Source organism: Pseudomonas sp. R32, assembly GCF_009866705.1.
GTDB classification, from domain to species: Bacteria; Pseudomonadota; Gammaproteobacteria; order Pseudomonadales; family Pseudomonadaceae; genus Aquipseudomonas; species Aquipseudomonas donghuensis.
Genome location: NZ_CP019396.1, coordinates 4,792,501 through 4,850,171, shown reverse-complemented (window position 1 = coordinate 4,850,171; position 57,671 = coordinate 4,792,501). Strand labels below are relative to the sequence as shown.

Here is a 57,671-nt window from a genome sequence, read left to right as displayed (position 1 = left end):
GAGTTCGCCACCGATACCGCCTACCTGTACTCGACCTATGAGGAAGAGTGCGAGGCCAATCCGTCGACCCGCGACAAGATCATGATCCTGGGTGGCGGCCCTAACCGTATCGGCCAGGGCATCGAGTTCGACTACTGCTGCGTACACGCGGCACTGGCCCTGCGTGAAGACGGTTACGAGACCATCATGGTCAACTGCAACCCGGAAACCGTCTCCACCGACTACGACACCTCCGACCGCCTGTACTTCGAGCCGCTGACCCTGGAAGACGTGCTGGAAGTGGTTCGTGTCGAGAAGCCGAAAGGCGTGATCGTCCACTACGGCGGCCAGACCCCGTTGAAACTGGCTCGTGCCCTGGAAGAAGCCGGCGTGCCGATCATCGGTACCAGCCCGGACGCCATCGACCGCGCCGAAGACCGCGAGCGTTTCCAGCAGATGGTTCAGCGCCTGAATCTGCTGCAGCCACCAAACGCCACCGTGCGCAGCGAAGACGAAGCCATCCGCGCCGCCGGCATCATCGGCTACCCGCTGGTTGTGCGCCCGTCCTACGTGCTGGGCGGCCGCGCCATGGAGATCGTCTACGAGCTGGACGAGCTCAAGCGTTACCTGCGTGAAGCGGTGCAAGTGTCCAACGACAGCCCGGTGCTGCTCGACCACTTCCTCAACTGCGCCATCGAGATGGACGTGGATGCGGTCTGCGACGGCACCGACGTGGTGATCGGCGCAATCATGCAGCACATCGAGCAGGCCGGTGTTCACTCCGGTGACTCGGCGTGCTCGCTGCCACCGTACTCGCTGCCGGCCCATGTTCAGGACGAAGTCCGCGAACAGGTCAAGAAAATGGCCCTGGAACTGGGCGTTGTCGGCCTGATGAACGTGCAGCTGGCCCTGCAGGGCGACAAGATCTACGTGATCGAAGTCAACCCGCGCGCCTCGCGCACCGTGCCGTTCGTCTCCAAGTGCATCGGCACTTCGCTGGCGATGATTGCCGCGCGGGTCATGGCCGGCAAGAGCCTCAAGGAAATCGGCTTCACCAAGGAAATCATTCCTAACTTCTACAGCGTCAAGGAAGCGGTGTTCCCGTTCGCCAAGTTCCCGGGTGTTGACCCGATCCTCGGCCCTGAGATGAAATCCACCGGTGAGGTCATGGGTGTCGGCGACAGCTTCGGTGAAGCGTTTGCCAAGGCCCAGATGGGCGCCAGCGAAGTGCTGCCGACTGGCGGTACCGCATTCATCAGCGTGCGTGACGACGACAAGCCACAAGTGGCTGGCGTTGCCCGCGACCTGATCGCCCTGGGCTTCGAAGTGGTCGCCACCGTCGGTACCGCCAAGGTCATTGAAGCGGCTGGCTTGAAAGTGCGTCGCGTGAACAAGGTGACCGAAGGTCGTCCGCACGTGGTCGACATGATCAAGAACGACGAAGTGTCGTTGATCATCAACACCACCGAAGGTCGCCAGTCGATTGCCGACTCCTACTCGATTCGTCGCAATGCGTTGCAGCACAAGATTTACTGCACCACCACCATTGCGGCCGGTGAAGCCATCTGCGAAGCGCTGAAGTTTGGTCCTGAAAAGACCGTTCGCCGCTTGCAGGATCTGCATGCAGGACTCAAAGCATGAGCATTACCAAATACCCGATGACCGTCCAGGGCGCTCGCGCCCTGGAGGAAGAGCACCTGTTCCTGAGCAAGACCGAGCGTCCGCGCCTGAGCCAGGCCATTGGTGAGGCTCGCGAGCTGGGCGATCTCAAGGAAAACGCCGAGTACCACGCTGCCCGCGAAGAGCAGGGGATGGTCGAGGCGCGTATTCGCGATATCGAAGGCCGTCTGCAGAACTCGGTCGTGATCGACGTCACCACCATTGCCCACACCGGCAAGGTGATCTTCGGCACCACCGTGGACCTGGAAAACACCGAGACCGGCGAACAGGTGACTTACCAGATCGTTGGTGAGGACGAAGCCGACGTCAAGCAGGGCAAGCTCTCGGTCGGTGCTCCGATCGCCCGCGCCATCATTGGCAAGGAAGAGGGTGATGCCGTGGTGATCAAGACGCCAAGCGGTACGGTCGAGTACGAGATTGTCGAAGTCAAACACATCTGACCGTCGCCGGGGCTTTGCTGCCGCCCCGGCAATCTGGCAGCTGACCCAGGTACTCTGGGTTGGCGGCCTGTGGATGCTGCATTTCGGTCTGCTGCCGGCGTTGGGCCAGATTGGCCTGGCGCCGCTGTTGATCGAGGATATCGGTAGCCTGATGGCATCGTTGCTGGTGGCGTTTGCGGCGTTTTGCGCAGGCGTGCAGGCGCTGGTGCTGATTCAGGCGCAGGGCCTGTCCAGTCTGTGGCGGGACATGCGGGGGCAGTTGTTGTCGATGGTGATGCTGGCGTGCGTGGTGTATTTCGCGTTGCGCGTGGGCATGCCGGGGGAACTGCGCTGGCAGCTGTTCTGTTACCTGGTGCTGGGCCTGACCGGCTTGCTGCTGGTCATGCAGCCCGTGCCGGGCAGGGCGCGCAAGGCGCGCCACTGACCGGGGCGAACATCACTTGTAACGGTGGATGTTCGACAACTGCTTGTTCGGTTGCGGATTGCGGCGATAGATCAGCGCCTTCTTGCCGATGGTCTGTACCAGTTCGGCGCGGCCGGCCTTGCACAGCGCGGCAATTGCGGCGGCACGCTCTTCGCGGTCTTCGGAGCGAATCTCGACCTTGATCAGTTCGTGATCGACCAGGGCGCGTTCGAGTTCGGCGATAACCCCTTCAGTCAGCCCATTGCCTGCCACAATCAGAACTGGTTTCAGGTCGTGGCCAATGGATTTGTACTGTTTCTTCTGCTCGTTATTGAGCGGCATAATCTGACCCTTTGTCTGATTCTGTAAAAATGGCGGCCATTTTACCCGAGGGCCCGTGGATCCGCCCAGTTAATCACGACCCTTATCATCGAGGTGCCCAATGGCGCGTTCCAAGACAAGCCTTGGCTGGCTGAAAGAACACTTCAACGATCCTTACGTTAAAAAGGCGCAAAAGGACGGTTATCGCTCGCGTGCGAGCTACAAATTGCTGGAAATCCAGGAAAAGTACCGGATTATCCGCCCTGGTATGAGCGTCGTCGACCTGGGTGCGGCCCCAGGTGGCTGGTCGCAGGTGACCAGTCGTCTGATTGGTGGTCAGGGGCGTTTGATCGCTTCCGACATCCTGGAAATGGACAGCATTCCTGACGTTACCTTCATCCAGGGGGACTTTACCCAGGACGAAGTGCTGGCGCAGATCCTCGAGGCGGTGGGTAATTCGCACGTAGACCTTGTGATTTCCGATATGGCCCCCAATATGAGTGGTACGCCTGCCGTGGATATTCCCAAGGCCATGTTTCTCTGTGAGCTGGCCCTTGATCTGGCGACCCGGGTGCTCAAGCCGGGTGGTGATTTCCTGATCAAGATTTTCCAGGGCGAAGGGTTTGACGTATACCTCAAGGACGCTCGTCAGAAATTCGACAAGGTCCAGATGCTCAAGCCTGATTCTTCGCGGGACCGCTCTCGCGAACAGTACTTGCTGGCGAGGGGTTACCGCGGCGAGTAGGGCGTCAGGCCGGCGGCTTTCAGGGTATCCGATAGTTTTTTCCAATCGGCTCTCCTGCCTGACCTGGATGAACATCGTGTAGTCTAGGTTTCACAAAGGGTTACAGACGGCGCCTGCAGATGTGTAGGTTATGTAGTAAGTTAAGCCGGTGAATATCATGCGAGGCACGGCTGCGCCGTCAGCCGGCTTCAGAGGGTAGCTAATTGAACGATATGGCAAAGAACTTGATCCTGTGGTTGATCATCGCGGCTGTCCTGGTGACAGTGATGAACAACTTCTCCAGCCCGAATGAGCCGCAGACCCTCAACTATTCCGACTTCATTCAGCAGGTCAAGGATGGCAAGGTCGAGCGCGTTGCGGTCGACGGCTACGTCATTACCGGTAAACGTACCGATGGCGACAGCTTCAAGACCATCCGTCCGGCCATTCAGGACAACGGCCTGATCGGTGACCTGGTCGACAACCACGTCGTGGTCGAAGGCAAACAGCCAGAGCAGCAGAGCATCTGGACCCAACTGCTGGTCGCCAGCTTCCCGATCCTGGTCATCATTGCCGTATTCATGTTCTTCATGCGCCAGATGCAAGGCGGTGCCGGTGGCAAGGGCGGGCCGATGAGCTTCGGCAAGAGCAAGGCGCGCCTGCTGTCCGAAGATCAGGTGAAAACCACCCTGGCCGACGTTGCCGGCTGCGACGAAGCCAAGGAAGAAGTCGGCGAGTTGGTCGAATTCCTGCGCGATCCGGGCAAGTTCCAGCGCCTGGGCGGTCGTATTCCTCGCGGTGTACTCATGGTTGGCCCGCCAGGTACCGGTAAGACCCTGATAGCCAAGGCTATTGCCGGCGAAGCCAAGGTGCCGTTCTTCACCATCTCCGGTTCCGACTTCGTCGAGATGTTCGTCGGTGTCGGTGCCAGCCGTGTTCGCGACATGTTCGAGCAGGCCAAGAAACACGCACCGTGCATCATCTTCATCGACGAGATCGACGCCGTCGGTCGCCATCGTGGCGCCGGCATGGGTGGCGGTCACGACGAGCGCGAGCAGACCCTCAACCAGTTGCTGGTTGAGATGGACGGCTTCGAAATGAACGACGGTATCATCGTCATCGCCGCGACCAACCGTCCGGACGTCCTCGACCCGGCGCTGCTGCGTCCAGGCCGCTTCGACCGTCAGGTCGTCGTTGGCTTGCCGGATATCCGCGGTCGTGAGCAGATCCTCAAGGTACACATGCGCAAGGTGCCGATTGGCGAGAACGTCAATCCAGCCGTGATTGCCCGTGGTACTCCAGGCTTCTCCGGTGCTGACCTCGCCAACCTGGTCAACGAAGCGTCGCTGTTCGCTGCCCGTGGTGGCAAGCGCGTCGTCGAGATGAAAGAGTTCGAACTGGCCAAAGACAAGATCATGATGGGCGCCGAGCGCAAGACCATGGTCATGTCCGAGAAAGAGAAGCGCAATACCGCCTTCCACGAAGCCGGCCATGCCATTGTTGGCCGTGTGGTGCCCGAGCATGACCCGGTGTACAAGGTCTCGATCATTCCGCGTGGCCGGGCACTGGGTGTCACCATGTTTCTGCCGGAGGAAGACCGTTACAGCCTGTCCAAGCGCGCACTGATCAGCCAGATCTGCTCGCTGTACGGTGGCCGTATCGCCGAAGAGATGACCCTAGGCTTCGATGGCGTCACCACCGGTGCCTCCAACGACATCATGCGTGCCAGTCAGATCGCCCGCAACATGGTCACCAAGTGGGGCCTGTCGGAAAAACTCGGTCCGCTGATGTATGCCGAAGAAGAGGGTGAGGTGTTCCTGGGCCGCAGTGCCGGTTCCCAGCACGCCAGTGTCTCCGGTGAGACCGCCAAGCTGATCGACTCGGAAGTACGCAGCATCATTGACCAGTGCTACGCCACGGCCAAGCAGATCCTCACCGAAAACCGCGACAAGCTCGACGCCATGGCCGATGCGCTGATGAAGTACGAGACCATCGATGCCGATCAGATCGACGACATCATGGCTGGTCGCGAGCCACGCGAGCCGCGTGACTGGGAAGGTGGATCGGGCACTCCAGGCGCCTCTGCTCCGCAGAGCGATCGCCCTGAGTCGCCGATCGGCGGTCCAGCGGCGCAAGTCTAAGGGCACATATGACTTCACAGCAGTACCCGACCCGGTTGCCTTGCGGCAACCGGGTTCTTGATTTGTCCCGTACCCATGTCATGGGTATCCTCAATATCACCCCCGATTCCTTCTCCGATGGCGGCCGCTTCACCCAGCGTGACGCAGCCTTGCGCCACGCCGAAGCGATGGTGGCTGCCGGTGCGACCCTGGTCGATGTCGGTGGCGAGTCCACTCGCCCCGGCGCGCGTGCGGTGTCGGCGCTTGAAGAGCTGGAGCGCGTCGCGCCGATCGTCGAAGCGATCAATCGCGAGCTGGATGTGATCATCTCGGTCGATACCTCGACGCCAGCGGTTATCCGTGAATCGGCCAGGCTCGGTGCCGGGCTGATCAACGATGTGCGCTCGCTCAGCCGTGATGGTGCCCTGGATGCCGCAGCAGCCACCGGCTTGCCGGTGTGCCTGATGCACATGCGTGGCGAGCCGGGCGACATGCAGGACAATCCGCATTACGAGGATGTCACCGCCGAGGTGGCGAACTACCTTGAAGAGCGTATGGCAGCGTGTGCGGCAGTCGGCATCGAAGCCGGGCGGATCATCCTCGATCCAGGCTTCGGCTTCGCCAAGACCCTGGCGCACAACCTCAGCCTGTTCAAGCACATGGAAGCCCTTTACCGGTTGGGGCGTCCCTTGCTGGTAGGTGTTTCGCGCAAGAGCATGATCGGCCTGGCCCTGGGCCGTCCGGTCGGAGAACGGCTCTATGGCAGCCTTGCCCTGGCTGCGCTGGCGATGACCAAGGGCGCGAGCATATTGCGCGTTCACGATGTCGCCGAAACCGCCGATGTAGTGCGGATGATTGCTGCGGTGCAAGCCGCCGAATAAGAGTGATGGAGCATCTATGAGCAGAAAATATTTTGGTACCGACGGTATTCGTGGCCGTGTCGGCGAATACCCCATCACCCCTGACTTCATGCTCAAGCTTGGCTGGGCGGCGGGCATGGCCTTTCGCAGGCAGGGTGCCTGCCGGGTACTGGTCGGCAAAGACACGCGAATTTCCGGTTACATGTTTGAATCGGCGCTTGAGGCCGGGCTGTCAGCGGCGGGCGCCGATGTGATGTTGCTCGGGCCGATGCCGACCCCGGCCATCGCCTACCTGACCCGTACCTTCCATGCCGAAGCGGGCATCGTTATCAGTGCTTCGCACAATCCCCATGACGACAACGGCATCAAGTTCTTCTCCGGGCAGGGTACCAAGCTGCCGGACGAAGTCGAGCTGATGATCGAGGAACTGCTCGACCAGCCGATGACCGTGGTCGAATCGAGCAAGCTGGGCAAGGTCTCGCGCATCAACGATGCGGCTGGGCGTTACATCGAATTCTGCAAGAGCAGCGTGCCGAGCAGCACTGATTTTGCCGGCCTCAAGCTGGTGGTCGACTGCGCCCACGGCGCTACCTACAAGGTCGCGCCGAGCGTGTTCCGCGAATTGGGTGCTGATGTCACCGTGCTCTCAGCGCAGCCTGATGGCCTGAACATCAACGAGAACTGCGGTTCGACCCACATCGAGTCGCTGCAGGCGGCGGTGCTGGTGGGCCATGCCGACCTCGGCATCGCCTTCGACGGCGACGGTGACCGGGTGCTGATGGTCGATCACACCGGCGCCATCGTCGATGGCGACGAGCTGCTGTTCATCATCGCCCGTGACCTGCATGAGCGCGGCAAGCTGCAGGGCGGGGTGGTGGGCACCCTGATGAGCAACCTGGGGCTGGAGCTGGCCCTGAAGGATCTCGACATCCCGTTCGTGCGCGCCAAGGTCGGTGACCGCTACGTGATGGCCGAGCTGCTGGAGCGCGACTGGGTCATCGGTGGCGAGAACTCCGGGCACGTGGTGTGCTGCAACCACACCACCACCGGTGATGCGATCATCGCCGCGCTGCAGGTGCTGATGGCCCTCAAGCGCCGCGAAGAAACCCTGGCCCAGGCCCGTCAGGCCCTGCGCAAGTGCCCGCAGGTGCTGATCAACGTGCGCTTTGGTGCGAGCAAGGTCGACCCGCTGGAGCATCCAGCGGTCAAGGACGCCAGTGCCAAGGTTACCGAGGCGCTGGCCGGTCGTGGCCGTGTGCTGCTGCGCAAGTCCGGGACAGAGCCTCTGGTGCGGGTAATGGTCGAAGGCGAGGATGAAAATCAGGTCCGCGGCCACGCCGAAGCCCTGGCAAAACTGGTAAGTGAAGTTTGCGTTTGAATTACGCTTGCCAGAGATGATCGGGTTGGGTAACATCTGCGCCCTCTTTGACCGACGAGGTACAGCATGCGTCGCCCTATGGTAGCTGGTAACTGGAAGATGCACGGTACCCGCGCCAGCGTCGCTGAGCTGATCAAGGGCTTGAGTAATCTCGCCCTGCCGAGCGGTGTCGAGGTCGCGGTGTTTCCCCCCGCCCTGTACATCAATCAGGTAATTGATGGCGTACAAGGCAAGGCGATCGCCGTCGGCGCTCAGAATTCTGCGGTACAGCCTGAGCAAGGCGCACTGACCGGTGAAATTGCACCGAGTCAACTGGCCGAGGCAGGTTGCGAACTGGTACTGATTGGGCACTCCGAGCGCCGCCAGATCATTGGCGAGAACGACGAAGTCCTCAATCGCAAGTTCGCTGCGGCACAGGCTTGTGGTTTGAAGCCGGTGCTCTGTGTAGGGGAAACCCTCGAAGAGCGCGAAGCGGGTAAAACGCTTGAGATTGTCGGGCGTCAGCTGGACAGCGTCATCGAAGCGTTCGGTGTCGAAGTCTTCGCCAGAGCGGTGATTGCCTATGAGCCTGTATGGGCCATCGGCACAGGGCTGACGGCCTCGCCACAGCAGGCTCAGGATGTGCATAAGGCCATTCGCGAGCAGCTGGCGGCAAAGAACCCGGAAGTCGCAGCGAGTGTGCGGCTTCTATACGGCGGCAGCGTGAAGGCGGCCAATGCGGCTGAACTGTTCGGCATGCCGGATATCGATGGGGGCCTGATTGGTGGGGCTTCCCTGAACGCAGACGAATTCGGTGCAATTTGTCGCGCCGCAGGAAACTGAAAAATGCTGGAAACAGTGATCGTTGTTTTGCATCTGTTGGGCGCGCTGGGTTTGGTAGTGCTGGTGTTGCTGCAACAGGGTAAAGGTGCGGAAGCGGGTGCATCTTTCGGCGCAGGTGCTTCAAATACTGTGTTCGGAAGCCAAGGTTCTGCTACCTTTCTGAGTAAGTTTACTGCTATACTAGCTGCCTCTTTCTTCTTAACTGCTCTTGGGTTAGGATACTTTGCTAAGGAGAAAGCTCAAGAGCTGACTCAAGTAGGGTTGCCAGATCCAGCGGTCTTGGAAGTGAAGCAGCAAAAGCCGGCAACAGATGATGTACCGGTGCTCCAGGAGCAGAAGAGCGAAGCCACTAAGACTGGCGATGTTCCTCCCGCTCAAGAGCAGAAGTAACGGGTTTCAAAGTAGTATTGCCGAGGTGGTGGAATTGGTAGACACGCAACCTTGAGGTGGTTGTGCCCATAGGGTGTAGGGGTTCGAGTCCCCTTCTCGGTACCAATTGAAACAAGACAGCCCGCTACAGCGGGCTTTCTTGTAGGTGGAGGTTAGATTGACCCTGTCGGGGTTCGGTCGTATACTTTCGCCCCAGCTTTGTCGCGGGGTGGAGCAGTCTGGTAGCTCGTCGGGCTCATAACCCGAAGGTCGTTGGTTCAAATCCAGCCCCCGCAACCAGTTTCAGCGGAGCCCCTTTTGCAGGGGCTTTTTCTTGGCTGAACAGTCATAACGCCGGTATTCAACGGCGTATCAGGGATGGGCGCTTTGCCCATTTTTTATTTGCATAGCATGCACGAGGGGGTTCAGGTGTCGAGCAAGCTAGAACAGTTGCAGGCCTTGTTGGCCCCGGTGGTCGAGGCTCTTGGCTATCAATGCTGGGGGATCGAATTCATCTCTCAAGGCAAACATTCGGTCCTGCGGATTTACATCGATAAAGAAGATGGCGTGCTGGTTGATGACTGCGCAAAAGTCAGTCACCAGGCCAGTGCGATCCTCGATGTCGAAGACCCGATTACGTCCGAATATACCCTTGAAGTGTCCTCTCCTGGCATGGATCGCCCGCTGTTCACCTTGGAACAGTTTGCTTCGCATGCCGGCGAACAAGTGAAGATCAAGCTGCGTACGCCCTTTGAAGGTCGTCGTAACTTTCAGGGCCTTCTCCGTGGCGTGGAGGATCAGGATGTTGTGGTCCAGGTAGACAACAACGAATTCCTGTTGCCGATCGATTCGATCGACAAGGCCAACATTATTCCCAGTTTTGACTGAGACGTGCCGGATCCCGCGGACCGCGCGGATCCAATGGCTTGCGAAAGGCGAGGCGTACGATGAGCAAAGAAGTACTGCTGGTTGTTGAGTCGGTATCCAACGAAAAGGGCGTACCGGCCGGCGTGATTTTTGAAGCGCTGGAAGTGGCTCTGGCCACTGCAACCAAAAAACGTTTTGACGACGAAGTCGACCTGCGTGTGGAAATCAACCGCCACACCGGTAGCTACGAAACCTTCCGTCGCTGGACTGTCGTCGAAGAAAAGGATCTGGACGATCCGGCGATCGAAGTGTGGCCAGCGAAGATTCAGGACACCCATCCTGAAGCTAAAGTCGGTGACGTGATCGAAGAAAAGATCGAGTCGATCGAGTTCGGCCGCATTGCCGCCCAGACCGCCAAGCAAGTCATCGTCCAGAAGGTCCGTGAAGCCGAGCGCGCTCAGGTGGTAGATGCCTACCGCGAGCGTCTGGGCGAGATCATCTCCGGTACCGTCAAGAAGGTCACCCGTGACAATGTCATCGTTGACCTGGGCAACAACGCCGAAGCGTTGCTGGCCCGTGAAGACATCATCTCCCGCGAGACTTTCCGTGTGGGTGTGCGCCTGCGTGCACTGCTCAAGGAAATCCGCACCGAGAACCGCGGCCCGCAGTTGATCCTGTCGCGTACCGCGCCACAGATGCTGATCGAACTGTTCCGCATCGAAGTGCCGGAAATCGCCGAGGGCCTGATCGAAGTCATGGCCGCGTCCCGTGATCCGGGTTCGCGCGCCAAGATCGCCGTGCGCTCCAAGGACAAACGCATCGATCCGCAAGGTGCCTGTATCGGCATGCGCGGTTCGCGAGTCCAGGCCGTGTCCGGCGAACTGGGTGGTGAGCGTGTGGATATCGTCCTCTGGGACGACAACCCTGCACAATTCGTCATCAACGCCATGTCGCCGGCTGAAGTCGCGGCGATCATCGTCGATGAAGATGCCCACGCCATGGACATCGCGGTGGGTGCCGACAACCTGGCCCAGGCGATTGGCCGTGGTGGCCAGAACGTGCGCCTGGCCAGTCAGTTGACCGGCTGGACCCTGAACGTGATGACCGAATCGGACATCCAGGCCAAGCAGCAAGCTGAAACCGGTGACATCCTGCGCAACTTCATCGACGAGCTGGAAGTCGACGAAGAGCTGGCACAGGTGCTGGTCGATGAAGGCTTCACCAGCCTGGAAGAGATTGCCTACGTACCGCTGGAAGAAATGCTCAACATCGACGGCTTTGACGAAGACATCGTCAACGAGCTTCGTGCTCGCGCCAAGGATCGCCTGTTGACCAAAGCCATCGCTACTGAGGAAAAGCTGGCAGACGCCCATCCGGCCGAAGACCTGCTCTCGCTTGAGGGTATGGACAAGGATTTGGCGATGGAACTGGCGGTGCGCGGCGTAGTTACCCGCGAAGACCTGGCCGAGCAGTCGATTGATGACCTGCTCGACATCGACGGCATCGACCAAGAGCGTGCCGGCAAGTTGATCATGGCCGCCCGAGCCCACTGGTTCGAGTAATTAGGCGCGGCCTGAGGAGAGAAGTGCATGACGCAAGTCACGGTGAAAGAATTGGCCCAAGAGGTCGCTGCACCGGTAGAGCGCCTGCTGCAGCAGATGCGTGAGGCAGGTCTGCCGCACACCGACGCCGGTCAGGTAGTGACCGACAATGAGAAGCAGGCATTGCTGGCTCATTTGAAGAGCAGCCACAAGGCAAAAGTGGAAGAGCCGCGCAAGATCACCTTGCAGCGCAAAACCACCAGCACCCTGCGTGTCGCCGGTAGCAAGAGCATCAGCGTAGAAGTACGCAAGAAGAAAGTATTCGTTCAGCGCAGCCCGGAAGAAATCCAGGCCGAGCAGAAGCGCGAGCTGGAAGAGCGCCGTGCAGCCGAAAACGCTGCCCGTGAAAAAGCCGATGCCGAAGCACGTCAGCGTGCCGAGGAAGAAGCCCGTCGTCAGCCAGCCGCTGCGAACGCCGCACCGGCTGCTGCCGCGCCGGCTCCGGCTCCGGCTGCCGCGCCAGTGATCGACGCCGCCGATGCCGCACCGGCACCGGTTGCCGAGCGCAAGAAAGACGACGTCCGTCGCAGCGACAAGTCGCGTGACGACGAGCGTCGTGGCGGCGAGCGCCGTAACGAAGCGCCGCGCGTTTCGGTCAAGGTCAAGGAAAAGGAAAAGGCGCCAACCCCGCGTGCCGCTCCGCGTACCACCGACGAAGAAAGCGATGGCTTCCGTCGCGGTGGCCGTGGCAAGGGCAAGCCGAAGAAGCGCAACGCCCATGGCTTCCAGAACCCGACCGGTCCGGTTATCCGCGACGTCCAGATCGGCGAGACCATTACCGTCTCCGACCTGGCCCAGCAGATGTCGGTCAAGGCCGCTGAAGTCGTCAAGTTCATGTTCAAGCTGGGCACTCCGGTGACCATCAACCAGGTGCTCGACCAGGAGACCGCTCAACTGGTCGCCGAAGAGCTGGGCCACAAGGTCACCCTGGTCAGCGATACCGCCCTGGAAGATTCCCTGGCCGAATCGCTGAAGTTCGAAGGTGAAGCCTTCGCCCGTGCGCCGGTCGTGACCGTAATGGGCCACGTTGACCACGGTAAGACTTCGCTGCTCGACTACATCCGTCGTGCCAAGGTTGCCGCTGGCGAAGCCGGTGGTATTACCCAGCACATCGGTGCCTACCACGTGGAAACCGACCGCGGCATGGTCACCTTCCTCGACACCCCTGGTCACGCCGCGTTTACCGCCATGCGTGCCCGTGGTGCCAAGGCGACCGACATCGTGATCCTGGTGGTCGCGGCGGACGACGGCGTGATGCCGCAAACCCGCGAAGCGGTCCAGCACGCCAAGGCTGCCGGTGTTCCGCTGGTCGTTGCGGTGAACAAGATCGACAAGCCGGGTGCCGACCTCGATCGCATCCGTAACGAACTGGCCGTCGAAGGCGTCACTTCCGAGGACTGGGGTGGAGACACGCCGTTCGTCAAGGTGTCGGCGAAGATGGGTACCGGTGTCGACGAACTGCTCGAAGCCGTCCTGCTGCAAGCCGAGATCCTCGAGCTCAAGGCCACTCCATCGGCCCCGGGTCGTGGTGTGGTGGTCGAGTCGCGTCTGGACAAGGGCCGCGGCCCGGTGGCTACCGTGCTGGTTCAGGACGGTACCCTGCGTCAGGGCGACATGGTCCTGTGCGGTTCGAACTACGGCCGTGTACGGGCCATGCTCGACGAAAACGGCAAGACTGTTAAAGAAGCCGGCCCGTCGATCCCGGTCGAGATCCTCGGCCTGGATGGCACCCCGGACGCCGGTGACGAGCTGTCGGTAGTGGCTGACGAGAAGAAAGCCCGTGAAGTTGCCCTGTTCCGTCAAGGCAAGTTCCGCGAGGTCAAACTGGCTCGCGCTCACGCTGGCAAACTCGAGAACATCTTCGAGAACATGGGCCAGGAAGAGAAGAAGACCCTCAACATCGTGCTCAAGTCCGATGTTCGTGGTTCTCTCGAGGCCCTGCAGGGCTCCCTGAGCGGCCTGGGCAACGACGAAGTACAGGTTCGCGTGATCGGTGGCGGTGTCGGTGGTATCACCGAGAGCGACGCCAACCTGGCCCTGGCTTCCAATGCAGTACTGTTCGGCTTCAACGTGCGTGCCGATGCCGGCGCGCGCAAGATCGTCGAGCAGGAAGGTCTGGATATGCGTTACTACAACGTGATCTACGACATCATTGAAGACGTCAAGAAAGCCCTGACCGGTATGCTCGGCAGCGATGTTCGCGAGAACATCCTGGGTATCGCCGAAGTGCGTGACGTGTTCCGTTCGCCGAAGTTCGGCGCCATCGCCGGCTGTATGGTCGTCGAGGGTGTGGTCTACCGCAACCGTCCGATCCGCGTACTGCGCGAGGACGTGGTGATCTTCGAAGGCGAGCTGGAATCGCTGCGTCGCTTCAAGGACGATGCGTCCGAAGTACGTGCCGGCATGGAATGCGGTATCGGCGTCAAGAGCTACAACGACGTCAAGGTCGGCGACAAGATCGAAGTCTTCGAGAAAGTCCAAGTGGCTCGTACGCTCTAAGCCGCGAGCATGGGAACCGCCAATCGCCCGCCCCAGGGCGCCGCTTGGCGGCTCTGAACGCAACGCCCGGTCCGGCTCTAGCCTGGCCGGGCGTTTGCCGCTTTAGTTACAGGTAGCAAAAATGGCAAAAGAATATAGCCGTACCCAACGCATCGGCGATCAGATCCAGCGTGAGCTGGCCCAGTTGATCCGTCGTGAAGTCAAAGACCCGCGCGTCGGCGTGGTCACCATTACCGCTGTGGATGTCAGCCGCGATGTCGGCCATGCCAAGGTGTTCATCACCTCCATGGGCCAGGAAGGCGCGGAAGACATCAAGCAGACCCTCAAGGTGCTCAACGGCGCGGCCAGTTTCCTGCGTGTGCACCTGGGCAAGGAAATGCAACTGCGCAGCGTGCCGCAACTGCATTTCCACTATGACGAAAGCATCAGTCGCGGTGCCCACCTGTCGGCACTGATCGAGCGCGCCGTCGCCGAAGACAAGCTGCACCAGGCTTCCGACACGCCCCTGGACACCAAGGAGTAAGCGGTGGCTCAGGTCAAGCGTATCCGTCGTAACGTCAGCGGCATCATCCTGCTCGACAAGCCGTTGGGGTTCACCTCCAACGCCGCCCTGCAGAAGGTCCGCTGGCTGCTCAACGCCGAAAAGGCCGGGCACACCGGTAGCCTCGATCCACTGGCCAGCGGCGTGCTGCCGCTGTGCTTTGGTGAGGCGACCAAGTTCTCGCAGTACCTGCTCGATTCCGACAAGGGCTACGAGACGGTCATGCAACTGGGTCAGACCACCACCACGGGCGATGCCGAAGGTGAAGTGCTGAAAACCCGTGACGTGACCGTTGGTCGCGCCGATATCGAAGCGGTTTTGCCACAATTTCGTGGTCAAATCAGTCAGATACCGCCGATGTACTCGGCCCTCAAGCGCGACGGTCAGCCACTGTACAAGCTCGCCCGTGCAGGTGAAGTAGTGGAGCGTGAGGCGCGTTCTGTTACTATTAACCGCTTGGAATTGCTCGAGTGCGAAGGCACCCGTGTTCGGCTGTCAGTCGGCTGCAGCAAAGGCACCTACATCCGCACTCTGGTCGAGGATATCGGCGAGGTGCTCGGTTGCGGAGCCTATGTCGCTGAACTGCGCCGTACGCACGCCGGTCCTTTCGAGCTGGCCCAGACCGTGACCCTCGAAGAACTCGAAGCGGTCCACGCCGAAGGTGGCAACGAAGCAGTCGATCGCTTCCTGATGCCATCGGACAGCGGTCTGCTGGACTGGCCACTGTTGCAGTTCTCCGAGCACAGTGCGTTCTACTGGCTCAATGGTCAGCCGGTCAGAGCCCCCGACGCGCCGAAGTTCGGCATGGTCCGGGTACAGGATCACAACGGTCGCTTCATCGGTATCGGTGAAGTGAGCGAAGACGGGCGCATCGCGCCTCGTCGCTTGATTCGGTCAGAATGATCGAAACCTTCAGCGTCAGGTTCAGGCCCGGCACTGGTGGTAAAGAGGATGGCTGTTAATAGGCACGGTCACGCCTCACTTTATGAATACAGGGAGCAGTCCCTGGCCTATTGGAAACCGTTTGTTCGGTTTCCCTTGATTTGGAGAAGCCAGATGGCACTCAGCGTTGAAGAAAAAGCAAAGATCGTTGGCGAATACCAGCAAGCCGCCGGTGACACCGGTAGCCCGGAAGTGCAGGTTGCTCTGCTGACCGCCAACATCAACAAGCTGCAAGGCCACTTCAAGGCCAACGGCAAAGACCACCACTCCCGTCGTGGTCTGATCCGCATGGTTAACCAGCGTCGCAAGCTGCTGGACTACCTGAAAGGCAAGGACACCACTCGTTACAGCGCCCTGATCGGTCGTCTGGGTCTGCGTCGCTAATAGCGGCCTGGCCAGTGGTGTGCACGGCGTGCTGCAGTCACCAGGCGGAGCCTTTGGCCCCCGTGCTGGTGAGCACGCCTTGTGTATCTATGAGGTTGGCTGTCTGTCTCGCCTGAGCGGTTTACCGCGAGGGCAGGGCAGGCTCCCAACCTCTAGTTTTATCTGGACTGCCAACAGGGCCGATTCCCTGTGCTGCCCAAGAATTCGCAAGAACCAGTTCCCCCAGAGCCACTGAAAAAGGTAGGAAACCGTGAACCCGGTAATCAAGAAATTCCAGTTCGGTCAATCGACCGTTACCCTCGAGACGGGCCGTATTGCTCGTCAAGCGTCCGGCGCCGTATTGGTCACCGTCGACAACGATGTCACCGTACTGGTGACCGTGGTCGGTGCCAAACAGGCCGATCCAGGCAAAGGCTTCTTCCCCCTGTCCGTTCACTATCAGGAAAAGACCTACGCCGCCGGCAAGATCCCTGGTGGTTTCTTCAAGCGTGAAGGCCGTCCTTCCGAGAAAGAAACCCTGACCTCGCGTCTGATCGACCGTCCGATCCGTCCGCTGTTCCCAGAAGGCTTCATGAACGAAGTGCAGGTTGTCTGCACCGTCGTTTCCACCAGCAAGAAGACCGATCCGGACATCGCTGCGATGATCGGTACCTCGGCTGCCCTGGCCATCTCCGGCATTCCGTTCGAAGGCCCGATCGGCGCTGCCCGTGTTGCTTTCCACGAAAGCACCGGCTACCTGCTGAACCCGACCTACGAGCAACTGGCTGCCTCGAGCCTGGACATGGTCGTTGCCGGTACCTCCGACGCCGTGCTGATGGTTGAATCGGAAGCCAAAGAGCTGACCGAAGACCAGATGCTGGGCGCCGTACTGTTTGCCCACGATGAATTCCAGGCTGTGATCCAGGCTGTCAAAGAGCTGGCCGCCGAAGCTGCCAAGCCGACCTGGGACTGGAAGCCAGCCGCTGCCAACACCGAACTGCTGAACGCCATCCGTGGTGAATTCGGTGCTGCGGTTTCCGACGCCTACACCATCACCGTCAAGGCTGACCGTTACGCTCGCCTGGGCGAACTGCGCGAGCAAGTGATCGCCAAGTTCTCCGGTGAAGAAGGTCAACCTTCGGCTTCCGAAGTCAAAGAGATCTTCGGCGAAATCGAATACCGCACCGTTCGCGAAAACATCGTTAACGGCAAGCCACGTATCGATGGCCGTGACACCAAGACCGTACGTCCGCTGAACATCGAAGTCGGTGTACTGCCAAAGACCCACGGTTCGGCGCTGTTCACCCGCGGCGAAACCCAGGCCCTGGTCGTTGCGACCCTGGGTACTGCCCGTGACGCGCAACTGCTGGACACCCTCGAAGGCGAGAAGAAAGACCCCTTCATGCTGCACTACAACTTCCCGCCGTTCTCGGTGGGCGAGTGTGGTCGCATGGGCGGTGCTGGCCGTCGCGAAATCGGTCACGGCCGTCTGGCCCGTCGTTCGGTCCAGGCCATGCTGCCTGCCGCCGACGTGTTCCCGTACACCATTCGCGTCGTATCGGAAATCACCGAATCCAACGGTTCGAGCTCCATGGCTTCGGTCTGTGGTGCTTCCCTGGCCCTGATGGACGCTGGTGTACCGATGAAGGCACCGGTTGCCGGTATCGCCATGGGTCTGGTTAAAGAAGGCGAGAAATTCGCCGTCCTGACCGACATCCTCGGTGACGAAGACCACCTGGGCGACATGGACTTCAAGGTAGCCGGTACCGCCAAAGGTGTTACCGCGCTGCAGATGGACATCAAGATCAACGGCATCACCGAAGAAATCATGGAAATCGCCCTGGGCCAGGCCCTGGAAGCGCGCCTGAACATCCTCGGCCAGATGAACCAGATCATTGGTCAGTCCCGTAGCGAACTGTCGGAAAACGCTCCGACCATGATCGCCATGAAGATCGACACCGACAAGATCCGTGACGTCATCGGTAAAGGCGGCGCGACCATCCGTGCCATCTGCGAAGAAACCAAGGCTTCGATCGATATCGAAGACGACGGCTCGATCAAGATCTTCGGCGAGACCAAAGACGCTGCTGAAGCTGCGCGTCAGCGTGTTCTGAGCATCACTGCCGAGGCCGAGATCGGCAAGATCTACGTCGGTAAGGTCGAGCGCATCGTTGACTTCGGTGCCTTCGTCAACATCCTGCCTGGCAAGGACGGTCTGGTTCACATCTCCATGCTGAGCGATGCTCGTGTTGAGAAAGTGACCGACATCCTCAAAGAAGGTCAGGAAGTTGAAGTACTGGTACTGGACGTGGACAACCGCGGCCGTATCAAGCTGTCGATCAAGGACGTTGCCGCTGCCAAGGCATCCGGCGTCTAAGAACGTAGCGTAAGAAAAAGGACCCCTCGGGGTCCTTTTTTTATGCCTGTAGGCATTGTCTTGCGGACTTGCATCTTGCATGCAGGATTTTGCCACTGCGTGCAAATTGCACGATTCGGGATTTCAGCTTTATATATAACTAGCTGATTTATAAGTAAAAAAGTCAATAGCAGCAGCTGGCACAAGCCCTGCAATAGTTCTCATACCCTGCTGCCAGGACTGATGGCGCAGACTTTTCGAAAAACAGGAGTGTCTCGTATGAAGAAGTTCGCTATTGCTGCCGCTACTGCCACCGCCCTGACCCTGACCCTGGCTAATGCGGCGTTTGCCCAACAGCCTTCCCAGGCTCCGCTGACTGTTGCTGCCGGTGAAGTCACCAAAGTCAAAGAAGCGACCTCTGACACCTGGATCACCACCAAGGTCAAAGCTGACCTGGTAACCGAGAAAGGCATCCCGGGCACCGACATCAAGGTCGAAACCAACAAAGGCGTGGTCTCCCTGTCTTCCGATGTGACCTTGACCGACTCGCAGAAAGAGATGGCGGTCGCCATTGCCAAGAAGATCAAAGGCGTTCAAGCCGTCTCGGCTGATGGCCTGAAAACCAACTGAGTAGTTGCTCCCGACTCGCTGACCCTTGCAGGTTCATGCGAAAGACCAAAAGGACTTGGTCACTCAAAGCCCCGGCACTGGTTGCCGGGGCTTCTTTTTTGGGGGGGATTTGTAGGAGCGGGCTTGCCCCGCGATCGGGGTTACTTCACTCCGCGTCCAGGTGCAGCGGCGAAATCACCCGGCCATCCGTTTCGGCCTGGCCCAGGCTGGCGTCTACGAAGTACACCCGGTCATCCGCCAGTTGGCCCTTGTCCACCAGGTAGTCCTTGATGCTGCTGGCCCGGGCCTGCCCCAGCTGGCGCAGTAGCAGTGGGCTTTCGCCCCACGACTTGAGCACCGCGTCACGCAACTGGGTAGTGCGCTGCTCGCGGTCCAGCTGTTCCCATTCGGCCGGTGGCTGCTGTTTCATGCGGGCGCGGTAGATGCCTTCGAGCATCGCCGGTTTGTCGCCATCCGGCACCTTCAGGTCGGAAGCCTGGGCTGGCACCTTGTCACCGCGACGCTGGAGGATCTTGTAGTAGGTACTCTGATACTCACGCTCCAGTCGCTGCTGGGCAATCAGCGGGCCGTCGCTGCTCTGGGCGCTGGTGCCTTCGATTTCCAGGCGCAGGGCAGGGCGTTCCTTGAGTGCGGTCGCCAGCTTGTCCAGGGCGCTTTGCGCATCCGGGCTCAGGTCACTGGAGCCGGCGGCAAAGGCCACGCTCCCCAGGTCCTGGGAATCACCGCCGCTGACCAGCCCACCAATGAACTTGAAGGGCGCCTGGGCCGCACGCAGCACCAGGTTGCGCAGGGTCTGCCAGACAATCGGCATGACGCTGAACTGCGGGTCGTTGAGGTCGCCGCTCACCGGCAGCTCGATGGAGATCTTGCCGTCGGTGTCCTTGAGCAGGGCCACCGCCAGACGAATCGGCAAATCGACCGCGTCCGGGCTGTCGACCTTCTCACCCAGTTGCAGCTGCTCAACCACCACCTTATTCTCGGCCTGGAGCTTGCCCTGGGTGATCACGTAGTGCAGGTCGATGTTCAGCCGCCCTTTGCGGATACGGAACCCGGCGAACTTGCCCGAGTACGGCGTCAACGTGGTCAGCTCGACGCGTTTGAAGCTGGTGGCGATGTCCAGGGCGGCCATCGGGTCAAAGGGGTTCAGTGAGCCTTTGATGGTCACTGGCGCATAGCGATCGACCTTGCCCTTGATATCGACTTTGGCAGGCTTTGGCTGACGGTTGTCGATGGTGCCGATCTGGCCATTGAGCTGCTGGATGGCCGTGGCAAAGTTGGGCGTCAGGCTGAAGTCGGCGAAGTTGGCCGAGCCGTCGTTGATGTCGATTTCACCGATGCGGATACCCAGTGGCTTCTCGGCCGGGGCCTTGGCTTTGCTTGGCGCTTTGGATTGCGCGGTGGCCGGCTGCGGGATCAGCAGGTCATCGACGTTGGTGGTGCGGTCCTCGTTGATCATGAAGCGCGCGTAAGGCTGTTTCAGGGTCACCTTGCCAATGGTCAGGGCATCACCGTGGCGGTACGACACAGCGTCGAGGTTCAGTTGCTGCCATTTGACGAAGTCGCGGTCCTTGATGGTGTCCAGCGTATGCAACTGGTTGACCTGGGCCTTGCCGTCGATGCTGAAGGCCAGCGGTGCGGTGCTCTTGAGGTCGACATTGAGGTCGCTGCCGAGCATGCCGCTGCGCAGTTCGAGGCGGATGTAGGGGCTGATGTAAGCCTGGGCGACGCGCAGGTCGATGTCTTGGGTGTTGACCTTGAGCTTGGCGGTGACGGGCGCCAGGTTCACCTCACCGGCAGCCTGCAGCTTGCCTTGTTTACCGACGCCGGTATCGAGCTTGAGGGTAAAGGGCGACTGATTGAGACTGTCGAAATTCTGCAGGTCAAGGTTCAGCGGGCCAACGTCCAGAGCCACTGGCTCTTTCTGCGAGCGGTCGGCCAGGTGTACCTTGTAATTGCGCAGTTGCACGTCCTTGAGCAGTACCTGCCATGGCTTGCTCGGCGCTTCAGCTGCGGCTTTGTCCTTGGCATCCGGCTCGGCGGTAGCGGGTTCGGCTTGCTCTTTTGGCGTGGCTTTGGCCGGCTGGCTGGCGAACAGTTTTTGCCAGTCGAGCTGGCCGTCGGACTCCAGCGCCGCCCAGGTTTCGAGCTTGTCGCTGCGGATCTTGCCGACGGTGACCAGTTGCTTGGCCAGGTCGATCGAGGTTTCGCTGACATCCAGACGCGCCAGGCGCGCCAGCGGACGGCCATCCGGGGCCTTGATGGCAAAGGGCGCGATGCTCACCGAGGCGTTGTCCAGCAGCAGCTCGGTTTCCTTGGACAGATTCAGCTTGTAGTGGGTATCGAGGCTGACCACGCCTTCTTCCAGCACCAGCGGCACGGCATCTCGGACATAGGGCCAGAAGGCTTTCATCTTGCCGTCGGTGACCTTCAGGGTACCTTCGGAGGCGATCGGTACCAGGCTGAAATTGCCGGACCAGTCGATGCGCCCGCCTGCCGGGCCATTGGCGACCAGGGTCATCTCGGTACTGTCGTCAGGCAGGGTGCTGAGGTTCTTCAGCTCCAGGTTCATCGAGTCGTAGAGGAACTCGATCGGCTCGCTCGGGCGCAGGTCCTGGAAGTGCAGGTAGCCTTCGCTGAGCTTGATGCTGCCGATACGCAGCGGGAATGGATCGCTGGCCGGCTCTTCAGGCTTGGGCTCGCTCGGTGGCAGCTTGAACAACTGAGTGAGGTTGAGGCTGCCGTCCTTGGCGAACAGCAGCTCGGTACGTGCCTTGTCCAGTTCGACCCCGTCCAGGTGCAGGGCGCCGCTCCACAGGCTGTCGAGCTGCAGGTTGGCGTACAGGCGTTCAAAACCGACCTGCTCCTTGCCCGGCTCGCCGATCTGCAGGCCCCAGAGGGTCAGTTCGAGGCTGAACGGGTTGAGCTCGATCCGCTGCAGGTGCGCAGGTACTGTGGCGTAATTGGCCAGTTGCTGGTTGACGATACGCAGGGCAACCCCTGGGAGAATCAGAAAGCCTAGCAGGCTGTACAAGGCCACTGCGGCCAGCATGGCGCCGAGGGCGCGTTTCAATCCTTTGGGCATGTGTGGCGTCGTCTGTCTCGAGCGGGAGTGGTTGGAGTATGGCACGTAAAATCGGTTCCGAAGATACCCCGAAAATTAACGATTTTTTGTTTCAGAGCTGAAGAATCAAGGTCTTCAATGGGGGCTGACCGTCCTGCGACGGAAAGTCGCCGGCGGGCTTGAGCACCTGCCAGTCGCGTACCGGCCGCCCGGCCTTGTCGGCGCAGCGCAGCACTTGCTCGCGCCAGTCGTCGACATTGACCTTGGCCAGGTTGTTACAGCAGATCAGTACGCCGTCCTCGGCGGTGCTCAACAGTGCCGGCTTGAGCAGGCTCTGGTAATCGCGCAGCAGGTCGACGGTGCCGAAGGCGCTCTTGGCCCAGGCCGGCGGGTCGAGAAACACCAGATCGAACTGGCGTTGTTGCAGGCGTGGGTACGACGGCAGCGTGTGGCCGCGGCGCTGGCTGACCGGCAGGCCGGCGAACTGGCGGATTGCCGGGAAGTAATCGGACTGGATGAAACTCATCGGCAGCAGTTGCGGGTTGAGTGCGCCGTTTTCCTTGCCGACGGCCAGGTTGCCTTCGGCAAAGTCCAGGTTGCACACCTCGCGGGCGCCGCCCGCCGCCGCGCTGAGGCCGACACCGCAGGTATAGGCGAACAGGTTCAGCACGCTTTTGCCGGCACTGTGCTGCTTGACCCAGCCACGGGCATTGCGCAGGTCAAGAAACAGCAGTGGGTCCTGCCCGGCATGGCGACCACGCACCCGGTAGTTCAGGCCCCATTCGTGGCCGACGTGATCGGCCAGCGCGGCCTCGCTGGCCTGGTACACCGGGTCGCGGCGGTCGATGCGGCTGTTGCCCTGGGAGCGGTCGTTGTAGACCAGCAGCAGCTCAAGGCCCAGGTGCGCTTCGACAGCGGCGTGCAGCTCCAGCAAGGCGCTGGTTTCGAGGCTGTGGTGGAAGCTCTGCACCAGCAACTGCGGGCCGTAGCGGTCGATGGTCAGGCCGCTGGCGCCTTCCTGGCTGCCATGGAACAGGCGATAGCAGTCGGTGCCCTGGGCATGCAGTTCGGCGAGAAGGCCCAGGCGGGCGTCGAGGGCGGCGCGCAGCGCCTGATTCAAGAGGGACATGCACGTGGCCTTGGTTTGCGGACGTGCAGTTTACCAGTTCAAGCCAGGGGAGGGGCCGTTGCGGCCCCTCCCGCGCTGATCAGCGTTCGATTGCCAGGGCCACGCCCTGACCACCGCCGATGCACAGGGTGGCCAGGCCCTTGCTGACATCACGCTTGATCATTTCGTGCAGCAGGGTTACCAGCACCCGGCAACCCGAGGCGCCGATCGGATGGCCCAGGGCAATGGCGCCGCCATTGACGTTGACCTTGCTGGTGTCCCAGCCCAGCTCCTTGCCCACCGACAGGGCCTGGGCGGCAAAGGCTTCGTTGGCTTCGATCAGGTCCAGGTCCGCCAGGTCCCAGCCGGCCTTTGCCAGGCAGCGGCGGGTGGCGCTGACCGGGCCGATGCCCATGATCGCCGGATCGACCCCGGCATTGGCATAGGCCTTGATGCGCGCCAGGATCGGCAGGCCCAGTTGCTGCGCCTTGGCGGCGCTCATCAGCAGCACCGCGGCTGCGCCGTCATTGAGCGACGAGGCATTACCGGCGGTTACCGTGCCGTCTTTCTTGAATGCCGGCTTGAGCTTGCCCAGCGATTCGGCGGTGGTGCCGGCACGCGGTTGCTCGTCGGTGGCAAACGCAAGCGGATCCCCTTTGCGCTGCGGGATCAGGATCGGGGTGATCTCATCGACGAAGCGCCGGGCTTCGATGGCTGCGGTTGCCTTTTGCTGCGAAGCGGCAGCGAAGGCGTCCTGCTCCTCACGGCTGATGCCGTACTTTTCCACCAGGTTCTCGGCAGTGATGCCCATGTGGTAGTCGTTGAACGCATCCCACAGGCCATCGCTGATCATGCTGTCGATCAGGCTGCTGTGGCCCATGCGCAGGCCGGTACGGGCCCCGGGCATGACGTAGTTGGCCAGGCTCATGTTCTCCTGGCCGCCGGCGATGATCACTTCGGCATCGCCGCAGCGGATCGCCTGGGCTGCCAGGTGCAGGGCCTTGAGGCCCGAGCCGCAGACCTTGTTCAGGGTCATGGCTGGCACCGCGTGAGGCAGGCCGGCCCTGATCGCGGCCTGGCGCGCCGGGTTCTGCCCGGCACCGGCGGTCAGTACCTGGCCGAGAATCACTTCATCGACCAGTTCGCCATCGATGCCGGTCTGGGTCAGCAACTGGCGAATCACCGCAGCGCCCAGGTCGACGGCGGGAATGTTGGCCAGCGCCCCCTGGTAGCTACCGACAGCGGTACGGGTGGCGGCAACGATAACGACATCTTGCATGGCGCAGGTCCTCACTCTTATTGGATTTGGCGTCAGAACGGTTCAGGCCCCAGGGCCTGGCTAGACCTGCATGGTGGCATAGATGGCCGGGCGAGGGCTATTGGCGCACCGTTCAGGCGATACCCATGCGCCGCCGGGCACGGTGGGCGGAACCATCGCGCATGGCCCAGCGCAGGACCGGTGCGGTGCTGTTGATGCCCAGGCGGATCAGCCGGCGTTGCAGCGGGTTCTGGCTCAGCTCGAGCATTGCGCTGGCCCAGTCGGGCAGCAGGTCGATCCCGGCACGCAGCATCAGGGCGCCCACCGGTTGGGCCAGGCGGCTAGGCGCCGGTGCGTCGAGCAGTACCTGCACCACTTCCTGGCTGCGGGCGTCGCAGATCAGTTGTGGGCGCATGGCCTGCAGGTAGTCGGCAATCTGCTGGCGCGAGCGCGGCACGTTACGGGCGCCCAGGCGTTCGGCGATCAGGGCGATCTCGGCATAGTAGGCATCCTGTTCGGCGATCGGCATGTGCGGGTTGCGATAGCGCCTATGGGCAGCCAGGAAGCTGCTGACCTCGGCTACATGCACCCAGGTCAGCAGGTCTGGATCGCTGGCCGCGTACGGCCGGCCGTCGGCGGCGCTACCGACTACCTGCAAGTGAATGGTGCGCACTTTTTCGATCAGCCAGTTGGCATCTTGAGTCGAGCCGAAGGTGGTGCCGGAGATGAACTGGCTGGTGCGACGCAGGCGGCCAAGCAGGTCCTGGCGAAAGTTGGAGTGATCCCACACGCCGGCCAGCGCCAGCGGGTGCAGCAGTTGCAGGAGCAGGGCACTGATGCCGCCGATCAACATGCTTGGGAAGTCGCCATGCACGCGCCAGCTGAGGCTGCCCGGGCCGAACAGCCCGGGGTCACCCTTGGGGTTTTCCAGGTCAAGTTGCCCCAGGGACAAACCGGTCAGGCTCATCACCTGGGTTTCGATACGGCGGCGAATCGCTTCCATGGCTACCTTGTCTGCAAGGCAGCCAAACAGGCTGCCGCTTAAATGTTCAGGCGTTTATCGATCAGGCCTTGGACCACGCTGGGGTCGGCCAGGGTCGACGTGTCGCCGAGGTTGTCGAGCTCGTTGCAGGCGATCTTGCGCAGGATGCGCCGCATGATCTTGCCTGAGCGGGTCTTGGGCAGTGCCGGCGCCCACTGGATCAGCTCGGGTTTGGCGAAGCTGCCGATCTCTTTGCTGACCAGGGCCAGCAGCTCCTGCTTGAGGCTGTCGTCCGGGGTTACGCCATTCATGGGCGTGACAAAGGCATAGATGCCTTGCCCCTTGAGATCGTGAGGGTACCCGACAACGGCGGCTTCGGCGATGCTGTCGTGCAGCACCAGGGCGCTTTCGACCTCCGCGGTGCCGATGCGGTGTCCGGAGACGTTGATCACATCATCGATGCGCCCGGTGATCCACAGGTCGCCGTCCTCGTCGCGGCGCGCGCCGTCACCGGTGAAGTAGTAACCCGGCAGCGGCTTGAAGTAAGTGTCGATCATTCGCTGCGGGTCGCCGTACACGCTGCGGATCTGCCCGGGCCAGCTGGCCTTGATTGCCAGCATGCCGCTGCCGGGGCCTTCGATCAGCGTGCCCTTGTCGTCCAGTAACACCGGCTGCACGCCGAACATCGGTTGGGTGGCGCAGCCGGGCTTGACCCGCCGGGTGCCCACCAGCGGGCTGATCATGATGCCGCCGGTTTCGGTCTGCCACCAGGTGTCGACGATGGGGCAGCGTTTTTCGCCGACGGCCTCGAAGTACCATTCCCAGGCTTCCGGGTTGATCGGCTCACCCACGCTGCCGAGCACGCGCAGGCTCTTGCGCGAGGTGCTCGCCAGCGGGCCCTGGCCTTCGCGCATCAGTGCGCGAAGGGCGGTGGGGGCGGTGTAGAAGATGTTCACCTGGTGCTTGTCGACCACCTGCCAGAAGCGCGAGGCATCGGGGTAATTGGGCACGCCTTCGAACATCAGGGTGATCGCGCCGTTGGCCAGGGGGCCGTAAACGATATAGCTGTGGCCCGTCACCCAGCCGACGTCGGCGGTGCACCAGAACACCTCGCCATCGCGGTAATCGAACACGCTCCTGAAGGTCAGCGCCGCCTGCAGCAGGTAACCTGCGGTGGTGTGCAGCACGCCCTTGGGTTTGCCGGTACTGCCGGAGGTGTAGAGGATGAACAGCGGGTCTTCGGCGTCCATTGGCTCGGGTGGGCAATCATCACTGACCTGCTTGATTGCGTCGTGGTACCAGAGATCGCGACCTTCACTCCAGTCGATCTCGCCGCCGGTACGTTTGATCACCACCACCGTACTGACGTCCGGGCAACTGAGCAGGGCCTTGTCGACGTTGTTCTTCAGCGGCACGCTCTTGCCGCCACGAATGCCTTCATCGGCGGTGATCAGCGTACGGCAATCGGCGTCGAGAATACGGTCGCGCAGGGCATCCGGCGAGAAACCACCGAACACCACCGAGTGAATGGCGCCGATGCGGCTGCAGGCGAGCATGGCATAGGCCGCCTGCGGAACCATGGGCATGTAGATGCACACCCGGTCGCCCTTTTTCACCCCGCGTTGCTTGAGCACGTTGGCCAGGCGGCAGACCTGCTGGTGCAGTTCGCGGTAGGTGATGACGCTGGAGTCGGTGGGGTTGTCGCCCTCACGAATGATCGCCGGCTGATCGCCCCGGGTGGCCAGGTGACGGTCGATGCAGTTGTAGCTGACGTTCAGTTGCGCGCCCTTGAACCAGGCAGCCCGGCCGGTATTCATGTCGCTCTGCTGGATTTGGCTCCAGGGCTTGATCCAGTCCAGGGCCTTGGCCTGTTCGCTCCAGAAGGCATCGGGGTCGTCGATGGACTGGCGGTACAGGCGCTGGTAATCGGCCTGGCTCAGTTGCGCCGCTTTGCTGACCGCATCGGCTTGGGGAAAGTCGCTGATATCGAACATGGCGGGTCCTGTTCTGACGGATTGTTTTTGTCAGGACAGTGTAGCCGCTGCCCCTGGCCGTGTTCGTTCGGCCAGGGGCAGCGCGGGCGATCAACCGCGGTGACGGCTGCGGAAGAAGTTGATCAGGCCCTGGGTCGAAGCGTCTTCGGCAGGCTCTTCGATACCGCCGGTCAGGCGTTGGTAAACGCCCTTGCCCAGCTCCTTGCCCAGCTCCACGCCCCACTGGTCGAAGGCATTGATGCCCCAGATGACGCTCTGCACGAACACCTTGTGTTCGTACATCGCCACCAGCGCGCCAAGACGACGCGGGCTGATGCGCTCGACCACCAGGGTATTGCTCGGGCGGTTGCCCGGGATCACCTTGTGTGGCGCCAGCTTCTGGACTTCAGCTTCGGCCATGCCTTTGTCGCGCAGCTCGGCTTCGGCTTCGCTGCGGGTCTTGCCCAGCATCAGTGCCTGGCTCTGCGACAGGCAGTTGGCGTACAGCCACTGATGATGGTCGGCGACCGGGTTGAAGCTGACCACCGGGACGATGAAGTCGGCCGGAATCAGCTGGGTGCCCTGGTGCAGCAACTGGTGGTAGGCGTGCTGACCGTTACAACCCACGCCACCCCAGATGACCGGGCCGGTGTCGTGGTTGACCGGCGTGCCGTCCTGGCGAACGCTTTTGCCGTTGGATTCCATGTCCAGCTGTTGCAGGTGCTTGGTGATGTTGCGCAGGTAGTGGTCATACGGCAGGATCGCATGGCTCTGCGCGCCCCAGAAGTTGCCGTACCATACGCCGAGCAAGGCCAGCAGCACCGGCATGTTCTGTTCGAACGGCGCGTTCTGGAAGTGCTGGTCCATGGTGTAGGCACCGGACAGCAGTTCCTTGAAGTTGGCCGTGCCAATGGCCAGGGCAATCGGCAGGCCGATGGCCGACCACAGCGAGTAACGCCCGCCTACCCAGTCCCACATCGGGAAGATGTTCTCTTCGCGAATGCCGAAGGCCACGGCGGCGGCCTTGTTGCTGGATACGGCGATGAAGTGCTTGTACAGCTCGGCTTCCGAGCCACCCTGGGCCAGGTACCAGGCGCGTGCGGCCTGGGCGTTCTTCAGGGTTTCCAGGGTGTTGAACGACTTGGACGAAACAATGAACAGCGTGGTTTCGGCGCGCAGCTTGGCCGACAGCTCATGGAACTCGCTGCCGTCGATGTTTGCCAGGTAATGGCAGCGCACGCCACGCTGGGCGTAAGGCAGCAGGGCTTCGGAGACCAGCTCCGGGCCGAGGAACGAGCCGCCGATGCCGATGTTGACCACGTCGGTGATCGGCTTTTCGCTGTAGCCGCGCCACAGGCCATCATGGATGCGGCCAACCAGTTCGGTGACCTGGTTGAGGACCTTGTGCACCTCAGGCATCACGTTGACGCCGTTGACGCTCAACTTGTCGCCCACCGGGCGGCGCAGGGCGGTATGCAGGGCCGGACGGCCTTCGGAGGCGTTGAGGATCTCGCCTGCGAACAATGCCTTGATTGCCTCTTGCAGGCCTACTTCGTTGGCCAGCTTGACCAGCAGGTCGCGGCTCTGGCCGTTGATCAGGTTTTTCGAATAATCGAGGAACAGCCCGCAGGTGCTCAGGGAAAACTGCTCGAAGCGTTTGGGCTCGGCATTGAATGCGTCGCGCATGCTGAAGGCCTGCATGGCTTCGCGGTGCTGCTGGAGCGCCTGCCAGGCGGGCAGGGCAGTAACATCATGGGGGGTGCGGTAATACGCCATCGCTGCAGGTTTCCTTATTGCGTGGACTGCCTTGGACACTGGAACCAGCGCCTTGTTTGCAGGCTGATGCCAATTATAGGCATGCAACCTGCGTTACAGGGAGAGGCTCCAGCGGGCGACCTGTTTACTTGTCGTCGAGAGTCAGGTGCAGGTTGTCGATCAGGCGGGTGTTACCCAGGACGGCTGCTACCAGGATTACCAAGTCACGGTCTTCCGGTGCTGCCGGGCGCAGGCTCAGGGCCTGGCGAATTTCCAGGTAGTCCGGGCGAAAGCCTGCCGCGGTCAGTTGCTGCTGACCGTTGGCGATCAGCGCCGGATAGTCGCGTTCGCCCTGTTCGATAGCCGCGGCCATCTGGCTCAGTACCCGATACAGCACAGGCGCCGTGGCGCGCTGTTCGTCGCTCAGGTAACCGTTGCGCGAAGACAGCGCCAGGCCGTCTTCGGCGCGCACGGTTGGCTCGCCGATGATCTGGATCGGCATGTTCAGGTCGCGCACCAGCGCACGGATCACCGCCAGTTGCTGGAAGTCTTTCTGGCCAAACACCGCCAGGTCCGGCTGGACCATGTTGAACAGCTTGCTGACCACCGTCGCCACGCCTTCGAAATGGCCTGGACGGCTGGCACCGCACAGCCCGTCGGACAGTTGCGGGACGCTGACGCGGGTCTGCCCGGCCATGCCGTCGGGGTACATCTCTTCGACGGTCGGGGCGAACAGCAGATGGCAGCCGGCCTGGAGCAGTTTTTCCTGGTCAGCGGCGAGGGTCCGCGGGTACTTGTCGAGGTCCTCGCTGGGGCCGAACTGCAGGGGGTTGACGAAGATGCTGGCGACGACGAAATCGACCCGTTGTGCGGCCTTGGTCACCAGTGCGGCATGGCCGCTGTGCAGGTTGCCCATGGTCGGCACGAAACCGATGCGTTTGCCTTCGCTGCGCGCGCGCGCCACGGCGGCGCGCAGTTCGCGGACGGTCTTGACTGTATTCATGCACTGAACCCGTGTTCGCTGCCGGGGAAGCTGACATCCTTGACGGCGGTTACGTAAGCCTTGAGCGCGCCTTGAATATCGCTCTGGCCGGCCATGAAGTTCTTCACGAACTTCGGTACCCGGCCAGTCAGCGACAGACCGAGCATGTCATGCAATACCAGCACCTGGCCGTCGGTGGCGCTGCCGGCACCGATGCCGATGACCGGGATGCTCACCGCCTGGGTGATTTCCGCAGCCAGCTCGGTGGGTACGCATTCGAGCAGCAGCATGGCTGCGCCCGCCTGCTCCAGGGCGATGGCGTCGGCGCGCATTTGCCGTGCCTGGTTTTCCTGGCGGCCCTGAACCTTGTAGCCACCGAGGATGTTCACCGTCTGCGGGGTCAGGCCCATATGGGCGCACACCGGTACGCCACGCTCGGCCAGCAGGCGGATGGTTTCCGCCAGCCAGGCGGCGCCTTCGACCTTGACCATGTGCGCGCCGGCCTGCATCAGCGCGCCGCTGTTGGCGAACGCCTGCTCGGTGGTGGCGCAGGCCATGAACGGCAGGTCGGCAAGAATCAACGCACCTTCGTTGCCGCGTTTGACGCAGGCGGTGTGGTAGGCCATCTCGGCATTGGTTACCGGCAAGGTGCTGTCATGGCCCTGCAGGACCATGCCCAGGGAGTCACCCACCAGCAATACTTCCACGCCGGCACGGCTGGCGGCCTGGGCGAAGGTCGCGTCGTAGCAGGTCAGCATGGTTATTTTCTCACCCTTGGCCTTGAGGCTCTGCAGGGTGGTCAGGGTTACTTCTGGCATGAAAAGGAATCCTCGTTCAGGCGCTGTGAAAAACGACTGCGTACAACGCGTGTATTCATCTTCTGGAACAGCACATCATCGATCGTGGTGTTTGAATTACGACCTGTTCCAGGCCTATATACGCCTTTTTGCGGCGCTCGGGGCGCCACGGGACGCCTATAGTCGTGAGCGAGGGGGCTGAAGTCAATTACCCTGTTACCGCATTGTTACTAATGCGCTGTTACGGGCGTTACCGGCTGGGGGAACGCCCGGCTACAGGCGTTCCAGACCGACGAACGGGCAATCTGCCAGTAATTGGGACAGGGGCCGTTGATCGGCCAGGCGGAAGTCTTCAGGGACCAGTTCGGCCAGGGGGTAGAGGACGAACGGTCGTGCCTGCATGTGGTAATGCGGCACTTTCAGGCGCGGCACATCGATAACCTGGTCGCCGTACAACAGAATGTCCAGGTCGAGGGTGCGCGGGCCCCAGCGTTCCTTGCGTTCGCGGCCCTGATCGGCCTCGATGGCTTGCAGCGCATCGAGCAGGTCCAGCGGCGCAACGGCGGTATCCAGCGCCGCCACGGCGTTGGTGTAGCGCGGCTGGCCCGGTGACAGCGAGTCGCTGCTGTAGAAGGCCGAAACCGCGGCCAGGGCGCTGTCACGCAACTGCCCCAGCGCCTCGACGGCGCTGCGCAGTTGCTGTTCGGGATCGGCCAGGTTGCTGCCCAGGCCAATAAAGGCGCGGATCATCTGTTACTCGCCTGCAGCGCTGTCGGCGCGCTTGCGCTTGCTCGGGCTGCGCTTGCGTTTGCGCGGGCCGGCACCGGCACCGGCACCTTCATCACGGCTGCCCAGCTCGCGGATCATGTCGCGACGCTCGCTGTCGTTGCAGTCCTGATAGTCGGTCCACCATTGGCCCAGGCCATCGGTTTCTTCACCCGCACTTTCACGCAGCAACAGGAAGTCGTAACCGGCGCGAAAGCGCGGGTTGTCGAGCAACAGGTCGGCACGTTTGCCACTGCGCCGCGGCAGGCGTTCCTGCATGTCCCAGATTTCGCGGATCGGCATGGTGAAACGCTTGGGGATTGCGATGCGCTGGCACTGTTCGGCAATCAGTTCGTGGGCCGCTTCGTTCATGGCCGGAATCGGTGGCATGCCACGGCTCTGCAGGCGCAGGGCGCGACCGGGCAGTGCTGGCCAGAGCATGGCGGCGAACAGGAAAGCCGGAGTTACCGGCTTGCCTTGCTTGACGCGCAGGTCAGTGTTGATCAACGCCTGGCTGATCAGGGTGTGGGTGTAGGTCGGGTGCTCTTCCAGCGCCTCGGCACTGGCCGGGAACAGCGGGTCGAACAGCTCCAGGTCAACGAGCATTTCGAAGGTGTCGGCCGCCTGCCCGGAAAGGAACAGCTTGAGCGACTCTTCGAACAGGCGAGCCGCCGGAATCTCGCGCAGCATTGGCGCCAGCTGGCGAATCGGCTGCACGGTGTGTTTTTCGATGCCGAAGTTGAGCTTGGCGGCGAAGCGCACGGCTCGCAGCATGCGTACCGGGTCTTCCTGGTAGCGCTGGGTCGGGTCGCCGATCAGGCGGATCAGGCGGTTGCGAATATCGTGCACGCCGTTGGCGTAATCGAGGATGCGCTCGCTGACCGGGTCGTAATACAGGGCGTTGATGGTGAAGTCGCGGCGTTGCGCGTCTTCTTCCAGGGTGCCATAGACGTTGTCGCGCAGAATCCGCCCACTCTCGTTACGCGACGAGGTGTGGCTGTTCTCTTCTTCGCTTTCCGGGTGGTTGGCGCGGAAGGTGGCGACTTCGATGATTTCACGCCCGAAATGGATGTGAACCAGTTTGAAACGGCGACCGATGATGCGGGCGTTGCGAAATTCGGCGCGGACCTGTTCAGGGGTGGCGCTGGTGGCAACGTCGAAATCCTTGGGGGTGATGCCCAGGAGTTGGTCCCGCACGCAGCCACCGACCAGATAGGCCTGGTAGCCAGCATTTTGCAGGCGCTCGACGATACTCACCGCATGACGACTGAACTGGCCACGTTGCAGCGAATGTTGACCGCTATTGATCACTTCAGGCGTGGTGCGCTTGTGGTGCGTGCCACGTACGGGAGGACGGAACGACTGGAACAGCTTCTTCAGCATGGGATGCACTGTTTGAAGGAATGTTCGGCCAAAAACGAAGAATGGCCGCATGATGGGCGGGGATTCTAGCATTTACTCGGAGGATGGTGTAGGCGGTCGCGTCGGACGACGCACAGGCGGGCTGGGGCGGGCAGAAACTACAAGGGGAGCCGAAGCTCCCCAAGAAGTAGTTGCGTGCTCTTATTGTTTTTTTGCCGGGCTTTTTGTTTTTGTTGAGTGCCCTGCCCACAAAAAAAGCTTGTGGGCGGTCTCCCTAATCGGGATCAAGAGCAAACGGATTGCTTTGGTCGCTGAGGTTGCAATGATCATGCGATCCAACCAGTTCAGGCCCTGCTTGAGTGCAGTTTTTATTGTTCTCTGCCTGGTTGTGGGGCAAGCCCCAAATACAACTCCTCTCCAAAAGAATCAGTTAGCTGCGCCTCCGCCGTCTTGTTCTTATTGTGCGTGAGCCGATTCGTCTTATTTTTATTGTCTTTTGCAGTGCTTGTTATTGTTCTTGTACCAAACATATAGCAGGTGCCGTGCCAACTTTTTCAAAACCCAGTAAAACAAGGGGTTGGAGCGGTTTTGAGCGGTTCGCAAGGCGAAAAAAAACCGGGGCTTCGTTACCGTAAGCCCCGGTTTTTGTTACGACTTTGTGGTGCGGTAACAGTTTGTCGCAAGGTAGCGGTGTTACCTGTGCCCACCCGCGCAAAGCGCTGAAACGGCTCAGCCCTCGCTGGTGGCACCGCTCTTGCGCCGCGGGATGCCCAGGCGCTGGCGCCGCTCCCACAGGCACTTGCGGCTGACCCCAAGCTTGCGCGCAAGCTCGGTCTCGGTCATGTGATCCTGATGCTCAAGGACGAAATGCTGGAAGTAGTCTTCCAGCGACAGGTCTTCTGTCGGCTCGTGGCTGGTGTTGTTGGCACTGCTGCTGGCGCCCGACAGGCCGGCGAACGGCTCGTCGTCTTCGAGATCGCTGAGCTCGATGTCGATACCCAGCAGGTCGGCGGAAATCTCCGGGCTCTCGCACAGGATCACTGCGCGCTCCACGGCGTTTTCCAGCTCGCGCACGTTACCTGGCCAAGAGTAATGCCGAATCGCCTGTTCAGCGTCGTGGCCGAATCGCAGGTCGTTACGTCCGACCCGCGCACTTTGGCGGGCGAGGAAGGCGTTGGCGATTTCGTTGACGTCGGTGCCGCGCTCGCGCAGGGCCGGCAGTTTGAGAGCGATGACGTGCAGGCGGTAATAAAGGTCTTCACGGAACTGGCCGACCTTGGCCAGGTTCTTCAGGTCGCGGTGGGTGGCGGCGATCAGGCGCACATCGACTTTTTGCGATTGCACCGAGCCGACCCGACGAATTTCACCTTCCTGCAGGACGCGCAACAGGCGTGCCTGGGCTTCGAGTGGCAGTTCGCCGATCTCGTCGAGAAACAGCGTGCCACCATCGGCGGCTTCGACCAGGCCGGCACGCCCGGCGCTGGCGCCGGTAAAGGCGCCTTTCTCATGGCCGAACAGTTCCGATTCGATCAGGGTCTCTGGAATCGCCGCGCAGTTCACCGAGATCATCGGTGCCTTGGCTCGTCGCGACAGGTTGTGCAGCGCGCGGGCCACCAGCTCTTTACCGGTACCCGACTCGCCCTGGATCAGTACATTGGAGTCTGTTGGCGCGACCTTGCGTATCTTGCCGTACAGGTCCTGCATCGGCGGGCACGAACCGATGATGCCGATCTCGCCATTGGCCGCAGTACTGGTCGCCGCCTTGTCGCCAGGCGCGGCCTTGCCGTTGCCACGTTCAGTCGCAACGGCCGGCGTGTTCTGCCGGTCACGCAGGATGCGCGCAACGGCCTGGAGCATTTCGTCGTGATCGAATGGCTTGGCGATGTAGTCCACCGCACCCATTTTCATCGAGTCGACAGCAGAACGCAGGCTCGCGTAGCTGGTCATGATCAGTACCGGGGTGCCCTGGCCGAGTTTGATCAGTTCGGTGCCGGGCGCGCCTGGCAGGCGCAGGTCGCTGACAATCAGGTCGAAGGTCGCAATGCTGAAGCGTTCCTGGGCCTCTTGCACCGAGCCGGCCTCGCTGACCTGGTACTGGTTACGCTCAAGCAATCGGCGTAGCGCCGAGCGGATGATGGTTTCGTCTTCGACGATCAGAATATGCGGCATTGATTCAATTCTCTCGACGGTCTCAGTTCACAGCGGACGTCGCTACGACATGGCGCGGCAGGGTCACTCGGATCCGGGTGCCGCGTTGGCTCTGGCTATCGGCCGGGCTGTCGATGGTGATTTGTCCATAATGCTCTTCCACGATGGAATAGACCAGAGCAAGCCCCAGTCCGGTGCCTTCGCCCGGGTCCTTGGTGGTGAAGAAGGGTTCGAACAGACGATCCATGATGTTTTTCGGGATACCGCTGCCTTCGTCCTCGACGATCAGGTCGACGGTATGCTCGCTGGCTTCGCTCTTGACCCGCACCGCGCTGCCGGGCGGGGAGGCGTCGCGGGCGTTGGACAGCAGGTTGATCAGCACCTGGGCCAGGCGTTGCGGGTCGCCCTCGACCCAGTGATCGGGGTCGCACAGGTTGAAGAACTGTACTTCGAAATTGCGCCGGTTCAAGGCCAGCAGACCGATGGCATCCTGGGCCACTTCGGCCAGGCACACCGGCTCGTCGCTGTGCTGGTGGCTGCCGGCATGGGCGAAGCTCATCAGCGACTGGACGATGCGCGAGATGCGCTTGGTCTGCTCCAGGATCTGGCTGCTCAACTCGGTGATCTCGCCGTCCTCTTCGCGCTCTTCGCGCAGGTTCTGTGCCAGGCAAGCGATGCCAGTGACCGGGTTGCCGATCTCATGGGCAACCCCGGCGGCCAGGCGGCCGATGCTGGCCAGGCGCTCGGAGTGCACCAGCTTGTCTTCCAGGGCCTGGGTCTCGGTGAGGTCCTCGACCAACAACACCAGGCCGCTGTTGCCCGGTGCCAGCGGCTCGTCGATGGCCGCCTTGTGCAGGTTCAGCCAGCGGGTCTGACCGTCCAGGCCCAGGCGCTGTTTGTGCAGGTGTTCGTCGGGCACGTTGATGAAGCCCAGCAGCAGGCCGCGCCAAGGCTCGGCAATGGTCGCCAGGCGCGAGCCGACCACGCGCTTGGCGGGGATACCGGTAAGCTCTTCCATGGCCTTGTTCCACATCAGGATTTCCTGGTCCTTGGCCAGCGAGCAGACGCCCATTGGCAGTTCCTGCAGGGTCTGGCGATGGTAGCGGCGCAGGGCGTCGAGCTCGGCGGCAAGGCCGGTCAGGCGCGAGTGGTAGTCTTCCAGGCGGCTCTCGATGAAGTGGATGTCTTCGGTAACGTAATTTTCGTTACCAGACTTGTAGGGCAGGAAGGTCTCGACCATGTCCTGGGCCACGCTTGGGCCCATCAGGCCCGACAGGTTGGCTTCGATGCGGTCGCGCAGGCGGCGCAGGGCATACGGGCGGCGCTCGTCGAACGGCAGGTAGAGATCGCGCAGGGCCTGCTCGACTTCCTTCTGCGCAGCCTTGGCGCCCAGGGGCTTGGCCAACTGGGTGGCGAACTCCTGCGGCGAAGCGGCGTGCAGCTCACGGCGCTGCGGGCGACGGACGTTATCCACCGCACAGGCCTCGGCGGCACTGACTTCTTCGCTGCTGGCGTTGGTGAACAGCGAGATCAGGGTGAACAGCAGCACGTTGGCCGCCAGCGAGGCGATCGCGGCCATGTGCCAACTGGTGTCGTCGAGCACATAGATCATGTTCAGCAGCGGGATGTAGAAGCCCTGCAGGTTGCCCACCAGCGGCAACAGCATGGTCACCATCCACACCAGGATGCCGGCCAGCAAGCCGGCGATGAAGCCGCGGCGGTTGGCGGTGGGCCAGTACAGTACCGAGAGTACGCCCGGCAGGAACTGCAAGGTGGCGACAAAGGCGACGATACCGAGATTGGCCAGGTCCTGCTGGCTGCCCAGGGTCAGGTAGAAGCCAAAACCGGCGGCGATGATGGCGACGATCAGCGCCCGTCGGGTCCACTTCAGCCAACGGTAGATGTTGCCCTCGGCCGGCGGCTGGTACAGCGGCAGCACCAGGTGGTTGAGGGCCATGCCCGAGAGTGCCAGGGTGGTGACGATGATCAGCCCGCTGGAGGCCGATAGCCCGCCGATGTACGCCAGCAACGCCAGCGCCTGGTTGTTGGCGGCGATGCCCAGGCCCAGGGTGAAGTACTCCGGGCTGGTGCTGGCGCCCATCTTCAGGCCGGCCCAGAGAATCAGCGGTACCGCCAGGCTCATCAGCAGCAGGAACAGCGGCAGGCCCCAGCTGGCACTGACCAGTGAGCGCGGGTTGAGGTTCTCGGTAAAGGCCATGTGGTACATGTGCGGCATCACGATCGCCGAGGCGAAGAACACCAGCAACAGGGTACGCCAGGGGCCTTCCTGCAACGGTGTGTGCAGCGCGGCGAGGGCAGTCTGGTTCTGCAGCAGCCAGACTTCCAGTTGATGCGGTCCGCCAAACACACCGTACAGGGCATAGAGGCCGATGCCGCCCAGGGCCAGCAGCTTGATCACCGACTCGAAGGCAATGGCAAACACCAGGCCTTCGTGTTTCTCCCGCGTGGCGATGTGCCTGGAGCCGAAGAAGATGGTGAACAGGGTGATCAGGGCACAAAAGGCAAAGGCCACCCGCGCCTTGACGGGCTCGCCCGTGAGGATACTGATCGAGTCGGCTACCGCCTGGATTTGCAGCGCCAGCAACGGCAGCACGCCGATCAGCATGAATACGGTGGTCAGCGCCCCGGCCCAGGTGCTGCGAAAGCGAAAGGCGATCAGGTCGGCCAGCGATGACAGCTGGTAGGTGCGGGTAATCTTCAGGATCGGATAGAGCAGTACCGGCGCCAGCAAGAAAGCGCCGGACACCCCCAGGTAACAGGCGAGAAAGCCGTAACCATACTGGTAGGCCAGGCCCACCGAGCCATAGAAGGCCCAGGCACTGGCATAGACGCCCAGCGACAGGGTGTAGGTCAGCGGGTGGCGGATGATCGAGCGCGGGATCATTCCGCGTTCGCTGACCCAGGCCACGCCGAACAGCACCAGCAGGTAGGCGGCGCTGATCAGGATCATCTGGGTCAGGCTAAAGCTCATCGGCATCACGTTGGCTCTGCAGGATAAAGGTCACGACGATCAGGATCAGCCAGAGCAGGTAAGGGCGATACCAGGCACCGGTTGGCTCGATCCACCAGTCCATGATGGCCGGGGAGAACAGGTAGATCCCCACGACCAGAAGCAGGACCAAACGATAGATATACATGCTGGCCTCAAAGGTAAGGACGCTGCGGCTTGGACTTATTATTGGCGCAAATGGCTGCGGCGATGGTAACGGGCTTGTGCGTTTTTGCCAAAGAATTGAATTTACTAGGCTTTCTGCGTCGGGGTAACTGTCTGTGGTGGGGGCGGATCAGAAGGGAATCAGCGCAGGTCGGCCTCGGGCACGCTCAAGCGCCGGGGCAGGATGTCGGGGTTCCAGTGCAGTGCGGCATGGGCCAGTACTTCGGCCGGAGTGCCTTGCTCCATGCCCGCTTCGGTCGTCTGGCCCAGCGCGCGCAGGGCCCGCAGCAGCAGCGCAGTGGCCTGGTCGGCGGCCAGGGGCGGCGAGCGGTAGGACTTGCCCAGTTTGTGCCCGTCCGGCTGTACGATCAGCGGCACATGCAGGTAGCGCGGTTGCGCCAGCCCCAGCAGTTCCTGCAGATACAGCTGGCGCGGGGTGTTGTCGAGCAGATCGGCGCCGCGGACGATATCGGTCACCCCCTGCCAGGCGTCATCCAGCACCACGGCCAGTTGATAGGCGTACAGGCCATCACGGCGGCGAATGACGAAATCACCGACTTCGCGCCCCAGGTGCTGCTGGAAATGGCCCTGTACCCTGTCATCGAAATGGTAGACAAGCTCCGGCACCCGCAGGCGGATGGCAGCATTCTCGCGGCTATGCCCGGCGTTGCGGCACAGGCCTGGGTAAACACCGTTGTAACCTTCGAGCTGCTTGCGCGAACAGGTGCAGGCGTAGGCCAGGCCCTGACGGAACAGGCGCTCGAGCACTTCGGCATAGGCCTCGTGGCGCTGGCTCTGGTACACCACCTCGCCGTCCCATTCCAGGCCGTAGCTTTCAAGGGTGTTGAGGATCGCTGCCTGGGCACCGGGGGCTTCGCGGGGCGGGTCGATGTCTTCCATGCGCACCAGCCAGGTGCCGCCGACCGCACGGGCGTCCAGCCACGAGGCCAGGGCCGCGACCAGCGAGCCGAAGTGCAGGTAACCACTGGGGGTAGGGGCGAAGCGCCCAATATAACTGGAGTCGTTCATGGGGTGTGGAGCCTGTAAATCAAACGGGGCGCTTTGAGCGCCCCGTTGCGTTGCAAGTTGCTGGCATCACGCCTTGCCGACTTGCTTTTCCTTTTTCTCGGCCAACTCTTTGCAGTCAAAACACAGGTCGGCGGTCGGGCGGGCTTCCAGTCGGCGAAGGCCGATTTCAACGCCGCAGGCTTCGCACCAGCCGTACTCTTCGTCCTGGATCTTCTGCAGGGTCTTGTCGATTTTCTTGATCAGCTTGCGCTCGCGATCACGGTTGCGCAGTTCCAGGGCAAACTCTTCTTCCTGGCTGGCGCGATCGGCGGGGTCCGGGAAGTTGGCTGCCTCGTCTTTCATGTGGTCCACAGTCCGGTCCACACTGGTCATCAGCTCCTGCTTCCACGCACCGAGAAGCATGGTGAAGTGCTTGCGCATGGGGTCGCCCATGTACTCTTCACCCTTGGTTTCCTTATAGGGTTCGACACCGTACATGGTCTGACTGGCTTTTTGCTTTTCTAGGGTGGACATGAATAGACCGCCTCTCACTTTTCTAATCCATTGCGCAGGCTGCTCCATCTCCGGCGCCCGCCGGCCCTGCGACTGCGAGCCGCCGAACTTACCAGATCGAACCGGGGTGCGCTACTCCCGGTTGTCAAGGCCGGGGCAATGGCACCAAGCCTTGAAGATCTTTGCAGTGGACCGCAGCTTTTGCCACACGTTCGACCCGGCGCATGGGTAGAATCATTATTCTAGACCCTTTTGAGAGAAGGCTAATGGCCCAGCCCTACAGTGCGCGCAGCCGCGCCATCGAACCTTTCCACGTGATGGCCCTGCTGGCCCGCGCCAACGAGCTGCAGGCGAGCGGTTGCGACGTGATCCACCTGGAAATCGGCGAACCGGACTTCACCACCGCGGCGCCTATCATCGAGGCCGGCCAGGCCGCGCTGGCCCAGGGGCATACCCGTTATACCGCCGCCCGCGGGCTGCCGGCGCTGCGTGAGGCCATTGCCACCTTCTACCAGCAGCGTTACGGGCTGAGCATCGACCCGCAACGCATCCTCATTACCCCGGGCGGCTCCGGCGCCTTGCTGCTGGCTGCCAGCCTGCTGGTCGATCCGGGCAAGCACTGGCTCCTCGCCGACCCGGGCTACCCGTGCAACCGGCACTTCCTGCGCCTGGTCGAAGGTGCTGCGCAACTGGTGCCGGTGGGGCCAGAGGTGAATTATCAATTGACCGCCGATCTGGTCGAGCGCTACTGGGACCAGGACACCGTCGGCGCCCTGGTGGCGTCGCCGGCCAACCCGACCGGCACGGTGCTTGATCGCGACGAACTGGCCGGCCTGTCGGCCGCTACCCGTGCGCGCAAGGGTCACCTGGTGGTGGATGAGATCTACCACGGCCTGACCTACGGCATGGATGCACCGAGTGTGCTGGAAGTCGACGACGAAGCCTTCGTCCTTAATAGTTTTTCCAAGTATTTCGGCATGACCGGCTGGCGCCTGGGTTGGCTGGTTGCGCCACCGGCGGCAGTGGCTGACCTGGAGAAACTGGCGCAGAACCTCTACATCAGTGCACCGAGCATGGCCCAGCATGCGGCATTGGCATGTTTCCAGCCCGGGACCCTGGCCATCCTCGAAGAACGGCGAGCGGAATTTGCCCGCCGTCGCGACTTTCTCTTGCCGGCCTTGCGTGAACTGGGCTTCAGGATTGCCGTCGAGCCTCAGGGCGCGTTCTACCTGTACGCCGACATCAGCGCCTTTGGCGGTGATGCCTTTGCCTTCTGCCAGCACTTCCTTGAAACCGAGCATGTGGCCTTCACCCCGGGCCTGGACTTCGGCCGCCACCAGGCCGGGCACCATGTACGCTTTGCCTACACCCAGAGCTTGCCGCGCTTGCAGCAAGCGGTTGAGCGAATTGCCCGCGGACTGCGGAGCTGGCAAGGCTGATGCGTTTTTCACCCACACTCGAAACCGCACGTTTGCTGCGCCGCTACAAGCGCTTCCTGGCCGATATCGAACTGGCCAACGGCGAGCAGATGACCATCCATTGCCCCAACACCGGCTCGATGTTCAATTGCATGGTCGAGGGCGGCCAGGTCTGGTTCAGTCGTTCCAACGACCCCAAGCGCAAGCTGCCCGGCACCTGGGAAATCAGTGAAACCCCGCAGGGGCGCCTGGCCTGTGTGAACACCGGGCGGGCCAACACCCTGGTTGAAGAAGCCTTGCGCGCCGGGATCATCAGTGAACTGGCAGGCTTTACCGGGCTCAAGCGCGAGGTGGCCTATGGCGAGGAGAACAGCCGGGTGGACTTTCGCCTGGAGTTCGCCGAGGGGCCGGCCTACGTCGAGGTCAAGAGCGTGACCCTGGGCTTCGATGATTGCAGCGTGGCCGCCTTCCCCGATGCGGTGACCCAGCGCGGCGCCAAGCACCTGCGTGAACTGGCAGCCTTGGCTCGCCAGGGTGTGCGTGCGGTGCAGCTGTATTGCGTGAACCTGAGCGGTGTCGAAGCCGTACGCCCGGCCGACGAGATCGACAGGGCCTATGCCGATGCGCTACGCGCTGCGGTGGCCGACGGCGTCGAGGTGCTTGCCTATGGCACGCGGATCGATGGCGAGCAGGTCTATATCGATCGGCCGTTGCCGGTATTGCTCAGTCGATAAGCCAGATGCCCTGGCTGTCTTCGCGGCAGCCCAGGGCCGTCAGTTGCTCGCCCTCGCAGGGACCCGCCACGCATTCGCCGGATTCGATCAGAAACAGCGCGCCATGGCGCCCGCAGGCAATCAGGCTGGCGCTGCTGTCGAGAAAGGCGTCAGGCTCCCAGTTCAGGGGGATACCGCGATGGGGGCAGTAATTGCGGTACAGGTAGACAGTGCCCGCACGTCGAACCGCGAAAATCCCGAGGTCATCGACACTGAAGCCGCGGCTCTGGCCTTCGCTCAGTTGTTCGGAACGACAAAGAAAATGCATGGTGAGGGGTTACCTGAAGTCACAGTGACGGCTTGACGTGCAAATGCAAATAATTATCAAATTGCCTGCATCAGCCGTATCGGACGCTTTATACCGTGCGTCCCCGGCATTATCCACCCGGATTGCCGTTCCTCCTCATTCAAGGAAGCCTGTTATGCGCCCAAGTGCCCGCCTGATCGCCCTGTGTGCCGGTCTTGTGTTCAACACCCTGGCCCAGGCTGAAGCCTTGCCGCAGCGCTGGGTCAGCGCCGGTGGGGCTTTGAGTGAGTGGGTTGCAGCGCTGGGAGGGGAGCAGAAACTGGTGGGGGTCGATACCACCAGCCAGCATCCTGAGTCGCTCAAGGCCTTGCCGAGCATCGGCTACCAGCGCCAGTTGTCTGCCGAAGGTGTGCTGAGCCTGCGCCCGGATGTGCTGGTGGGGACCGAGGAAATGGGGCCGCCGCCAGTGCTGGCGCAAATCCGTGGCGCCGGGGTCAAGGTCGAACTGCTTTCCAGCAAGGCTGATCTGGCGGCAGTCGAAACCAACCTGCAGCAACTGGGGCGCTTGCTCGGCAACGAGAACCAGGCCCGGCAGTTGTTTGCCGACTACCGCCAGCAACTGGCTGCCTTGCAGGGCAAGATCAAACAACTGCAAACCCGTCAGGCCGCCCCTGGGGTGATCCTGCTGGTCGGTCATGCCGGCGCCAAACCCATGATCGCCGGCAAGGGTACCGCCGGTGATTGGCTGCTCAAACAGGCAGGTGCGCGCAACCTGGCCGATAACGAAGGCTACAAGAACTTCTCGGTTGAAGCACTGGCGGCGCTCGATCCCGATGTACTGGTGTTTGCCGACCGTAGCCTCAGCGGCGAGCAGGCCTTGCAGGCATTGCTCAAGGAAAATCCGGCCCTGAGCGCCTCGCGCGCCGCACGCAGCAATCGCCTGATCGAGTTGGACCCGACCCTGCTGGTCGGCGGGCTCGGTCCGCGTCTGCCGACTACCTTGCAGAACCTGTCCACAGCCTTCTATCCGACAGCCCGATGAACCGGCTGATCAAACCGCGCACGCTGTTCGTCACCCTGGCACTGTTGTGCCTGCTGGCGATCTGGTTGTCGCTGGCGCTGGGGCCGGTCAGCCTGCCACTGCTCGATACCCTGCGGGCCGGGGCGCGGCTGGTCGGGTTGCCGGTGGCCGGAGAAGGGCTGGAGCAGGCCGAGCTGATCCTTGGCCAGATTCGCCTGCCACGAACCCTGCTGGGGGTGGCTGTGGGCGCGGTGCTGGCGCTGACCGGGGTGGCGATGCAGGGGCTGTTTCGCAATCCGCTGGCCGACCCCGGCCTGGTCGGTGTCTCCGCTGGCGCCGCGCTTGGTGCGGCGGTGGCGATTGTCGGCGGCGCGTGGGTCGGTGGCATTCCTGAGGTGTTCGGCCCCTACCTGTTATCGCTGTGCGCCTTTCTTGGCGGCTTGGCGGTGACCGCGCTGGTGTATCGCCTCGGCCGGCGCGATGGCCAGACCAATGTCGCCACCATGTTGCTGGCGGGCATCGCCTTGACCGCCTTGGCCGGTGCGGCGGTCGGGCTGTTCACTTATCTGGCCGATGACGCCACCTTGCGTACCTTGACGTTCTGGAACCTGGGCAGCCTCAACGGCGCGAGCTATCAGCGCCTGTGGCCGCTGGTGCTGGTCGCCATCGTCGTTTCGCTGTGGCTGCCGCGGCGGGCCCAGGCCTTGAATGCCCTGTTGCTGGGCGAGTCCGAAGCCCGGCACTTGGGCATCGAGGTTGAGAAACTCAAGCGCGAACTGGTGTTCTGCACCGCTTTGGGGGTGGGCGCGGCGGTGGCGGCGGCGGGGCTGGTCGGCTTTATTGGCCTGGTGGTGCCGCATCTGGTACGTCTACTGGCGGGGCCTGATCACCGCGTGCTGCTACCGGCATCGCTGTTGGCTGGCGCTTCACTATTGTTGTTCGCCGACCTGGTCGCCCGCTTGGCGCTGGCGCCTGCGGAACTGCCCATCGGTATTGTCACCGCGTTTATCGGCGCACCGTTCTTCCTCTACTTGCTGCTGCGAGGGCGTGCCTGATGTTGCGAGTCGAGAATCTGTCGCTGCGCCGGGGCTCAAACCAGGTGCTGAGCGATATCAGCCTGGTGCTGGAAGCCGGCCAGGTGCTAGGTGTGTTGGGCCCTAACGGCGCGGGTAAAAGCAGCCTGCTGGGGGTGATGTGTGGTGAGCTCAGTGCCAGCGAAGGGCGAGTGACCCTGGATGAGCGAGGTCTATGTGACTGGCCCGGTCAGCAGCGCGCCCAGCGTTTGGCAGTATTGCCGCAGGTGTCCAGCCTGGGTTTTGCCTTCAAGGTCGAAGAGGTGGTGGGTATGGGGCGCTTGCCGCACAACAGCGGCTTTGAACGCGACCAGCAGATCATCGACCTGGCCTTGCAGGCCGCCGATGCCAGCCATCTGATCGGGCGCAGTTACCTGGCGCTCTCCGGGGGCGAACGTCAACGCGTGCACCTGGCCCGGGTGCTGGCGCAGCTGTGGCCAGGGGAGGGGGGCAGAATCCTGTTGCTCGACGAGCCGACTTCGATGCTCGACCCGTTGCACCAGCACACCACCTTGCAAGCGGTGCGCGAGTTCGCCGACCGCGGTGCTGCAGTGCTGGTCATCCTGCATGACCTGAACCTTGCCGCGCGCTACTGTGACCGCATCCTGCTGCTCGAGCAGGGCCGCGCCCACGCCCTGGATACCCCGCAGCAGGTATTGCGCCCGGATTCACTCAAGGCTGTGTTCGGCATCGACGTATTGGTACAACCCCACCCTGAGCGCGGGCACCCGCTGATCATCGCCCGCTAGGGCGCCCCGGAGGCCAACGCGAGGAAAAATACCAGGCAAAAAAAGACCCGGCAAAGTGCCGGGTCAATAACCGTGATTAGCCTGATGAGGAGATAATCTGAGAGTCCGAACCAGGGGCTTTCAGGTTACCCAACCAGTCTCGCGACCAGTTGTGATAATCATAACGATTCTCATTATCGAGTCAAGCGCCGTGGCTTAATATTCTCGATTATTTTTCTGTACACCCGCTTTACCGTCCAGTTGCTGGTTCAAGGCTTCCTTGCGTTCGGCCGGAATGTCATTCCAGTGCACATCGAGCAAGGCGCCTTCGATTGCATAGAGCAGCACCTTCGAAGCCCGGAAGCCTCGGGTGCGCACGGCCTTGTAGGCATTGACCGCACCCAGCCGGCGTAGGTCCGAAGCGCTGTGGATGCCGACCGCATGCAGCCACTGCGCAGAAGTCTTGCCAAGGTTTTTCAGATGCTGGAGTTCATCGTTCATCAAGCCTCCTTGCGACGGCTGAACGGGTCTTGATTGAGGAATCGCGGCAGGTCAATGAGGAGTGTAGCGGCACTTGGGAAATACGCGGCGTTTTGCCATCCGCGTGCCGACGGGTAGCCGAAAACCGCCCGCAAGGCCGCAGCCCGCGGGCGTTTCGCTCGTTGGTATCAGCGTGTACGGTAGCGCAAGCGGGTGCCGAAATTGACCGACATGAGGATCTCGTCGGCGCTCAGTTCGCTGGGAAAGTAGGTGCCGGAAATCTGCGCATGGGCAAGGCTGGCGCCTTCCAGGCTGTTGTGCCGCAAGTCCAGGCCGCGCAGGTCGGAGGCACGGAAGTAGGCATCGGTGAAGTCGATGCCGGTGGTGTCCAGGTCGCGCAGGTCGAGCCCACGGAAATCACCGCCGCGAAAGTCGACGGTGCCGTCCCTGGGCTTCTCGCGGTTGAAGCTGGTGATCTGTTCGTCATGCACCAATGCATACAGCGCGCTGTCCAGTTGCCGTGGCTGACTCATGAGACACCTCCTTGTTTGAGCTTATGGTGACACTATAGTGCCACCATTGCGGAGGTGCTCGGAATCAGGCGTGAAGTGTCGACTGCTTCACGTCTCGGGGTGCATTACAGCCCTGGCAGGCGCTGGCGGATCTGTTTGACCAGCAGGTCGAGGCTGCCGCTTTCGTTGGTTTCCACCCGCTTGCTCTGCAGCAGCTCTTCGGCGCTGAGCGGGTCACGGCTGGCCTGCTGAGCCTTGACCACTTCGAGGGTGGCGTCCGACGGATCGTTCTGATCGGCCTGACGCTGGGCCAGCCAACTGGCAATCACCGCATCCGGTGCATTGCAGTCGAGGATCAGGAACGGCACACCGGTTTCGCTGGCAACGCCGGCTGCGGCCTGACGCTGGTCGTGCTTGAGGTAAGTGGCGTCGATGACCACCGGGAAGCCGGCACGCAGGATGGTTTCGGCCAGCTGATGCAGGCGCTGGTAGGTGGCCTGGCTGGCGTCTGCACTATAAATGCCGGCTTGCAACTGGCCGGCATTGGCGCTGGCTTGTTCACCGAACAGGCGCTTGCGCTCGACGTCCGAACGCAGGCGGATGGCGCCCAGGGCATCGACCAGGCGCATGGCCACGTGGCTCTTGCCGACGGCGGAAACACCGTGGGTGATGGCCAAAAAGCGCGACGGAATGGCGCTGTAGCTTTCCGCCAGGTTGGCGTAGTTGCGGTAGGTGCGCAGGGTGGTGGCGCGCTGCACGGCATCGGCGTTGGCCGGCATGCTGAACAGGGCGACCTTGGCCCGCACCAGTGCGCGGTAGGCCTTGTAGAAGTTCAGCAACTCCAGGCCGGCATAATCGCCGGTCAGCTCCAGGTACTGACTGATGAAGCGCCGCGACAGCGATTTCAGGCCGCGGTCTTCAAGGTCCATGGCCAGGAACGCGGCGTCGGCGTAGACGTCGGTCAGGCGGAACGGCTCGTTGAACTCGATGCAGTCGAAAATCACCACCTTGCCGTCGATCAGGGTGGCGTTGCCCAGGTGGATGTCACCGTGGCATTCGCGAATGAAACCTTCTGCCTTACGCTGCTCAAGCAGACCGTGCAGGCGCTTGAAGCTGTCCTGGGCCCAGGCCTGCAAGGCATCCAGTTGTTGCAGGTCGGCCTTGTCGGACAGGAACGGGCGAATCTGTTCGAAGTTCTGCTCGACCGGGGCCATGACGCTGTCCGGGGTGCCCAGCGGATGCTCCACGGCCACCTTCGGCGCCGCCAGGTGGAAGCGGGCGATCTGTTCGGCCATCTGGTCGATGTGCGCGGCGGTCAGTTCGCTATTGGCCTGCAGGGTGCTGAGCATCTGGCTCTGAGGGAACTGGCGCATTTTCAGCGCGTATTCGATCGGCTCGCCTTCGCCGCCCAGTTGCGGTGCTTCGACGCTGCCGGTGATCGGCAGCACTTCCAGGTACAGGCCTTCGGTCAGGCGCTGGTTCAGGCGCAGCTCTTCGGCGCAGAAGTGCGCGCGCTGGGATAACTGGGTGAAGTCGAGGAAACCGAAGTTCATCGGCTTCTTGATCTTGTAGGCATAGTCACCAGTGAGCAGCACCCAGGAGATATGCGTCTCGATGACCTGAAATGCCTTCACCGGGTGAGGGAACAGGGCGGGATTCTGCAGTGCTGTGATCAAGGCTTGGCTCACGGGCGATCCTTCTGGGTCAGGAGATTCGAATCGGCCATTATGGCCGCAAGCGGGGCTGGTGCAAACCGCCGGAGGGCGCCTGTCGATGATTGATAAAGTGCGTATAATCCGCCGCCATGACTCGATCCCGATCCCCCCGTACCGCTAAAAAACGCCCGTCTGGCCGCTCGCGTGCCTGGCTGGGCTGGGCCCTGAAGCTCAGCCTGGTCGGCCTTGTGCTGGTGGCGGGCTATGCCATTTACCTCGACGCCGTGGTCCAGGAGAAGTTCTCCGGCAAGCGCTGGACGATTCCGGCCAAGGTTTACGCCCGGCCGCTGGAGCTGTTCGTCGGCCAGAAGCTGAGCAAGGCTGATTTCCTTATCGAGCTCGATGCCCTCGGCTATCGCCGCGAAAGCGTCGCCAATGGCCCGGGTGCGGCGGCGGTCAACGGTAATACCGTCGATCTGAATACCCGTGGCTTCCAGTTCTATGAAGGCATGGAGCCGGCGCAAGGCGTGCGCGTGCGTTTTTCCGGCGACTACGTTGCCAGCCTGAGTGGCGCCAACGGCTCGAAGCTCGACGTGGTGCGTCTGGAGCCGCTGCTGATCGGCGGCCTGTACCCGAAAAACCTCGAAGACCGCATCCTGATCAAGATCGACCAGGTGCCGCCTTACTTGCTGGAAACCCTGGTGGCGGTGGAAGACCGCGACTTCTATCACCACTTCGGCGTATCGCCCAAGTCGATTGCCCGGGCGGTGTGGGTCAACACGTCATCCGGCGCCATGCGCCAGGGCGGCAGTACCCTGACCCAGCAGTTGGTGAAGAACTTCTACCTGACCAACGAACGCAGCCTCAGCCGCAAGCTCAATGAAGCAATGATGGCGTTGTTGCTCGAACTGCATTACGACAAGCGGGAAATCCTTGAGGCCTACCTCAACGAGGTGTTTGTCGGCCAGGACGGCCAGCGCGCCGTGCACGGCTTTGGCCTGGCCAGTCAGTTCTTCTTCAGCCAGCCGCTGTCGGAACTCAAGCTGCATCAGGTCGCCTTGCTGGTCGGTATGGTCAAGGGGCCTTCCTATTACAACCCGCGGCGTTACCCGGAACGGGCGACGGTACGGCGTAACCTGGTGCTCGACCTGCTGGCTGAGCAGGGCGTGGCGACCCCGGAAGCGGTGGAAGCGGCCAAGAAGATGCCATTGGGCGTGACCAAGCGCGGCAGCCTGGCCGACAGCTCGTACCCGGGCTTCCTCGACCTGGTCAAACGCCAGCTGCGCCAGGACTATCGCGACGAGGACTTGACCGAAGAAGGCCTGCGCATCTTCACCAGTTTCGACCCGATCCTGCAGATGAAGTCCGAAGCGGCCATGGGCGAGACCTTCAAGCGCCTGGCCGGGCGCAAGGGCGCGGATGAAGTCGAAGCGGCAATGGTGGTGACCAACCCGGAAACCGGTGAAGTCCAGGCCCTGATCGGTAGCCGCCAGGCTGGATTTGCCGGCTTCAACCGCGCCATCGACGCGGTGCGGCCAATCGGCTCGCTGGTCAAGCCAGCGGTGTACCTGACCGCCCTGGAAAAACCGAGCAAATACACCCTGACCAGTTGGCTGCAGGACGAGCCGTTTTCGGTCAAAGGCGCCGATGGCCAGGTGTGGAAACCGCAGAACTACGATCGGCGTTCCCACGGCACCATCTATCTGTATCAGGGCCTGGCCAACTCCTACAACCTGTCGACGGCCAAGCTTGGCCTGGAGTTGGGGGTGTCGAACGTGCTCAACACCATCGGCCGGCTGGGCGTGAACGTTGACTGGCCAGCCTTCCCGTCGATGCTGCTGGGCGCCGGCGGGATGTCGCCGATGCAGGTTGCGACCATGTACCAGACCCTGGCCAATGGCGGTTTCAATACGCCGATGCGCGGCATTCGCAGCGTGCTCACCGCCGAAGGCGAGCCGCTCAAGCGTTATCCGTTCCAGATCCAGCAAACCTTCGACCCGGGCGCCATTTATCTGGTGCAGAACGCTATGCAGCGGGTGATGCGCGAAGGTACCGGGCGTTCGGTCTACAGTGTGCTGCCAGGCTCGTTGAACCTGGCGGGCAAGACCGGTACCAGTAACGACTCCCGTGACAGCTGGTTCGCAGGCTTCAGCCAGGACCTGCTGGCGGTGGTGTGGCTGGGCCGTGACGACAACGGTAAAACACCGTTCACCGGCGCCACGGGTGCCTTGCAGGTCTGGACCAGCTTCATGCGCAAGGCCGACCCGCTGCCGCTGGACATGCCGCAGCCCGACAACGTGGTTCAGGCCTGGGTCGATCCGCACAGTGGCCAGGGCTCGGACGCCAGTTGCCCGGGCGCCGTGCAGATGCCGTATATTCGTGGGAGTGAACCGCCGGCCGGAGCTGCCTGTGGCGGTGAGCCGGACCCTGCCGAGTCCGTCATGGACTGGGTCAAGGGTTGGATGAATTAAGCACTAGCCTAAAGAGGGTGTGAAGTGAACAAGTGGTGGTTTCCAGCCTTGACGGCGCTGGCTTTGCTCAATGGCTGCGCCAGCAATCCGCGCGGCTCCATTCCCGTGGTCGATTCCAGTACCCGGGTGTCCAACAGTGAGCGGGTCACGGCCAACCGTGGCGCGCCTGCGCAGATCTACAGCGGTACGCGCCAGGCGCAAGCCGTGCCGCAGGACTCCGGGGTGATGGTCATGGTCCCGCAAGGTGCCGGCGCTGCACCGATCCAGACGTTCCCGGCATCCACCGGCGCCGCACCGATCAGCACCGGACCGATTACCCCGGGGCCGAGCAGCTCGGCGCCATTCGACAGCAGCTCGACCAACGCCGGCAGCTACACCATGCCGAGCAGCAGCGCCCCGAGCGCGCCGAGCGGGATTCCGCGCGCCAGTGCTGCCAGCGGCGGCCTGTCGGCTGACGAACAACTCGACGGCCCGGTGCTGGCGCTGTTGACCACCGCCCAGCAGCAACAGAGCGGCGGCGACTACAACGGCGCTTCGTCGAGCCTGGAGCGTGCCCAGCGCATTGCCCCGCGTGAGCCGCAGGTGCTCTACCGTCTGGCCCAGGTGCGCCTGGCCCAGGGCGATGCCGCGCAGTCCGAGCAACTGGCGCGCCGTGCACTGACCTACGCCAACGGCCGCCCCGACCTGCAGGCCGGGTTGTGGAACATCATTGCCCAGGCACGCGAGAAACAGGGTGATTCAGCTGGCGCAGCGTTGGCGCGGCAGAAAGCCCAGGTCAACCTGTGATGGATCCGCGCATTCTCGATATCGCCGATCACCTGTTGTTGATCGAGCATGAGCTGCGCCTCCAGGGCTGGTGGAGTGATGAGCCGCCCAGCGCCCAGGCGTTGGCCAGCACGGTGCCCTTCGCCGTCGACAGCATGAACTTCGATCAGTGGCTGCAGTGGATTTTCCTGCCGAAGATGAAAGTGATTCTCGAGAAAGGGCTGCCGTTGCCAAATGCCTCCGGCATCCTGGTCATGGCTGAAACGGTATACGTCGACCGCCCGGAGCAAAGCCGCGAGCTACGCAGGCTGCTAGCAGAGTTTGACCAATTGATCAGTCCTTCTGCCTGAATTTCCCTCTTTTCACCCTTGGAGCCACAGATTGTGGCTCTTTTTATTTGTATTGTTTATTTTTCTGCTGCTGTCTTTGGTATTAGTGGTTGCTGTTGATCGTCCTTGCGCGAAATTGGCAATAATTTTTCTTGACTTGCGCGCGCCGAAAAAGAAGAATCCAGATTCCGCTGTAGAGGGACTGCCAGAAGCAGACCCGCTAAGCAGATCATGAGGCGCACACCCGCGCCGACCTGTAACACCCCGCAACGCGTTACCTCGCGCTGGGTGGGAAAACCCCGCAACACTTTGGGGCGCTCCCAATACTTGCTCAGTCAGTGCTGACGTAGTCGGCGATTCCGTCGCTCATGCTCTGCTTGGCAGTAAACCTATTAAGACCCGTCCAGCGTGGACGGTATTCTGGCGTTTTAGAGGTGAACAACGTGGAGCTTTTATCTGGCGCTGAGATGGTCGTCCGCTTTTTGCGTGACGAAGGCGTTAAGCACATCTACGGGTACCCTGGTGGTGCTCTCCTTCATGTTTACGATGCCCTGTTCAAAGAACCGGAAGTAAGCCACATCCTGGTTCGTCACGAGCAGGCAGCGACCCATATGGCGGACGGTTACGCCCGTGCCACCGGCAAGGCCGGCGTGGTACTGGTGACCTCTGGTCCAGGCGCGACCAATGCCATCACCGGTATTGCCACCGCGTACATGGACTCCATTCCGATGGTCATCCTCTCCGGTCAGGTGCCCAGCACCATGGTCGGTACCGATGCCTTCCAGGAAACCGACATGATCGGTATTTCCCGGCCGATCGTGAAGCACAGCTTCATGATCAAACATGCCTCGGAAATCCCTGAAGTCCTGAAAAAAGCCTTCTATCTGGCGCAGTCCGGTCGCCCGGGCCCGGTCGTGGTCGATATCCCCAAAGACATGACCAACCCGGCGGAAAAGTTCGAATACGTCTACCCCAAAAAGGTCAAGATGCGTTCCTACAGCCCGGCTGTTCGTGGTCACTCGGGGCAGATCCGCAAGGCTGCCGAGATGCTCCTGGCCGCCAAGCGCCCAGTGGTCTATGCCGGTGGCGGCGTGATCCTCGGCGGCGGCTCTGCCGCGCTGACCGAAGTTGCGCAGATGCTCAACCTGCCGGTCACCAACACCTTGATGGGCCTGGGTGGCTATCCGGGTACCGACCGCCAGTTCCTCGGCATGCTCGGCATGCACGGCAGCTACACCGCCAACCTGGCCATGCACCACGCTGACGTGATCTTCGCCGTCGGTGCGCGTTTCGACGACCGCGTGGTCAACGGCCCGGCCAAGTTCTGCCCGAACGCCAAGGTTATCCACATCGACATCGACCCGGCGTCGATCTCCAAGACCATCAAGGCCGACGTGCCGATTGTGGGGCCGGTCGAGAGCGTACTGACCGAAATGGTCGCGACCTTGCGCGAAATCGGCGAGCAGCCGGACAAGGCGGCCATGGACGCCTGGTGGAAGCAGATCGAAGAATGGCGTGGCGGTCGCGACATGTTCCCTTACGACAAGGGCGACGGCAGCGTGATCAAGCCGCAGACCGTGATCGAGACCCTCTGCGAAGTGACCAAGGGCGATGCCTTTGTTACCTCCGACGTTGGTCAGCACCAGATGTTCGCGGCGCAGTATTACCGCTTTAACAAACCCAACCGCTGGATCAACTCCGGTGGCCTGGGCACCATGGGCTTCGGCTTCCCTGCGGCCATGGGCGTCAAGCTGAACTTCCCGGACCAGGACGTTGCCTGCGTGACCGGCGAGGGCAGTATCCAGATGAACATCCAGGAGCTGTCTACCTGCCTGCAGTACGACCTGCCGGTGAAGATCGTCAACCTGAACAACGGCGTATTGGGCATGGTTCGCCAATGGCAGGACATGGCCTACAACAGCCGTCACTCGCACTCCTACATGGAATCGCTGCCTGACTTCGTCAAGCTGGCCGAAGCCTATGGTCACGTGGGTATCCGCATCACCAGCCTGAAAGACCTCAAGCCCAAGCTCGAGGAGGCGTTCGCCATGAAGGATCGCCTGGTGTTCATCGATATCCAGGTCGACAACAGCGAGCACGTCTACCCGATGCAGATCAAAGACGGCTCGATGCGCGATATGTGGCTGAGCAAGACGGAGCGTACCTAATCATGCGGCACATTATTTCCCTGCTGTTGGAAAACGAACCCGGTGCCTTGTCCCGCGTGGTCGGTCTGTTCTCGCAGCGTAACTACAACATCGAAAGCCTGACGGTGGCGCCAACCGAAGACCCGACCCTGTCGCGTCTGACGTTGACCACGGTCGGTCATGATGAGGTGATCGAGCAGATCACCAAAAACCTGAACAAGCTGGTTGAAGTCGTCAAGCTGGTCGACCTCTCGGAAAGCGCGCACATCGAACGTGAACTGATGCTGGTCAAGATCAAGGCCACGGGCGCCCAGCGTGCTGAGATCAAGCGCACCACCGATATCTATCGTGGGCAGATCGTCGATGTCAGCAGCAGCGTCTATACCGTTCAGCTTACTGGCGCCAGCGACAAGCTTGACAGCTTCATTCAGGCCATCGGTACCGCGTCCATTCTCGAAACAGTGCGCAGCGGCGTTACCGGCATTGCCCGTGGCGACAAAGTGCTCAGCATCTAACTCAAAAAATTAGCGATGGCCTTACGGGCCGAGATAACAGGGGTATTTTCATGAAAGTTTATTACGACAAAGACTGTGACCTTTCCATCATCCAGGGCAAGAAAGTTGCCATCATCGGTTACGGCTCCCAGGGCCACGCTCAGGCGTGCAACCTGAAAGACTCCGGTGTGGACGTCACTGTCGGTCTGCGTAAAGGTTCGGCCACCGTTGCCAAAGCCGAAGCTCACGGCCTGAAAGTTGCCGATGTAGCGACCGCTGTTGCCGCTGCCGACCTGGTCATGATCCTGACCCCGGACGAGTTCCAGTCCCAGCTGTACAAGAACGAAGTCGAGCCGAACATCAAGAAGGGCGCCACCCTGGCCTTCTCCCACGGTTTCGCCATCCACTACAACCAGGTCGTTCCACGCGCCGACCTGGACGTGATCATGATCGCGCCAAAAGCGCCAGGTCACACTGTACGTTCCGAGTTCGTCAAAGGCGGCGGCATCCCTGACCTGATCGCGGTCTACCAGGACGCTTCCGGCAATGCCAAGAACGTTGCCCTGTCCTACGCTGCTGGCGTTGGTGGCGGCCGTACCGGCATCATCGAAACCACCTTCAAGGACGAGACCGAAACCGACCTGTTCGGCGAGCAGGCTGTTCTGTGTGGCGGTACCGTCGAGCTGGTCAAAGCCGGTTTCGAAACCCTGGTTGAAGCTGGCTACGCGCCAGAAATGGCCTACTTCGAGTGCCTGCACGAACTGAAGCTGATCGTTGACCTCATGTACGAAGGCGGTATCGCCAACATGAACTACTCGATCTCCAACAACGCCGAATACGGCGAGTACGTGACCGGCCCAGAAGTCATCAACGCCGAATCCCGCCAGGCCATGCGCAACGCTCTGAAGCGCATCCAGGACGGCGAATACGCCAAGATGTTCATCAGCGAAGGCGCCACTGGCTACCCTTCGATGACCGCCAAGCGTCGTAACAACGCTGCCCACGGCATCGAAGTCATCGGCGAGCAACTGCGCTCGATGATGCCTTGGATCGCGGCGAACAAAATCGTCGACAAGGCCAAGAACTGATCTTGTCCTGATGCGATGAAAACGCGGCTTCGGCCGCGTTTTTTCGTTTAGGCGGTCAGCTTCTGGTATAAAGCTTCATCGTTTGTCGGCGAACCCTCGTCGCAGACGTCTGTCGAAACTTTCCACACCGTTGCAAGGTAATGTCCATGAGCGAACGTCCCGAAGAGCCGAACAAGGCCTCTGACGCCGAAAGCCTGCTACCGATCGATGAGCATGTTGAAGAAGGGCATGACGCCGAAGGACGCAAGGTTCGGCATCGCGGCATCTATCTGCTGCCCAACCTGTTCACCACTGCGAACCTGTTCGCCGGTTTCTATTCGATCATCAACTCCATGAGCGCCCAGGCGGCCCTCAGTGCGGGTGATCCGCGCGAAGCGAGCAAGTATTTCGCCTTCGCCGCCATCGCCATTTTCGTCGCCATGGTCCTCGATGGCCTGGACGGCCGCGTGGCACGCATGACCAATACCCAGAGCGCCTTCGGTGCCGAGTACGACTCGCTGTCGGACATGGTCGCCTTCGGTGTTGCCCCGGCATTGCTCGCGTTCGGCTGGGCCCTGGGTGACATGGGTAAAGTCGGCTGGATGGTTGCCTTCATCTATGTTGCCGGTGCCGCGCTGCGTCTGGCGCGCTTCAACACCCAGGTCGGCAAGGCCGACAAGCGTTACTTCATCGGCCTCGCCAGCCCGGCTGCGGCCGGTGTGGTGGCCGGTACCGTCTGGGCCTTCAGCGACTATGGCATCCAGGGTTCGAAGCTGTCGTTCCTGGTGGCGCTGCTGGTGGCTGCGGCCGGCATGCTGATGGTCAGCAACATCAAGTACAACAGCTTCAAAGAGCTGGACCTCAAGGGGCGCGTGCCGTTCGTAGCGATCCTCGCCGTGGTGTTGGTGTTCGCGGTAGTCTTCAGTGACCCACCGCGCATCCTGCTGCTGGTGTTCCTCGGCTATGCGGCCTCCGGCCCTGTGCAATACCTGTTGCGCATGCGTCGGCGGAAAAACATCGAGTGATGTAATTTCGCTAGGGCTCCGTAGTCTACTGGTGCATCAGTCCTCCAGTTCTACGGAGCCATCATGCTCATCAAGCTGTCCAAAGCCTCCGATTGCAAAGAGTCGGAAATCACCCCCGAATCCCTTTATGTCTCGCGCCGCGCCATTCTCGGCGGGTCGCTGGCTGCCCTGGCCGCTACTGCGCTGCCGCGGTGGGCCGGTGCTGCCGACGCGTCGCGCTATGCCGATGTCGAGGCGGGCAGGGCGCCAGGCTGGTTCAGCGACAAGCTCGCCGCTACCAAGTGGCAAGCCGTGACGGCGCCGGGCGAAGCCATCACGCCGTTCAAGGATGCCACCCACTACAACAACTTCTACGAGTTCGGCGCCGACAAGGGCGATCCGGCAGCCAATGCCGGCAGCCTGAAAACCGAGCCATGGACAGTGGTGGTGGATGGTGAAGTCGGCAAGCCCGGGCGCTATGCCCTGGAAGACTTCATGAAACCCTACCAACTGGAAGAGCGTATCTACCGGCTGCGCTGCGTGGAGGCCTGGTCGATGGTCATACCCTGGCTGGGCTTTCCGTTGTCGGCGCTGCTCAAGCAGGTCGAGCCAACGTCCAAGGCACGCTTCATTCGCTTCGAAACCCTGCAAGACCCGAAGAGCATGCCCGGCCAGCGCTCAAGCTTTGCCCTGATCGACTGGCCTTATATAGAAGGCTTGCGCCTGGATGAGGCAATGAACCCGCTGGCGATCCTCGCTGTCGGCATGTACGGGCGCGAGTTGCCCAACCAGAACGGTGCACCGTTGCGTTTGGTGGTGCCGTGGAAGTACGGCTTCAAGAGCATCAAGTCGATCGTGCGCATCAGCCTGGTTGAAGCGCAGCCGCGCACCACCTGGCAGGCGATTGCCCCGGAAGAGTATGGCTTCTACGCCAACGTAAACCCCGAGGTCGATCACCCGCGCTGGACCCAGGCGCGTGAGCGGCGCCTGCCCAGCGGCCTGTTCAGCCCCAACGTGCGGCCAACGCAGATGTTCAATGGCTATGCCGAAGAAGTGGCAGGGCTGTACAGCGGCCTCGATCTGCGGAAGAACTACTGATGCGTTATCCATTGTTTCGACTCGGCATCTTCATCCTGGCCAGTATCTGGCCGCTGTGGTGGTTATATGAAGCGGCCATGCAAGCCCTTGGGCCGGATCCGGGCAAGATCCTGGTTGATCGCCTGGGCCTGGGCGCGTTGACCTTCTTGCTGATCACCTTGAGCATGACCCCCTTGCAGCGCCTTACCGGTTGGGCGGGCTGGATCGTCTCGCGGCGCCAGCTGGGCTTGTGGTGCTTTGCCTATATAGTGCTGCACCTGAGTGCCTACATGTTCTTCGTGCTTGGCCTGGATTGGGGGCAATTGGGTATCGAGCTGAGCAAGCGGCCTTACATCATCGTCGGTATGCTGGGCTTTGTGGGCTTGCTGGCACTCGCGGTGACCTCCAATCGGTATAGTCAGCGCCGCCTGGGCGCGCGTTGGAAAAAGTTGCACAAACTGGTCTACGCGATCCTGGGCCTGGGCCTTTTGCACTTTCTCTGGGTAGTGCGCGCCGACCTCAAGGAATGGTCGGTCTACGCTGCTATTGGCGTGTTCCTGCTGGCCTTGCGTATTCCCGCATTGGAGCGGCGAATCCCGCGGCTGGTAACGCGTAAAGCAGCTCCTGC

Annotated in this window: 51 protein-coding genes and 2 tRNA genes (2 of these 53 only partly in view); 33 read left to right on the top strand and 20 right to left on the bottom strand. The window is 61.7% G+C overall.

Annotation, left to right across the window (positions count from 1 at the left end; translation table 11 throughout):
* The 3 genes in view from carB to PspR32_RS22360 are tightly spaced (each overlapping or abutting the next) and all read left to right on the top strand, a layout consistent with a single transcriptional unit that may run on beyond the window.
* Positions 1–1,620: the 3' portion of a carbamoyl-phosphate synthase large subunit gene (gene carB / locus PspR32_RS22370; protein WP_036996921.1), read on the top strand. It extends 1,602 nt beyond the left edge of the window; the window shows 1,620 of its 3,222 coding nt (coding positions 1,603–3,222); its start codon lies off the left edge, out of view; the stop codon is at positions 1,618–1,620.
* Positions 1,617–2,099, top strand: coding sequence for a transcription elongation factor GreA (greA, locus tag PspR32_RS22365; RefSeq protein WP_010222971.1), 483 nt, complete (start codon positions 1,617–1,619; stop codon positions 2,097–2,099). The genes carB and greA overlap by 4 nt, the downstream gene beginning before the upstream one ends.
* Complete coding sequence (locus PspR32_RS22360) at positions 2,077–2,523, top strand: MFS transporter (protein ID WP_174242310.1); 447 nt, start codon at positions 2,077–2,079, stop codon at positions 2,521–2,523. Before greA ends, PspR32_RS22360 begins: the two co-directional genes overlap by 23 nt.
* 12 nt (positions 2,524–2,535) lie before the next feature.
* On the opposite strand, the gene yhbY is transcribed toward PspR32_RS22360, so the two are convergent.
* A complete protein-coding gene (gene yhbY / locus PspR32_RS22355) occupies positions 2,536–2,844 on the bottom strand; it encodes a ribosome assembly RNA-binding protein YhbY (RefSeq protein ID WP_010222973.1) in 309 nt (102 codons plus the stop codon).
* Between the two features lie 100 nt (positions 2,845–2,944).
* Here yhbY and rlmE point away from each other — a divergent pair, with 100 nt between their 5' ends.
* The 16 genes from rlmE (at position 2,945) to PspR32_RS22275 (ending at position 18,895) form a co-directional block, all read left to right on the top strand.
* On the top strand, positions 2,945–3,568 hold the full coding sequence (rlmE, locus tag PspR32_RS22350) for a 23S rRNA (uridine(2552)-2'-O)-methyltransferase RlmE (RefSeq protein WP_010222974.1): 624 nt from the start codon (positions 2,945–2,947) through the stop codon (positions 3,566–3,568).
* A 212-nt stretch (positions 3,569–3,780) separates the two neighbouring features.
* Positions 3,781–5,688, top strand: a complete 1,908-nt coding sequence (gene ftsH, locus PspR32_RS22345; RefSeq protein ID WP_010222975.1) for an ATP-dependent zinc metalloprotease FtsH — start codon at positions 3,781–3,783, stop codon at positions 5,686–5,688.
* Between the two features lie 8 nt (positions 5,689–5,696).
* On the top strand, positions 5,697–6,548 hold the full coding sequence (folP, locus tag PspR32_RS22340; protein WP_010222976.1) for a dihydropteroate synthase: 852 nt from the start codon (positions 5,697–5,699) through the stop codon (positions 6,546–6,548).
* 16 nt (positions 6,549–6,564) lie between these two features.
* Positions 6,565–7,905, top strand: a complete 1,341-nt coding sequence (gene glmM / locus PspR32_RS22335) for a phosphoglucosamine mutase (RefSeq protein ID WP_010222977.1) — start codon at positions 6,565–6,567, stop codon at positions 7,903–7,905.
* Between the two features lie 66 nt (positions 7,906–7,971).
* Positions 7,972–8,727 carry a triose-phosphate isomerase gene (tpiA, locus tag PspR32_RS22330; RefSeq protein WP_159389179.1) on the top strand — a complete coding sequence of 252 codons (756 nt, stop codon included), beginning with the start codon at positions 7,972–7,974 and terminating at the stop codon, positions 8,725–8,727.
* A gap of 3 nt (positions 8,728–8,730) precedes the next feature.
* Entirely contained in the window at positions 8,731–9,117 is a 387-nt protein-coding gene (gene secG, locus PspR32_RS22325) for a preprotein translocase subunit SecG (protein WP_010222979.1), read from the top strand.
* Positions 9,118–9,136: 19 nt separating this feature from the next.
* Positions 9,137–9,222: transfer RNA gene (locus tag PspR32_RS22320), tRNA-Leu, on the top strand.
* A 97-nt stretch (positions 9,223–9,319) separates the two neighbouring features.
* A tRNA-Met gene (locus PspR32_RS22315) sits at positions 9,320–9,396 on the top strand.
* 129 nt (positions 9,397–9,525) lie between these two features.
* The gene (gene rimP / locus PspR32_RS22310; RefSeq protein WP_010222980.1) at positions 9,526–9,984 is read left to right on the top strand and encodes a ribosome maturation factor RimP; all 459 of its coding nucleotides are present in this window, start codon (positions 9,526–9,528) and stop codon (positions 9,982–9,984) included.
* Between the two features lie 59 nt (positions 9,985–10,043).
* Positions 10,044–11,525, top strand: coding sequence for a transcription termination factor NusA (gene nusA, locus PspR32_RS22305; protein WP_010222981.1), 1,482 nt, complete (start codon positions 10,044–10,046; stop codon positions 11,523–11,525).
* A gap of 27 nt (positions 11,526–11,552) precedes the next feature.
* On the top strand, positions 11,553–14,063 hold the full coding sequence (gene infB, locus PspR32_RS22300) for a translation initiation factor IF-2 (protein WP_010222982.1): 2,511 nt from the start codon (positions 11,553–11,555) through the stop codon (positions 14,061–14,063).
* 121 nt (positions 14,064–14,184) lie between these two features.
* A complete protein-coding gene (rbfA, locus tag PspR32_RS22295; RefSeq protein WP_010222983.1) occupies positions 14,185–14,586 on the top strand; it encodes a 30S ribosome-binding factor RbfA in 402 nt (133 codons plus the stop codon).
* A gap of 3 nt (positions 14,587–14,589) precedes the next feature.
* Positions 14,590–15,507, top strand: a complete 918-nt coding sequence (gene truB / locus PspR32_RS22290; protein WP_010222984.1) for a tRNA pseudouridine(55) synthase TruB — start codon at positions 14,590–14,592, stop codon at positions 15,505–15,507.
* Positions 15,508–15,660: 153 nt separating this feature from the next.
* A complete protein-coding gene (gene rpsO, locus PspR32_RS22285) occupies positions 15,661–15,930 on the top strand; it encodes a 30S ribosomal protein S15 (protein ID WP_010222985.1) in 270 nt (89 codons plus the stop codon).
* A gap of 250 nt (positions 15,931–16,180) precedes the next feature.
* Positions 16,181–18,286 carry a polyribonucleotide nucleotidyltransferase gene (gene pnp / locus PspR32_RS22280; RefSeq protein WP_010222986.1) on the top strand — a complete coding sequence of 702 codons (2,106 nt, stop codon included), beginning with the start codon at positions 16,181–16,183 and terminating at the stop codon, positions 18,284–18,286.
* A 258-nt stretch (positions 18,287–18,544) separates the two neighbouring features.
* A complete protein-coding gene (locus PspR32_RS22275) occupies positions 18,545–18,895 on the top strand; it encodes a BON domain-containing protein (RefSeq protein WP_010222987.1) in 351 nt (116 codons plus the stop codon).
* A gap of 145 nt (positions 18,896–19,040) precedes the next feature.
* Here the strand turns inward: PspR32_RS22275 and PspR32_RS22270 are convergent, their stop codons facing one another.
* From PspR32_RS22270 to dksA, 15 genes are all read right to left on the bottom strand, one after another.
* Positions 19,041–22,022, bottom strand: coding sequence for a DUF748 domain-containing protein (locus PspR32_RS22270; RefSeq protein WP_442966941.1), 2,982 nt, complete (start codon positions 22,020–22,022; stop codon positions 19,041–19,043).
* Positions 22,023–22,068: 46 nt separating this feature from the next.
* Complete coding sequence (locus PspR32_RS22265; RefSeq protein WP_010222989.1) at positions 22,069–23,085, bottom strand: class I SAM-dependent rRNA methyltransferase; 1,017 nt, start codon at positions 23,083–23,085, stop codon at positions 22,069–22,071.
* 79 nt (positions 23,086–23,164) lie between these two features.
* Positions 23,165–24,343, bottom strand: coding sequence for an acetyl-CoA C-acetyltransferase (locus tag PspR32_RS22260; protein WP_159389177.1), 1,179 nt, complete (start codon positions 24,341–24,343; stop codon positions 23,165–23,167).
* A 112-nt stretch (positions 24,344–24,455) separates the two neighbouring features.
* Positions 24,456–25,325, bottom strand: a complete 870-nt coding sequence (locus tag PspR32_RS22255; protein WP_036996915.1) for an oxygenase MpaB family protein — start codon at positions 25,323–25,325, stop codon at positions 24,456–24,458.
* Between the two features lie 38 nt (positions 25,326–25,363).
* Positions 25,364–27,298 carry an acetate--CoA ligase gene (gene acs, locus PspR32_RS22250; protein WP_036996913.1) on the bottom strand — a complete coding sequence of 645 codons (1,935 nt, stop codon included), beginning with the start codon at positions 27,296–27,298 and terminating at the stop codon, positions 25,364–25,366.
* Between the two features lie 90 nt (positions 27,299–27,388).
* The gene (gene pgi, locus PspR32_RS22245; protein WP_010222994.1) at positions 27,389–29,053 is read right to left on the bottom strand and encodes a glucose-6-phosphate isomerase; all 1,665 of its coding nucleotides are present in this window, start codon (positions 29,051–29,053) and stop codon (positions 27,389–27,391) included.
* Between the two features lie 124 nt (positions 29,054–29,177).
* Entirely contained in the window at positions 29,178–30,035 is an 858-nt protein-coding gene (panC, locus tag PspR32_RS22240; protein ID WP_010222995.1) for a pantoate--beta-alanine ligase, read from the bottom strand.
* Entirely contained in the window at positions 30,032–30,832 is an 801-nt protein-coding gene (panB, locus tag PspR32_RS22235) for a 3-methyl-2-oxobutanoate hydroxymethyltransferase (RefSeq protein ID WP_010222996.1), read from the bottom strand. The genes panC and panB overlap by 4 nt, the downstream gene beginning before the upstream one ends.
* A gap of 252 nt (positions 30,833–31,084) precedes the next feature.
* A complete protein-coding gene (folK, locus tag PspR32_RS22230) occupies positions 31,085–31,561 on the bottom strand; it encodes a 2-amino-4-hydroxy-6-hydroxymethyldihydropteridine diphosphokinase (protein WP_159389176.1) in 477 nt (158 codons plus the stop codon).
* A gap of 3 nt (positions 31,562–31,564) precedes the next feature.
* Positions 31,565–32,959 (bottom strand): polynucleotide adenylyltransferase PcnB, encoded by a 1,395-nt coding sequence (locus PspR32_RS22225; protein WP_174242309.1) that lies wholly within the window; start codon positions 32,957–32,959, stop codon positions 31,565–31,567.
* Between the two features lie 708 nt (positions 32,960–33,667).
* The gene (locus PspR32_RS22220; protein ID WP_159389174.1) at positions 33,668–35,107 is read right to left on the bottom strand and encodes a sigma-54-dependent transcriptional regulator; all 1,440 of its coding nucleotides are present in this window, start codon (positions 35,105–35,107) and stop codon (positions 33,668–33,670) included.
* Positions 35,108–35,129: 22 nt separating this feature from the next.
* The gene (locus PspR32_RS22215; protein ID WP_010223000.1) at positions 35,130–38,084 is read right to left on the bottom strand and encodes a sensor histidine kinase; all 2,955 of its coding nucleotides are present in this window, start codon (positions 38,082–38,084) and stop codon (positions 35,130–35,132) included.
* The gene (locus PspR32_RS22210; protein ID WP_003250005.1) at positions 38,068–38,244 is read right to left on the bottom strand and encodes a hypothetical protein; all 177 of its coding nucleotides are present in this window, start codon (positions 38,242–38,244) and stop codon (positions 38,068–38,070) included. Before PspR32_RS22210 ends, PspR32_RS22215 begins: the two co-directional genes overlap by 17 nt.
* Before the next feature lie 158 nt (positions 38,245–38,402).
* A complete protein-coding gene (gluQRS, locus tag PspR32_RS22205) occupies positions 38,403–39,290 on the bottom strand; it encodes a tRNA glutamyl-Q(34) synthetase GluQRS (RefSeq protein WP_010223001.1) in 888 nt (295 codons plus the stop codon).
* A gap of 66 nt (positions 39,291–39,356) precedes the next feature.
* Positions 39,357–39,803: an RNA polymerase-binding protein DksA gene (gene dksA, locus PspR32_RS22200; protein WP_010223002.1), complete on the bottom strand. Its 447-nt coding sequence runs from the start codon at positions 39,801–39,803 to the stop codon at positions 39,357–39,359.
* Positions 39,804–40,048: 245 nt separating this feature from the next.
* On the opposite strand from dksA, the gene PspR32_RS22195 reads away from it, so the two are divergent.
* Both PspR32_RS22195 and sfsA read left to right on the top strand, forming a co-directional pair.
* Positions 40,049–41,221, top strand: a complete 1,173-nt coding sequence (locus PspR32_RS22195; protein ID WP_010223003.1) for a pyridoxal phosphate-dependent aminotransferase — start codon at positions 40,049–40,051, stop codon at positions 41,219–41,221.
* The gene (gene sfsA, locus PspR32_RS22190; RefSeq protein ID WP_010223004.1) at positions 41,221–41,934 is read left to right on the top strand and encodes a DNA/RNA nuclease SfsA; all 714 of its coding nucleotides are present in this window, start codon (positions 41,221–41,223) and stop codon (positions 41,932–41,934) included. The genes PspR32_RS22195 and sfsA overlap by 1 nt, the downstream gene beginning before the upstream one ends.
* Here sfsA and PspR32_RS22185 read toward each other — a convergent pair.
* Positions 41,924–42,241, bottom strand: a complete 318-nt coding sequence (locus PspR32_RS22185; RefSeq protein ID WP_010223005.1) for a Rieske (2Fe-2S) protein — start codon at positions 42,239–42,241, stop codon at positions 41,924–41,926. The genes sfsA and PspR32_RS22185 overlap by 11 nt on opposite strands.
* 154 nt (positions 42,242–42,395) lie before the next feature.
* Here PspR32_RS22185 and PspR32_RS22180 point away from each other — a divergent pair, with 154 nt between their 5' ends.
* From PspR32_RS22180 to PspR32_RS22170, 3 genes are read left to right on the top strand one after another with little or no spacing between them, the layout of a single operon-like run.
* Positions 42,396–43,262, top strand: a complete 867-nt coding sequence (locus PspR32_RS22180) for a heme/hemin ABC transporter substrate-binding protein (protein ID WP_010223006.1) — start codon at positions 42,396–42,398, stop codon at positions 43,260–43,262.
* A gap of 50 nt (positions 43,263–43,312) precedes the next feature.
* Positions 43,313–44,296: a FecCD family ABC transporter permease gene (locus PspR32_RS22175; RefSeq protein WP_162471130.1), complete on the top strand. Its 984-nt coding sequence runs from the start codon at positions 43,313–43,315 to the stop codon at positions 44,294–44,296.
* Positions 44,296–45,063: a heme ABC transporter ATP-binding protein gene (locus PspR32_RS22170; protein ID WP_159389173.1), complete on the top strand. Its 768-nt coding sequence runs from the start codon at positions 44,296–44,298 to the stop codon at positions 45,061–45,063. Before PspR32_RS22175 ends, PspR32_RS22170 begins: the two co-directional genes overlap by 1 nt.
* A 195-nt stretch (positions 45,064–45,258) precedes the next feature.
* Here PspR32_RS22170 and PspR32_RS22165 read toward each other — a convergent pair whose 3' ends face one another.
* The 3 genes from PspR32_RS22165 to PspR32_RS22155 all read right to left on the bottom strand — a co-directional run bounded on the left by PspR32_RS22165 (position 45,259) and on the right by PspR32_RS22155 (position 47,722).
* Complete coding sequence (locus tag PspR32_RS22165; RefSeq protein ID WP_010223009.1) at positions 45,259–45,543, bottom strand: TfoX/Sxy family protein; 285 nt, start codon at positions 45,541–45,543, stop codon at positions 45,259–45,261.
* A gap of 167 nt (positions 45,544–45,710) precedes the next feature.
* The gene (locus PspR32_RS22160) at positions 45,711–46,055 is read right to left on the bottom strand and encodes a pentapeptide repeat-containing protein (protein ID WP_010223010.1); all 345 of its coding nucleotides are present in this window, start codon (positions 46,053–46,055) and stop codon (positions 45,711–45,713) included.
* 104 nt (positions 46,056–46,159) lie between these two features.
* Positions 46,160–47,722: a bifunctional aminoglycoside phosphotransferase/ATP-binding protein gene (locus PspR32_RS22155; RefSeq protein ID WP_159389172.1), complete on the bottom strand. Its 1,563-nt coding sequence runs from the start codon at positions 47,720–47,722 to the stop codon at positions 46,160–46,162.
* A 116-nt stretch (positions 47,723–47,838) separates the two neighbouring features.
* Between PspR32_RS22155 and mrcB the strand changes: the two genes are divergently transcribed.
* From mrcB to msrQ, 9 genes are all read left to right on the top strand, one after another.
* Positions 47,839–50,160: a penicillin-binding protein 1B gene (gene mrcB / locus PspR32_RS22150; RefSeq protein WP_159389171.1), complete on the top strand. Its 2,322-nt coding sequence runs from the start codon at positions 47,839–47,841 to the stop codon at positions 50,158–50,160.
* A gap of 24 nt (positions 50,161–50,184) precedes the next feature.
* Positions 50,185–50,946, top strand: a complete 762-nt coding sequence (locus PspR32_RS22145; RefSeq protein WP_036996908.1) for a lipoprotein — start codon at positions 50,185–50,187, stop codon at positions 50,944–50,946.
* Positions 50,943–51,275, top strand: coding sequence for a YqcC family protein (locus PspR32_RS22140; protein ID WP_026001315.1), 333 nt, complete (start codon positions 50,943–50,945; stop codon positions 51,273–51,275). Before PspR32_RS22145 ends, PspR32_RS22140 begins: the two co-directional genes overlap by 4 nt.
* Before the next feature lie 422 nt (positions 51,276–51,697).
* Positions 51,698–53,422 carry an acetolactate synthase 3 large subunit gene (locus tag PspR32_RS22135; RefSeq protein ID WP_010223015.1) on the top strand — a complete coding sequence of 575 codons (1,725 nt, stop codon included), beginning with the start codon at positions 51,698–51,700 and terminating at the stop codon, positions 53,420–53,422.
* Between the two features lie 2 nt (positions 53,423–53,424).
* Positions 53,425–53,916 carry an acetolactate synthase small subunit gene (ilvN, locus tag PspR32_RS22130; protein ID WP_010223016.1) on the top strand — a complete coding sequence of 164 codons (492 nt, stop codon included), beginning with the start codon at positions 53,425–53,427 and terminating at the stop codon, positions 53,914–53,916.
* Between the two features lie 50 nt (positions 53,917–53,966).
* On the top strand, positions 53,967–54,983 hold the full coding sequence (gene ilvC / locus PspR32_RS22125) for a ketol-acid reductoisomerase (RefSeq protein ID WP_010223017.1): 1,017 nt from the start codon (positions 53,967–53,969) through the stop codon (positions 54,981–54,983).
* 146 nt (positions 54,984–55,129) lie between these two features.
* Positions 55,130–55,987: a CDP-diacylglycerol--serine O-phosphatidyltransferase gene (gene pssA, locus PspR32_RS22120; RefSeq protein ID WP_010223018.1), complete on the top strand. Its 858-nt coding sequence runs from the start codon at positions 55,130–55,132 to the stop codon at positions 55,985–55,987.
* 63 nt (positions 55,988–56,050) lie between these two features.
* A complete protein-coding gene (gene msrP / locus PspR32_RS22115) occupies positions 56,051–57,064 on the top strand; it encodes a protein-methionine-sulfoxide reductase catalytic subunit MsrP (protein ID WP_010223019.1) in 1,014 nt (337 codons plus the stop codon).
* On the top strand, positions 57,064–57,671 hold the 5' portion of the coding sequence (gene msrQ, locus PspR32_RS22110) for a protein-methionine-sulfoxide reductase heme-binding subunit MsrQ (protein ID WP_010223020.1). Its footprint extends 13 nt past the window's final position; the window shows 608 of its 621 coding nt (coding positions 1–608); its start codon is at positions 57,064–57,066; the stop codon falls past the right edge of the window. The genes msrP and msrQ overlap by 1 nt, the downstream gene beginning before the upstream one ends.

Coding starts and splice junctions, on each gene's coding strand:
- PspR32_RS22160 (WP_010223010.1), bottom strand. CDS start 46,055: ATGAGTCAGCCACGGCAACTGGACAGCGCGCTGTATGCATTGGTGCAT.
- sfsA (WP_010223004.1), top strand. CDS start 41,221: ATGCGTTTTTCACCCACACTCGAAACCGCACGTTTGCTGCGCCGCTAC.
- folP (WP_010222976.1), top strand. CDS start 5,697: ATGACTTCACAGCAGTACCCGACCCGGTTGCCTTGCGGCAACCGGGTT.
- PspR32_RS22260 (WP_159389177.1), bottom strand. CDS start 24,343: ATGCAAGATGTCGTTATCGTTGCCGCCACCCGTACCGCTGTCGGTAGC.
- msrP (WP_010223019.1), top strand. CDS start 56,051: ATGCTCATCAAGCTGTCCAAAGCCTCCGATTGCAAAGAGTCGGAAATC.
- tpiA (WP_159389179.1), top strand. CDS start 7,972: ATGCGTCGCCCTATGGTAGCTGGTAACTGGAAGATGCACGGTACCCGC.
- pgi (WP_010222994.1), bottom strand. CDS start 29,053: ATGGCGTATTACCGCACCCCCCATGATGTTACTGCCCTGCCCGCCTGG.
- gluQRS (WP_010223001.1), bottom strand. CDS start 39,290: ATGAACGACTCCAGTTATATTGGGCGCTTCGCCCCTACCCCCAGTGGT.
- PspR32_RS22185 (WP_010223005.1), bottom strand. CDS start 42,241: ATGCATTTTCTTTGTCGTTCCGAACAACTGAGCGAAGGCCAGAGCCGC.
- PspR32_RS22265 (WP_010222989.1), bottom strand. CDS start 23,085: ATGTCCCTCTTGAATCAGGCGCTGCGCGCCGCCCTCGACGCCCGCCTG.
- pssA (WP_010223018.1), top strand. CDS start 55,130: ATGAGCGAACGTCCCGAAGAGCCGAACAAGGCCTCTGACGCCGAAAGC.
- rbfA (WP_010222983.1), top strand. CDS start 14,185: ATGGCAAAAGAATATAGCCGTACCCAACGCATCGGCGATCAGATCCAG.
- mrcB (WP_159389171.1), top strand. CDS start 47,839: ATGACTCGATCCCGATCCCCCCGTACCGCTAAAAAACGCCCGTCTGGC.
- PspR32_RS22215 (WP_010223000.1), bottom strand. CDS start 38,084: ATGCCGATGAGCTTTAGCCTGACCCAGATGATCCTGATCAGCGCCGCC.
- PspR32_RS22255 (WP_036996915.1), bottom strand. CDS start 25,325: ATGGAAGCGATTCGCCGCCGTATCGAAACCCAGGTGATGAGCCTGACC.
- PspR32_RS22165 (WP_010223009.1), bottom strand. CDS start 45,543: ATGAACGATGAACTCCAGCATCTGAAAAACCTTGGCAAGACTTCTGCG.
- ilvN (WP_010223016.1), top strand. CDS start 53,425: ATGCGGCACATTATTTCCCTGCTGTTGGAAAACGAACCCGGTGCCTTG.
- secG (WP_010222979.1), top strand. CDS start 8,731: ATGCTGGAAACAGTGATCGTTGTTTTGCATCTGTTGGGCGCGCTGGGT.
- rpsO (WP_010222985.1), top strand. CDS start 15,661: ATGGCACTCAGCGTTGAAGAAAAAGCAAAGATCGTTGGCGAATACCAG.
- nusA (WP_010222981.1), top strand. CDS start 10,044: ATGAGCAAAGAAGTACTGCTGGTTGTTGAGTCGGTATCCAACGAAAAG.
- folK (WP_159389176.1), bottom strand. CDS start 31,561: ATGATCCGCGCCTTTATTGGCCTGGGCAGCAACCTGGCCGATCCCGAA.
- PspR32_RS22210 (WP_003250005.1), bottom strand. CDS start 38,244: ATGTATATCTATCGTTTGGTCCTGCTTCTGGTCGTGGGGATCTACCTG.
- PspR32_RS22170 (WP_159389173.1), top strand. CDS start 44,296: ATGTTGCGAGTCGAGAATCTGTCGCTGCGCCGGGGCTCAAACCAGGTG.
- glmM (WP_010222977.1), top strand. CDS start 6,565: ATGAGCAGAAAATATTTTGGTACCGACGGTATTCGTGGCCGTGTCGGC.
- dksA (WP_010223002.1), bottom strand. CDS start 39,803: ATGTCCACCCTAGAAAAGCAAAAAGCCAGTCAGACCATGTACGGTGTC.
- infB (WP_010222982.1), top strand. CDS start 11,553: ATGACGCAAGTCACGGTGAAAGAATTGGCCCAAGAGGTCGCTGCACCG.
- PspR32_RS22180 (WP_010223006.1), top strand. CDS start 42,396: ATGCGCCCAAGTGCCCGCCTGATCGCCCTGTGTGCCGGTCTTGTGTTC.
- PspR32_RS22275 (WP_010222987.1), top strand. CDS start 18,545: ATGAAGAAGTTCGCTATTGCTGCCGCTACTGCCACCGCCCTGACCCTG.
- yhbY (WP_010222973.1), bottom strand. CDS start 2,844: ATGCCGCTCAATAACGAGCAGAAGAAACAGTACAAATCCATTGGCCAC.
- PspR32_RS22225 (WP_174242309.1), bottom strand. CDS start 32,959: ATGCTGAAGAAGCTGTTCCAGTCGTTCCGTCCTCCCGTACGTGGCACG.
- acs (WP_036996913.1), bottom strand. CDS start 27,298: ATGTTCGATATCAGCGACTTTCCCCAAGCCGATGCGGTCAGCAAAGCG.
- PspR32_RS22195 (WP_010223003.1), top strand. CDS start 40,049: ATGGCCCAGCCCTACAGTGCGCGCAGCCGCGCCATCGAACCTTTCCAC.
- panB (WP_010222996.1), bottom strand. CDS start 30,832: ATGCCAGAAGTAACCCTGACCACCCTGCAGAGCCTCAAGGCCAAGGGT.
- PspR32_RS22220 (WP_159389174.1), bottom strand. CDS start 35,107: ATGCCGCATATTCTGATCGTCGAAGACGAAACCATCATCCGCTCGGCG.
- rlmE (WP_010222974.1), top strand. CDS start 2,945: ATGGCGCGTTCCAAGACAAGCCTTGGCTGGCTGAAAGAACACTTCAAC.
- greA (WP_010222971.1), top strand. CDS start 1,617: ATGAGCATTACCAAATACCCGATGACCGTCCAGGGCGCTCGCGCCCTG.
- panC (WP_010222995.1), bottom strand. CDS start 30,035: ATGAATACAGTCAAGACCGTCCGCGAACTGCGCGCCGCCGTGGCGCGC.
- ftsH (WP_010222975.1), top strand. CDS start 3,781: ATGGCAAAGAACTTGATCCTGTGGTTGATCATCGCGGCTGTCCTGGTG.
- ilvC (WP_010223017.1), top strand. CDS start 53,967: ATGAAAGTTTATTACGACAAAGACTGTGACCTTTCCATCATCCAGGGC.